At 72.3% G+C, this 42,575-nt stretch carries 25 protein-coding genes, 1 pseudogene and 1 riboswitch (1 of these 27 only partly in view); of the genes and pseudogenes, 18 read left to right on the plus strand and 8 right to left on the minus strand.

The annotated features are described in order from the left end of the window. From ACIBSV_RS03750 to ACIBSV_RS03760, 3 genes are all read left to right on the plus strand, one after another. On the plus strand, window positions 1–373 hold the 3' portion of the coding sequence (locus tag ACIBSV_RS03750; protein WP_395859275.1) for a chitosanase. Its footprint begins 545 nt before the window's first position; the window shows 373 of its 918 coding nt (coding positions 546–918); the start codon falls outside the window, past its left edge; the stop codon is at window positions 371–373. 289 nt (window positions 374–662) lie between these two features. After that, the gene (locus ACIBSV_RS03755; protein WP_395859276.1) at window positions 663–3,644 is read left to right on the plus strand and encodes an AAA family ATPase; all 2,982 of its coding nucleotides are present in this window, start codon (window positions 663–665) and stop codon (window positions 3,642–3,644) included. A gap of 183 nt (window positions 3,645–3,827) precedes the next feature. After that, entirely contained in the window at window positions 3,828–5,726 is a 1,899-nt protein-coding gene (locus ACIBSV_RS03760) for an ABC transporter ATP-binding protein (RefSeq protein ID WP_395859277.1), read from the plus strand. A gap of 72 nt (window positions 5,727–5,798) precedes the next feature. Here the strand turns inward: ACIBSV_RS03760 and ACIBSV_RS03765 are convergent, their stop codons facing one another. Both ACIBSV_RS03765 and ACIBSV_RS03770 read right to left on the minus strand, forming a co-directional pair. Then, entirely contained in the window at window positions 5,799–8,705 is a 2,907-nt protein-coding gene (locus ACIBSV_RS03765) for a type 2 lanthipeptide synthetase LanM family protein (protein ID WP_395859278.1), read from the minus strand. Window positions 8,706–8,794: 89 nt separating this feature from the next. Beyond that, window positions 8,795–8,998, minus strand: coding sequence for a DUF6229 family protein (locus ACIBSV_RS03770; protein ID WP_395859279.1), 204 nt, complete (start codon window positions 8,996–8,998; stop codon window positions 8,795–8,797). Between the two features lie 492 nt (window positions 8,999–9,490). Here ACIBSV_RS03770 and ACIBSV_RS03775 point away from each other — a divergent pair, with 492 nt between their 5' ends. The 5 genes from ACIBSV_RS03775 to ACIBSV_RS03795 are packed head-to-tail and all read left to right on the plus strand — an operon-like array spanning window position 9,491 to window position 25,113. After that, on the plus strand, window positions 9,491–12,715 hold the full coding sequence (locus ACIBSV_RS03775; RefSeq protein ID WP_395859280.1) for an AMP-binding protein: 3,225 nt from the start codon (window positions 9,491–9,493) through the stop codon (window positions 12,713–12,715). 2 nt (window positions 12,716–12,717) lie between these two features. Then, window positions 12,718–15,909, plus strand: a complete 3,192-nt coding sequence (locus ACIBSV_RS03780) for an amino acid adenylation domain-containing protein (RefSeq protein ID WP_395859281.1) — start codon at window positions 12,718–12,720, stop codon at window positions 15,907–15,909. Then, a complete protein-coding gene (locus ACIBSV_RS03785) occupies window positions 15,906–19,229 on the plus strand; it encodes an amino acid adenylation domain-containing protein (RefSeq protein WP_395859282.1) in 3,324 nt (1,107 codons plus the stop codon). The genes ACIBSV_RS03780 and ACIBSV_RS03785 overlap by 4 nt, the downstream gene beginning before the upstream one ends. After that, on the plus strand, window positions 19,226–24,910 hold the full coding sequence (locus ACIBSV_RS03790) for an amino acid adenylation domain-containing protein (protein WP_395859283.1): 5,685 nt from the start codon (window positions 19,226–19,228) through the stop codon (window positions 24,908–24,910). Before ACIBSV_RS03785 ends, ACIBSV_RS03790 begins: the two co-directional genes overlap by 4 nt. Next, a complete protein-coding gene (locus tag ACIBSV_RS03795; protein WP_395859284.1) occupies window positions 24,907–25,113 on the plus strand; it encodes an MbtH family protein in 207 nt (68 codons plus the stop codon). The genes ACIBSV_RS03790 and ACIBSV_RS03795 overlap by 4 nt, the downstream gene beginning before the upstream one ends. Window positions 25,114–25,305: 192 nt before the next feature. On the opposite strand, the gene ACIBSV_RS03800 is transcribed toward ACIBSV_RS03795, so the two are convergent. Together ACIBSV_RS03800 and ACIBSV_RS03805 are read right to left on the minus strand one after the other, a co-directional pair. Then, window positions 25,306–26,415, minus strand: coding sequence for a prenyltransferase/squalene oxidase repeat-containing protein (locus ACIBSV_RS03800; protein ID WP_395859285.1), 1,110 nt, complete (start codon window positions 26,413–26,415; stop codon window positions 25,306–25,308). 154 nt (window positions 26,416–26,569) lie between these two features. Beyond that, window positions 26,570–26,640: riboswitch (cobalamin riboswitch) on the minus strand. 299 nt (window positions 26,641–26,939) lie between these two features. Continuing rightward, window positions 26,940–28,178 (minus strand): acyl-CoA dehydrogenase family protein, encoded by a 1,239-nt coding sequence (locus ACIBSV_RS03805; protein ID WP_395859286.1) that lies wholly within the window; start codon window positions 28,176–28,178, stop codon window positions 26,940–26,942. Window positions 28,179–28,565: 387 nt separating this feature from the next. Here ACIBSV_RS03805 and ACIBSV_RS03810 point away from each other — a divergent pair, with 387 nt between their 5' ends. The 8 genes from ACIBSV_RS03810 (at window position 28,566) to ACIBSV_RS03845 (ending at window position 36,621) form a co-directional block, all read left to right on the plus strand. Continuing rightward, entirely contained in the window at window positions 28,566–29,603 is a 1,038-nt protein-coding gene (locus tag ACIBSV_RS03810; protein ID WP_395859287.1) for a dipeptidase, read from the plus strand. Beyond that, the gene (locus ACIBSV_RS03815) at window positions 29,600–30,745 is read left to right on the plus strand and encodes a M20 family metallopeptidase (RefSeq protein WP_395859288.1); all 1,146 of its coding nucleotides are present in this window, start codon (window positions 29,600–29,602) and stop codon (window positions 30,743–30,745) included. Before ACIBSV_RS03810 ends, ACIBSV_RS03815 begins: the two co-directional genes overlap by 4 nt. Next, a complete protein-coding gene (locus ACIBSV_RS03820; RefSeq protein WP_395859289.1) occupies window positions 30,742–31,527 on the plus strand; it encodes a GNAT family N-acetyltransferase in 786 nt (261 codons plus the stop codon). Before ACIBSV_RS03815 ends, ACIBSV_RS03820 begins: the two co-directional genes overlap by 4 nt. A gap of 28 nt (window positions 31,528–31,555) precedes the next feature. Next, entirely contained in the window at window positions 31,556–32,656 is a 1,101-nt protein-coding gene (gene menC, locus ACIBSV_RS03825; protein WP_395859290.1) for an o-succinylbenzoate synthase, read from the plus strand. A 358-nt stretch (window positions 32,657–33,014) separates the two neighbouring features. Beyond that, the gene (locus ACIBSV_RS03830) at window positions 33,015–33,395 is read left to right on the plus strand and encodes a hypothetical protein (protein WP_395859291.1); all 381 of its coding nucleotides are present in this window, start codon (window positions 33,015–33,017) and stop codon (window positions 33,393–33,395) included. A 228-nt stretch (window positions 33,396–33,623) separates the two neighbouring features. Beyond that, a complete protein-coding gene (locus tag ACIBSV_RS03835) occupies window positions 33,624–34,469 on the plus strand; it encodes an oxaloacetate decarboxylase (protein WP_395859292.1) in 846 nt (281 codons plus the stop codon). Between the two features lie 91 nt (window positions 34,470–34,560). Further along, window positions 34,561–35,730 carry an NAD(P)/FAD-dependent oxidoreductase gene (locus ACIBSV_RS03840; RefSeq protein WP_395859293.1) on the plus strand — a complete coding sequence of 390 codons (1,170 nt, stop codon included), beginning with the start codon at window positions 34,561–34,563 and terminating at the stop codon, window positions 35,728–35,730. 21 nt (window positions 35,731–35,751) lie between these two features. Further along, the gene (locus ACIBSV_RS03845; RefSeq protein WP_395859294.1) at window positions 35,752–36,621 is read left to right on the plus strand and encodes an RNA polymerase sigma-70 factor; all 870 of its coding nucleotides are present in this window, start codon (window positions 35,752–35,754) and stop codon (window positions 36,619–36,621) included. 81 nt (window positions 36,622–36,702) lie between these two features. Here the strand turns inward: ACIBSV_RS03845 and ACIBSV_RS03850 are convergent, their stop codons facing one another. Beyond that, window positions 36,703–37,593, minus strand: coding sequence for an NAD(P)-dependent oxidoreductase (locus tag ACIBSV_RS03850; RefSeq protein ID WP_395859295.1), 891 nt, complete (start codon window positions 37,591–37,593; stop codon window positions 36,703–36,705). A 322-nt stretch (window positions 37,594–37,915) separates the two neighbouring features. Here ACIBSV_RS03850 and ACIBSV_RS03855 point away from each other — a divergent pair, with 322 nt between their 5' ends. Both ACIBSV_RS03855 and ACIBSV_RS03860 read left to right on the plus strand, forming a co-directional pair. Continuing rightward, window positions 37,916–38,668 carry a hypothetical protein gene (locus ACIBSV_RS03855; protein ID WP_395859296.1) on the plus strand — a complete coding sequence of 251 codons (753 nt, stop codon included), beginning with the start codon at window positions 37,916–37,918 and terminating at the stop codon, window positions 38,666–38,668. A 120-nt stretch (window positions 38,669–38,788) separates the two neighbouring features. Beyond that, on the plus strand, window positions 38,789–39,205 hold the full coding sequence (locus ACIBSV_RS03860; protein WP_395859297.1) for a hypothetical protein: 417 nt from the start codon (window positions 38,789–38,791) through the stop codon (window positions 39,203–39,205). 79 nt (window positions 39,206–39,284) lie between these two features. On the opposite strand, the gene ACIBSV_RS03865 is transcribed toward ACIBSV_RS03860, so the two are convergent. From ACIBSV_RS03865 to ACIBSV_RS03875, 3 genes and pseudogenes are all read right to left on the minus strand, one after another. Then, the gene (locus tag ACIBSV_RS03865; RefSeq protein WP_395859298.1) at window positions 39,285–39,881 is read right to left on the minus strand and encodes a hypothetical protein; all 597 of its coding nucleotides are present in this window, start codon (window positions 39,879–39,881) and stop codon (window positions 39,285–39,287) included. A 199-nt stretch (window positions 39,882–40,080) separates the two neighbouring features. Further along, window positions 40,081–41,370 carry a YhgE/Pip domain-containing protein gene (locus ACIBSV_RS03870; protein WP_395859299.1) on the minus strand — a complete coding sequence of 430 codons (1,290 nt, stop codon included), beginning with the start codon at window positions 41,368–41,370 and terminating at the stop codon, window positions 40,081–40,083. A 266-nt stretch (window positions 41,371–41,636) separates the two neighbouring features. After that, a pseudogene (locus tag ACIBSV_RS03875) lies at window positions 41,637–42,575 on the minus strand (hypothetical protein); the annotation flags it as partial.

The raw sequence follows: 42,575 nt of genomic DNA on the forward strand, positions 1-42,575 counted from the left end.
CGACGAGCGGGACCGCGTGTACTTCAACCCGGCGGTCAACCGCGGCAAGTCGGACGGGCTGGGCGCACTCGGCCAGTTCATCTACTACGACGCGATCGTCATGCACGGCGACGGCGGCGACCGGGACAGCTTCAGCTCGATCCGCGCCAACGCGCTCAAGAAGGCCAAGCCGCCGGCCCAGGGCGGCAACGAGACCACCTACCTCAACGCCTTCCTCGACGCCCGCAAGGTCGCGATGAAGCACGAGGACGCGCACAGCGACACCAGCCGGGTCGACACCGCACAGCGCGTCTTCCTCAAGGCCGGCAACCTCGACCTCAACCCGCCGCTGAACTGGAAGGTCTACGGCGACAGCTACTCGATCAAGAGCTGATCGAGGCCGCACCGACCACCCGAGGACCCACCACCCCCGAGCCCGACCACCCCCGAGCGCGACCCCGGCTACACCCGGCACTCGGCGCCCCGCCCGGCCCCGGCCCGAAGCACGGCCGAGCCGACCCAGCCACCCTGCTCTTCCCGCACGACGAAAGGCCACCGCGGCCCGCGGTGGCCTTTCGCGCACGATCCGTGACATCGGCCCCACGCGGAGCGCGCGCGTTCCACCCCGGGAGAGCCTGCGGGTCGCCGCCGCGTGTCGTCGCAGGACACGGTTGTGGGGCGAGATGTCCTGTGTCGCCGGCACGTGTCAGGATTGCGCGGTGACTGACGTGGGTTGGGATGCGGCGCTGGTGGGGCGGGGCGAGGAGGTCGCCCGGCTCGACGAGGCGTTGGCGCGTGGGCGGGCGGGTGATCCCTGTGCCGTGCTGCTGGCCGGGGACGCCGGAGTGGGCAAGACCCGGCTGCTCGCGGAGGCCGCCGCACGGGCGGCCGGCGCCGGCATGACCGTGTTGACCGGCCACTGTGTGGATCTCGGTGACGTCGGTCTGCCCTACCTGCCGTTCGTCGAGGTGCTGCGCCGGCTGGACGCCGAGGAGCGGTACGCCGACCTGTTGGCCGCGCACCCGGCCGTCGATCGGCTGCTGCGCGCCGGCGGGGGCGCGGCGGAGTACGCCGGCACGATGCCGGACTCCGGGGTGCGGCTGCGGCTGTTGGAGGACGTCGCGGCGCTGCTCGGTGACCTCGCCGAGTCGGCTCCCGTCCTGCTGGTGGTCGAGGACCTGCACTGGGCCGACCAGTCCACCCGCGACCTGCTGCGCTTCCTGTTGAGCCGGTTGTTGCCGCAGCGCCCGGGCGGCGCCGCATACCAGCGGTTGACCGTGCTGGCCTCCTACCGCTCGGACGACCTGCATCGGCGGCACCCGCTGCGCCCGCTGCTGGCCGAGTTGGTCCGCCTGCCCTCGGTCGGGCGGCTGGACCTGCGCCCGATGGACGACGAGGACGTGGCCAGCCTGGTGCGCGGCCTGGACGCCCACCCGCTGCCCGAGCACACCGTACGGGCCATCGTCGAGCGGGCCGAGGGCAACGCGTTCTACGCCCAGGAACTGCGCGCCGCCACCGACACCGCGGTGGGCGGTGTGCCCAGCGGCCTGGCCGAGGTGCTGCTCACTCGGATCGAGCAGATGTCGGGCACCGCCCAGCGGGTGATCCGCACGGCCGCCGTGGCCGGTCGCCGGGTCGAGCACGGGTTGCTCCGGGACGCCGTCGAGCTGCCGGACGACGAGTTGGAGGCGGCGCTGCGCGAGGCGGTCGGACGGCACCTTCTGGTGGCCGGCGAGGGCGACACCTACGCGTTCCGCCACGCGCTGATCCGCGAGGCGGCGTACGCGGACCTGCTGCCGGGCGAACGGGTACGGATCCACGCGGTGTTCGGCCGCCTGCTCGGCGCCGCGGAGCGCCGGGTCGCCAGTCCGGCCGAGCGGGCCCACCACCACCGGGCCGCGCACGACCTGCCCGGAGCACTCACCGCGTCGATCGAGGCGGCCGACCACGCCGCGCGCATGGGTGCGCCCGCCGAGGAGATGCGCTGGGTCGAAACGGCCCTCGAGGTATGGGACGCGGTGCCGAACGCGCGGGAGTTGGTCGACAGCGACAACGTGTCGCTGATGTTGCGCGCGTCCGCGGCCGCGGTCCGAGCCGGTGAGGCGCACCGTGCCGTCGCGTTCGCGCGTACCGCACTGGATCGGCTCGGTGAGCACGCGGACGTCGACCTGGCGGTGACCGTGCGCTACACGCTCGCCTCCAGCCTGATGAGCGTGGACGACCTCCAGGCCGCGTTCGAGTACAGCAGACAGGCGCTCGAGATGATTCCGGCCGAGCCGCCGTCGCACACCTGGTTGTGGGCGGCGGCCACGTACGTGCAGGCCGCGTACTACTACAAGGACGACGAGACCGCCCGGCGCGTCGGTCGCCAGGTGCTGGCGGTCGCCGAGGAACTCGGCACGGACGACGCCCTCGCCGACGCGATCATCTCGCTGACCGGTCTGGAATCCAGTCGGCAGTCCGACGAGGGACGCCAACGGCTGGTTCAGGCACGCGAGTTGGCACGGCGATCGGGCAATCCGACGATCGAGCTGCGGGCGCTGATGAACCTGGCCATGGGCACGTTCGAGTCGGGACTGCTCCAGGAGTGCCTGCGCTGGTTGGACGAGGGCCTGGAACTGGCCCGCAGCAGCACCAGGACCACGTCACCCTATCCGCTCGAGATGCGCTACCTGCGCGCCCAGCTCCTGTACACGCTGGGACGCTGGGACGACGCCCTGGCCGAGGTGCCCTCGACGGTGCCCTCGGCGTTCGGCCACGTCGCGGCGGCGGAGCTGTACGTGCTGCTGGGTCGCGGTGGGCCCGGTGCCGCGGAGCGGGCGCGGATCCTGTTCGAGGGGCGGCCGTTCAACTGGATGGGCGTGCTCGTGGGCGGTCTGGTGCTGACCGACGAGGCGGTCTGGCGCGGTGATTCCCGCGCGGCGGCCGACTGGGCGCGACGCACGCTGTCCGAACTGTCCGAGGAGCACAATCGGTACCCGGACGTGGGGGTGCGGTTGTCCGCCCTGGTGCTGTCCGCGATCGGCGACACGGTGGCCGAGCTGCGGGCCGCGGGCGACGCCGAGGGGGTGGAGCAGGAGATGGCGACGGCACGGGAGTTCATCGAACTGGCCCGCACCACGGCGACCTGGCCCGGTCGTCGCTATCCGCGCACCGGGGCGGAGGGCACCGCCTGGCTGCTGCGTGTCGAGGCCGAGTGGTCGCGGGTGTCCGGCGTTTCGGACGTCGCGCTGTGGGAGAAGACGGTCCGGGCGTTCGACTACGGCAACGTCTTCGAGGGCGCGCGCAGCGAACTGCGGCTGGTCCAGGCGCTGGTGGCGGCCGGACGCCGGGAGGAGGCGGCCGACCTGGCGCGGCGGGCGCGGGCGACGGCGGATCGGCTGGGGTCGGTGCCGCTGGGGGACGCGGTGGACGCGGCGGTGCGGCGCGCGCGGTTGGGCGATCCGAACCGGGCGCCGGCCGGCGAGGCGATGCTGACCGCGCGCGAGCAGGAGGTGTTGGAACTGCTCGCCAAGGGCCGGACCAACCGGCAGATCGGCGAGGAACTGTTCATCAGCGCCAAGACCGCGAGTGTGCACGTCTCCAACATCATGGCCAAGGTCGGCGCGTCCCGCCGCACCGAGGCCGTGGCCCTGGCCCGGCGCAGCGGGTTGCTCCCGGACTGAGCCGGGTGGGGTCATCCCCGGCCGAGCGCATTCGGGTCGGTCCCGGACCGAGCGGCGTCGATCCCGGGCGCCGGGGCCGGACGCGGCGGCGGGAGTTGCCCCGTCGGGGTTCGGATCCCATCCGTACCCGTAGCGCACCCCCGTCCCGGGCATACCGTACCTGTCGGCCGGGAGGGGTTCGGGATGGCTGGGCAAGTGCCTTCGGGGATGGGCGAGTTCGACGAGTTGGGGGAGGGGTACGACACCCCGTTCGACGGGGACGCGGCGAACGCGGGCCTGGGTCGGATGCTCACTCGGCTGCCGGTCGCGCTGGTGCAGGTGTGGCGACTGTCCCGGGCGGCGAGTCGGCGTGCGACGTGGCTGCTCATACTGGCCCAGTCGGCCGCCGGGGTGGCCACGGCGCTGGCGTTGCTGGCCACCGCGCGGGCGTTGGGGGCGCTGTTCGCCTCGGGGCCGGCGCCGGACCGGGTCGGTGCCGCGCTGCCGGCGGTGATCGCGGTGGTGTCGGCCACGGCGGTGCGGGCGGGGTTGGAGACCGTGGTGGCGGCGACCCAGGCGCGGTTGTCCCCGGGCATTCGCCGGGTGGCCGAGAATCGGCTGCACGCCGCGGCGGTCGGCGCGGATCTGGGTGCGTTCGACGACGCGGACTGGCACGACGCGCTGGCCCGGGCCCGCGATCGCGGCATCGATCACGCGCAACTGGCCCTGGGGCACGCGGTCGAGCTGTTGGGGGCGCTGGTGGGCCTGTTGGTCGGGATCGGGGTGGTGACCGGGTTGCATCCGGTGCTGCTGCCGCTGCTGGCCCTGTCGATCGCGCCGCAGGGGTGGGCGGCGCTGCGCTCGGCCCGGATCGGCTTCGAGGGCATGGTCCGGCGCATGACGCTGTATCGGCGACTGTGGTTGTTCGCCGACCTGCTCAGCGCCCGGGAGGCGGCGGCGGAGGTTCGGGCCTGTACCGCCGAACGACCGTTGCTGGCCGAATTCCGGCGGCTGGCCGGGTCGGTGGAGCGGGCGGAGGTCGGGGTCGGCTACGCGCAGGTCCGGGTGGGGCTGATCGGACGGACGCTCTCCGGCCTGGCGCTGGGAGCCACGTACGTCGCGCTTGGCCTGCTGGTGCGTGCCGAGATCGTGCCGCTCGCGGTGGCGGGCACGGCGGTGCTGGCGGTGCGTACCGCGAGCGGTTCGCTGGCCACCTTGATGGTCGCGGTCGACCGGCTCTACGAGAAGTCCCTGTATATCGCCGACTATCACGCGTTCCTGGAGCAGGCGAGCGCGCGCGCACGGCCGGGGACGACGGCGGCGGTGCCGGTCGGGTTCGCCGAGATCCGGCTGCGGGACGTCCACTTCGGTTATCCCGGGAGTGCGCAGTCGGCGCTGCGCGGGGTGGATCTGGTGATCCGCCGGGGCGAGACGGTGGCCCTGGTCGGCGAGAACGGGTCCGGGAAGACCACGCTCGCGCTCTTGTTGGCCGCGCTGTACCACGCGGACAAGGGCACGATGCACTGGGACGACATCGACCTGGCCGAGGTGGATCCGGCCGGGATCCGCGAGCAGGTGGCGCTGGTGATGCAGCAGCCGACCCGCTGGCCGCTGACCGCGCGCGGCAATATCGTGCTGGGGCGGGCCGATCGGGTGGATCCGGAGGGTGCGGCCATGCTGCGGGCGGCGCGGGACGCGGGGGCGGACGGGTTGATCGAGCGTCTGCCGCACGGGTACGACACGTTGTTGTCGAAGAAGTTCCGGGCCGGGGTGGATCTGTCCGGCGGTCAGTGGCAGCGGATCGGCATCGCGCGCGGCTTCTACCGGGACGCGCGTCTGTTGATCGCGGACGAGCCGACGGCGGCCCTGGACGCGCGGGCGGAGCACGCGGTGTACGCGAACATCCGGCGTTTGGCGGCGGGGCGCACGGTGGTGCTGATCAGCCATCGCCTGGCCTCGGTACGCGAATGCGATCGCATCGTGGTGTTGCGGGCGGGCGAGGTGGTCCAGCAGGGCACGCACGAGCAACTGATGTGCGAGGGCGGCGAGTACGCGGAGCTGTACCGCCTCCAGGCCCAGGCGTACGCCGACCCGGCGGGGTGAGACCGGCCCGGGGCGGGTCCTCGATGCCCGCCGAGCACCACGGCGGGCATCGAGGACACGCCCCGGGCCGTCCTACAACTCGTCGAGCAGCAACAGGGACGGAGCACGTTCCGGGTCGGTGTGGTCCAGGCGCAGGAGTTGGTGCAGGGCGCCCGCGGTGCCCGGGAGCAGACCGGTGGTGGTGTCGGTGATGGACTTGGTGAGGGGGCCGTAGGTTTCCAGCGCGGTGAGCAGGAGGGCGTCCAGGTCGTCCCGGGTGGGGGTGTCCGGGAGGTGGGCACGCAGCCGGTCGGGGGCGCCGCGCAGGAGGGTGTCCAGGAGTTCCCAGGAGCCCGCGTCGCCGTGGCACAGCGTGTAGTCCCAGCCGAACCCGGTACGCCGGGTCGCCGCCGCGGCGCGCAGCGCGCGGTCCAGGTGGGCGGGGGCGCCGGTGCGCGCGTACAGGTCCCAGGAGGCCAGGCCGATGCCCGTGCTGCCGTGGCACCAGGAGTCCAGGTACAGGACCTGGTCCGCTTCCCGGCCGTCCAGCCAGGCGGCGGCCTCCGGCCGATACAGGTGCTCCTGGAACGCCCAGGCGCGGGACGCCGGTTCGAGCGGCCCGGGATCGTCCGTCGCGAGGGACAGGCGGTCCAGTGCCCAGCCGATGCCCGCCGATCCGTGCGCGAATCCGCCGATGCCGTCCGGGAAGAGCGCGGTCGGCCAGCGCGCGGTGCGGCCCCCGTCGGCCTCCTCGACGACGGCGCGTTCGACCAGCAGGGCCCCCGCGGACTCGGCGACCTCGCGCCATGTGCCGTCGCCGGTCACGCCGGCCAGGGCCAGCAGCGGCACGATCAGCCCGGCCGCGCCGCCCGCGACGTCCAGGATGGTGTCCCGGGCCAACAGGCCCGGCGCGCGTTCCGCGTGCCGGACGGCGCGCTCCAGGTCCGCCGGTCGGCCGGAGCGGGCGTACAGCGCCAGCCAGGTGCGTACGGCCGCGCCGATCCCGTCGAACGCGCCGAGCCGGCCGGTGGGAACCGCGTCCTCCATCGCCGCCAGCGCCCGGATCGCGCCGTCGGCGATCGCCCGCAGACCGGGCACCGTCGGCACCCGGCCGGCGCGGGAGCGGGCCAGGTAGGTGTCCAGTGCCAGCGCGACCCCGGCCTGCCCGCTGTAGAAGTCGGCCGCGAACGGCCGCACGCTGAACCCGCCTTCGGTGTAGACCGGCCCGATCCAGGTGGCCGTGCCGTCCGCGCCGATCACCGCTCGTGCGCACAGGTCCCGGGCGAATCGGGCGGCCAGGTCGCGGCGCCGCTCCGCGAGGTCGCCGGTGCGGAGCGGGGTGTCGTGCCGTCGCTCCGCCTCGGGGATCGCGCTGCGGTCGCGGTAGACGCCCAGCAGCGACGAGCGGATCATCACCTCCTCGAACCGCGGATCGCCCGCCCGCCAGCGCTCGACACTCGCGTCGATCAGGTGGACCGGCTCTCCCCATGTGGTGCCGCGCGGCCCGTCCATCCGGCCGTGTTCGGGCCGTACACCGAAGAACGGGATGTCGCCGTCCAGAAGGTCGGCGACCTCGGCGCCGACCACTTCCGGGGTGGAGGGCGCGCCGTGCAGTGCCTTCGCCTGCCGGGTCAGCACGTCCGTGGCGCGTTCGACGGCCGGGGGTTCGTCGTGCAGGGACGCGGGATGCCACAACATCCGGGCGATCTCCACGTAGACCTGGGTGGGCCGCAGCACCACGCGCAGGTCGCAGCCGACGAAGCCGTCCAGCATCGGGCGCAGCCGGCCGTCCCGGTCCAGCGTGTCGAGTCGGTCGCGCAGGTCGCGGTAGCCGCGCACGATGTCGTCCTGATGGGCGATCGGATCGGCGTCGGGGGCGGGCAGGTTGGCCGAACCGCCCACGTCGGCGGGCTCCATCGCCAGGTGGGCCAGGTCGGTTCCGGCTCCGGCGATCACCGGTGCCGGGATCCTGGGCTGTTGCTCGGGCAGTGCGCCCACGGCGGACATGTCCACGCCTTGGAGCACGAGTTGGGCCAGTCGCATGGGCAACAGTCCGGTGCGCAGCACGGTTCGGCGGACCGAGGCGGCGGCGGTGTCGAAGGCGTCGCCGAGTCCACTGGCGGCCATCGGGGGTTCCGGGCTGAACAGCGTCTCGCAGTCCACCACCCACGGCACCGGCCCCTGGGCGATCACGTTGTCCGAGTGCAGGTCGGTGGCGCCGAGCAGCTGCATCACGCACATCCACTCGCCCAAACCTCGGTAGAAGCGGGCGAGTTCGGCGGGGTTCGCGCAGTAGCGGTGTTCGATGTGTTCGGCCCAGCCGTAGTCGGTGCCGAGCAGCACCCGCGGCACCTTGATGCGATCCGGGCGCGGGGTGCCGGCCAGGAGTTCGTCCAGCGTCGCGGATAGCGCGGCGTCCACGTCGAGCGAGCGGGGTTTGTACACCACGCGGCCGGCCTCGAAGCGGACCACGGCGACGGTACGGCCGCCGCGGTGCGAGTCGCCGGCGTCCAGGCGGATCTGCACGAGATCGCCGGGCGGCCTGCCGAGCAGGTCGGCCAGGCGCGACCGGTCGCTCGCCAGGTGGCGGGCCAGGGTGAGCAGGGCGGCGCATCGATTGCGGATCACCCGCTCCAGCCGCGGTGCGAACGCCGGGTAGTCGAGCTCGAGTTCGCTCCAGAACTCGGCACCGGAGGCGAGTTCGAGGAACTCGTCCCAGCGTTGCGCGCTGGTGTCTCGGGTGAGGCGGCCGGACATCCGGGCGGCGTGCAGTTCGAGCAGCAGCAGCCGGTTGGCCTTGGGCCGGACCACGTCCAGCAGCGAGCGGTGGGCGGCACGCAGCAGCACCTCCCGCTCGACCGCCGACAGGGGATCGGGGATCGCCCGCAGTCGGCGTCGGAAGCGGTCCAGCGCGGGGCCGATCAACGGCTCGAACGCGGCGTCGAATTCGCCGGCGTCGTCGTAGGTCACCACGGGGCGGGGCCGGACCGGGATTGCCATGCGCGGATCGCCACCCATCGAGGACGGACCCGCCGCCCGGAACCGGTCGACAGGCGACCGTTCCGGGCGGCGGGTCGGTGCGGAACGGATCAACAACAGGGGCGAGTGCGCGACCCGGAGCACGCGGTGCCGCAGCTGATCGCGGCGACGTCGATCTCGGTGAGGCTCTGTTCGGTTGCGGATCCGCCGATGTAGAGCGAACCGGCGGGGTTCTCGACGCCGTCGGCCGATTCGGCGCCGGAGCGCCAGGCGTTGACGACGGTGTTCCGAGCGGCATTCGATGCGGTGCGCATGGCGATACCTTTCCGCCGATGCCGGACGACCCGGCCGGTACGCCGGGTGCACCGGTCATCGACCCTGGGTTAGGGAAGTGCGGCAGGCTCACGGTAGCGCCGTGGGGACGGCGGCGACAGACCCAGTTTTCGGCGGGTGAATTCGCCCTCCAGGCAAGCGAATCGGGGCGTTCGCGCGACGCCGGCCGACCAACCGGTGGTCTCGTGCGACGGGGGGCCGCGCCGCCCACCGCCCGGTTTCTGCCCCGGATCGGCAGCGGGATTCCGGCCGGCTCTTGTCATTGGTCTAGTCCATTGACAGTCTTGGAGTCGTCGCCGACGGTCATCGCTCCATGACCGGATCGGCGGTTCCCGTATGGCATTTTCCGCCGCTCAGCATGGGCCGATGTTGCCCATGGCGTTCCGCGTTTCGCTCCTACCCCGGAGATATCCCATGCGCAGAGCCAGAGCTCACCCATGTCCGGACCCGATCGCGCCGCATCGGATCGCGACATGACCGCCGCCGACACCCGCCGCGGACCCACCGACCCGGCGTGCTCCACGAGCGGCGCCACCACCACCGACCCGACCGCGTCGGGGCCGACCGTGCCGGGCCTGTTGGCAGCCCGCGCGCTCGTCGACCCCGAACGGGTCGCCATCCTGGTGCCCGGCAGGTCCGAAAGTCGCCTGACCTTCGCCGCCTGGGACCACCGATCCACGCTGCTCGCAATGGAGTTGAGAGCCCGCTCGGTACGCGCGGGGGACCGGATCGGGCTGATCTTCACCGGCTCCGAATGGGCCGACTACGCCGTCGCCTACTGCGCGGTGCAACGCGCCGGCGCGGTCGCGGTTCCGTTGCCCGAGCGCCTGCCGCCCGCCGCCCTGCGCACCATGCTCACCCACTGCGCGGCCGGCGCCGTTCTGCACGGCGCCGGAATCCGGCCACCGGCGACCGATGCGTGGACCGCCCCCGCCGCCGACCTGGAGGCCGCCGCACAACGGGCCGCGCACCGCGATTCCGTACCGCCTCGGGCCCCCGCGGAACCACCCGACCCGCCCGCGCCGGGCCCCGACGACCTGGCCCAGATCCTGTACACCTCCGGCACCACCGGCACCCCCAAGGGTGTCGCCGCCACCCACGCCAACCTCGCCTTCGGCCACGAATTGGCCCCCCGCCGACGCCAGTTGGCCCATTCGCGACACTTCCTGCACGCGTTTCCGATCGGCACCAACGCGGGCCAGACGATGCTGCTCAACGCGTTGACCGCCGCGCCGACCGCGCTGTGCGCACCGACGTTCGACGCCGAGGAGTTCTGCGCGCTGATCGCCGCCCATCGGGTCGGGACGGTGTTCACCGTCCCCGCGATGGCCGGCGAGTTGGTGAACTCCCGGGCCTGGACCCGGCACGACGTCGGCTCCGTGCAACTGTTCGGCTCGACCGCCGCCGCGCTGCCCCCGGCCACGGCGCTCGCGCTGACCGAGGCGTTCCCGGACGCCACCATCGTCAACGCGTACACCTCCACCGAGGCGGCGCCCGCGCAGACCACCATGGTCTTCGACCCCGAACGGCCCACCTCGGTGGGACGCGGCACCGGACGCGAGGACCTGCGGATCCTGGGCCCGGACGGCGAGGCCGTGCCCGTCGGCGAGACCGGCGAGATCTGGCTGCGCTCGCCCACCGCCTCGCGCAGCTACTACCGCGACCCCGGGGCCGACACGGCGGTGTTCACCGACGGCTGGGTGCGCATGGGCGACATCGGCCGGCTCGACGCGGACGGCTACCTGTACCTCGTCGACCGGGAAAGCGACCTGATCAAGTCCGGCGCGCTGCGCGTGTCCACCCTCGCGGTGGAGGCCGCGCTGTACGAACACCCCGCCGTCGCGGACGCGTCCGTGTTCGGCGTGCCGCACGCGGCGATGGGCACCATGGTCGCCGCCGCGTTGGTGCTCCGCGCCGAGGCGTCCGCCGAGGACCTGCGGGTGTTCCTGCGCGAACGGCTGGCCCGGCACGAGATCCCGACCCGGTTCCTGCGCGTGGACACCCTGCCCAGGAACCCGGCCGGCAAGGTGCGCAAAGCGCAGTTGCGGGCCCGATTGGCCGCGGCCGACACATCCCCCGGGCGAGCCCCGGCGACCGCGACCGAGGTCGCGGTCAGCGGGTTGTGGAACGAGGTGCTCGGCGCCGCCGGCGCCGGAGCCGAGGACAACTTCTTCGCACTCGGTGGGGACTCGTTCAAGGCCGGCCGACTGGCCGCCGCCGCGGAACGCCTGTTCGCCCTGGAAGTGCCCGCGTCGCTGGCCTTCGACCACCCCGAACTGGCCGCCCAGGCTGCCTGGATCGACAGCGCGCGCACCGGACCCGAAACCGGGCGCCCGAACGCGCCGGAGCCGGCGACCGCGCCCGCCCGAATGCCGCTGAGCTCGCAGCAGGAAAACTTCCTCGTCTGGATGCACGCGACCGACGAGACGCGCGACGTGGGTCCGGTGAGTGTGGGGATCCGGATCACCGACACGTTCGACCCGGACGCGCTGGAGGCGGCACTGGCCGAAATCGTGCGCCGACACGAGGCTCTGCGCACGGTGTTCCACTATCGTGACGGCGCCGCGGAGGCGCTCGTCCTGGCGGAACTGCCGCCCGAGGTACGCCGAGTGCGGGCACAGGGCGCGACGACCGCCGAGCGCGAACGGTTCGCCCGTGAGTACGCGCGCGGCGAGCGCGAGCACGACTGGGACCTGGCCGCCGGTCCGCTCGTGCGCGCCCTGGTGATCGAACTCGACACCGAGGACCACGTCCTGATCCTCGCGGTGCACCACATGGTCTTCGACGGCTGGTCCATGGGCGTGCTGCTGCGCGAACTCGCGCTCGTGTACTCCGCGACCCGCACCGGCCGGCCCGGCCCGCTGCCGCCGCCGACACCGACCTGCTCGGAGCATCTGGCCTGGGCCCGCGCGCAGTGGCCGCGCACCCGGCCGTTCTGGGAACGGTCGTTGGCGGGCGCACCCTCCGCGATCGATCCCTTCCCGGACCGGATCGTCACCGACCGGCTGCACAGCGGCTCGGTACGGTTCGCCCTGGACGCGGCCCTGGTCGCCCGGCTGCGCGCCGGCGTGCGGGAGCAGGGCGCGACCGCGTTCATGCTCGCCACCGCGTGCTGGACGAGCGTGCTGGCCAAGGCGGCCGGCACCCGCGACATCGTGGTGATGTCACCGGTCCCGGGACGTTCGCGACCGGGCAGCGAGAACCTGATCGGCTGCCTGGTGCAATCCCTGCTGATCCGGGTTGACTTGCACGGCGACCCCTCCTTCGAGGACCTGGTCGGCCGGGTCCGCGGCGCCGCGTTGGCCGCCAACGAGCATCAGTGCTATCCCTTCGCCGAGTTCTACCCGCGCTTTCCGGACGCGGCCTGGATTCGCTACGAGAGCTGGACCAACCCGGCGCACTTCCTCGGCCTGCTCTCCGAACCCTTCGAGCTGCCCCGCGAGTTGGACGCGGAATGGGGCACCCCCGGCGGCCGACCGGACCTGGGTGTGCCGGAACTGGCGCTCGCCGAACAACCGGACGGCACCATCGCCGGCTGGCTGCTGTACAACGACCGGGCGTTCGAGCGCGGTGTCGTCGAGGGCCTCGCCCGGGCCTTCGTCGACGCCTGCGGGCACGCGCTCGACCACCCCCACGCGCCGGTGTTCGGGGACACCGACGCGTTGGCGCACTCACCGACCGCCATCGAGAAGGGCTGACGATGCGCAAGTCCCAGCCGGCATCCCTGCCGCCGGAACCCGTCCACCGCGCCCCGGTCTCCCCGGCGCAACACGGCATCCGGTTCACCGAACTCGCCGGTCGCACCGGCACCGCACACCACATGCCGCTCACCATCCGCTTCACCGGCGACCTCGACCCGGTCGCCCTGGCCGACGCGTGCGACGCGCTCGTGGCCCGCCACCCGGTCCTGGGCAGCGCGCTGCGCGAAGCCGACGGCGACCTGTGGCTGGTCCCCGCCGACAACCCGCCCCGCCTGGTCACCGAGCGGCTCGCCGACACACCGGCGAAATCGCGCGAGGCCGCGACGGCGGAGCTGATCCGACGCGAGACGGTGCGCCCGTTCGACCCCGCCGCCGGCCCGCTGGTGCGCTTCACCCTGATCGACGCGGGCACCGGGCCCAAGGTGTTGCTGATCGTCGCGCACCATCTCGCCTTCGATGGCGGCTCCAAGGACATCCTCGTCCGCGAATTGGCCGCGCACTACACCGCGTTCGGCACCGGAACCAAGCCCGACCTGCCCGCTCTCCCGGACCCGGCGGATCCCGCGGACGCCGAGCGCGCCGCCCGCGAGACGGTGGAGTTCGCCCGCCGCGTCACACTCGCCAGGTCCCGATTCGCCACCGAGCCACAGGAGCCACCCGGCGTGGTGCTGCCCGGGTCCGGACGCACCGGCACCGACGGCGGCCCCGGCGCGGCCGTGCCGATCCCGGTGGACGACGAGCTGCGCCACGGCATCGCCGACACCGCCGAATCGCTGGGCGTCAGCTCGTTCGCACTGCTGCTGGGCGCCCTGCACGTACTGCTGTGGCGCTACGGCAACGAACACCCCACGGTCGCCATCGACCTGGGCACCCGCACCCCGCACACCCGCGACCGGATCGGTCCCTACGTCAACGAACTCCCGGTACACACAAGACCGTTGCCGGACACGCCGTTCGGCGCCTTCGCCCGGGCGCTGCGCGCGGACCTGCGCGGGCTGTACACGGTGCGCGACGTGCCGCTCGGCCGCGCGGTGCCCGGCCTCACCCCGCGCCTGGCCCTGGCCCCGGTGTCGATGAGCTATCGCCGCCGCACCGAGGTGCCCGGCTTCGCCGAGTTGCCGACCTCGATCGACTGGACCATGTTCAACCGGTCCGCGCGCGGCGACCTCCACCTGCAATGCCTGGACGACCCCGACCGACTCACGCTGACCCTGCACCACGCCGCCCGGGCCATCGATCCGGGCACGGCGCTGGACATCGCGGACCACCTCACCACCCTGCTGCGCGCGATCGTCGCCGACCCGGACACCGCGCTGTCCCGGCTCACGCTGCTGTCCGACCGGGAGCGGACCGCGATTCTGGGCGACTGGAACGACACCGCCCGGGAACACGATCCCGCGACGCTGCCGGAACTGTTCGCCGCGCAGGTCGCCCGCACCCCGGACGCGCCGGCGGTGCACTGCGGCGCCGAGCGGCTGACCTACGCCGACCTGGGCGCGGCGGTGGACGCGGTCGCCGGGCGCCTGCGTGCCGCCGGGGTCGGACCCGGCGACCTGGTGGCGGTCTGCGTGCGGCGTACCGCCGCACTGCCGACGGCCCTGCTCGGCGTCCTGCGGACCGGCGCCGCCTACCTGCCGCTGGATCCCGAGTACCCCTCGGCGCGGCTGGCCTCGGTGCTCGGCGACTGCGCGGCGACGATGGTGCTGACCGAGCACGACCTGCTCACCCGATTCCCCGAACACGCCGCCGGAGCCTTGTTGATCGAGGAGATCGGGACGCCGGCGGCGGACGCCGAGGGGCCGTGCGCGCCGCCGCGCTCGGGCGACCTGGCCTACGTGCTGGCCACCTCCGGATCCACCGGCCGGCCCAAGGGTGTGGAGATCGAGCACGGCGCGCTGGGCAACCTGCTCGCATCGATGCGCGACATCCTGGGCAGCGATCGCGACGCGGTGTGGCTCGGACTGACCTCGGCGTCCTTCGACATCTCCGCCCTGGAACTGTTCGTGCCGCTGATCACCGGCGGGCGACTGGTCCTCGCGCAGGACGGCGAGGTGCGCGACGGCGGCGCGCTGCTGCGACTGATCCGCGCCGAACGCGTCACGCACGTGCAGGCCACCCCGTCCGGCTGGCGGATGTTGCTCGACGCCGGCTTCCGCGAGTCCGCCGTGCTCGCGGTCGCCGGGGGCGAGGCGCTCCCGCTACCGCTGGCCCGGGAACTGCGCCGCCGGGTGCGGCGGTTGGTCAACGCGTACGGCCCGACCGAGACCACGGTGTGGTCCAGCGTCGCGGAGATCGGGGTGGACGAGGACCGGGTGAGCATCGGTCGCCCGATCGCCAACACCCGGATGTACATCCTGGACGACGAGTCGCAGCCCGTCCCGGTCGGCGTCGCGGGTGATCTGTACATCGGCGGCAGTGGAGTGGCCCGCGGCTACCGACACCTGCCCGGCGTCACCGCCGATCGGTTCGGGCCCGACCCGTTCGGACCACCCGGCGCCCGGCTGTACCGCACCGGCGACCGGGCCCGCTACCGCGCGGACGGCCGGATCGAGTTCCTCGGCCGGGTCGACCATCAGGTCAAGATCCTCGGTCACCGGATCGAGCTCGGCGAGATCGAGGCCGCGTTGCTGGGGCATCCGCAGATCGCGGCGGCCGCCGTGCTGGCCCGGCAGGACGCCGCCGAAGGCCCGCGCCTGGTTGCTTATCTGGTACCGCGCGGCGGCCCCGCTCCGAGCCCGGCCGAACTGCGCGTGCACTTGGCCGCGACCCTGCCGCGCGCACTGGTGCCCGGCGCCTATGTCGTGCTGGAGTGCCTGCCGCTGACGCCCAACGGCAAGTTGGACCGGGCCGCGCTGCCCGCTCCGCCGCGCCTGCGCACCGCGCGGTCGCATCCGGGCCCGGCGCCCGCAGGGCAAGAGCGCGGCGAATCCGACCCCGAACGCGAGCCCGTCGACCCGGGCCCGACCGCCGAGATCACCGCGATCTGGCGCGAAGTGCTCGGTCTGGACGACATCCGCCCCGACGAGGATCTGTTCGACCTGGGCGGGCACTCGCTCACCGTCACCCGCATCGGCGCCCGGATCCGCAAACGCCTGGGCGTGGACGTACCGCTGCACGTGTTCTTCGAATCCCCGACCATCACCGGACTCACCAGCGCGGTCTCCGCGATGCGAAGCGAACGGCGGCCATGAACAACCCCTCTCCGACCCACGATCCGCACACCTACCGGCAAGCGCCGGCCGTGCGGCCCGCGCACCGTCCCGAACCGGGGCGGACCGAACACCTACCGCTGTCCGCGGGCCAGGAACGGCTCTGGCTACTGGACCGGCTCAACCCCGGCGACGCCGCGTTCAACATGTTCCAGGTGCACCGCCTGCGCGGCCCGCTGGACGCCGACGCGCTCGAACGCGCACTGGCCGAACTGGTCGCCCGGCACGGCAGCCTGCGCGCCGCCTTCCCGGACCGCGACGGCGTGCCCACCCAGGTGATCGGCCCGCCCGGCGGCTTCGTGCTCGAACGCGTCGGCGTCGACGGCGTCCCGGGCGAACGCGAGCGCCACGCCCGCGAACTGGTCGCCGAGCGCACCAACCGCCCGTTCGACCTGGCCCGGGGCCCGCTGCTGCGGGCGAGCCTGCTGCGCCTGGACGACGCCGCACACGACCACGTGTTGTGCCTGATCCTGCATCACATCGTGGCCGACGGCTGGTCGATGAATGTCCTGGACACCGAGTTGGCGGCGTTGTACCAGGCGTTCGCGTCCGGGCAGCCGTCGCCGCTGACCGAGCCGGCGCTGAGTTACGGAGACTACGTACGACGGCAGCGCGAACTCGTCGACTCGCCCGGATTCGAAGCGCGACTGGCGTACTGGACCGGGCAACTCGCCGGCGCGCCGACCCTGGACCTGCCCGCCGACCGCCCGCGCACCCCCGGCACCCACACCGCACGAGGCGGCACCGTCACCCACCACCTGCCGGCAAGGCTGCGCACCGGCCTCGAGCAACTCGCCCGCCGCGAGAAGGTCACGCTGTACATGACCCTGCTCGCCGCGTACCAGACCCTGCTCTCGCGGTATTGCGACCAGGAGGACGTGTGCGTGGGCTCGCCGCTGGCGGGCCGGGACGAGGAGGAGTACGAGCCGCTGGTCGGCTACTTCCTCAACACGCTGGTCCTGCGCGGGAGCACCGCCGAGGACCCCACCTTCCGGGCCTTCCTGGCCCGCACCCGTACGGTGGCGCTCCAGGCCTACGAACACCAGGACGTACCCTTCGAGCGGCTGTTGGGCGCCCTGGACGTGGAGCGTGATCCGGACAGCCCGCCGGTGTTCCAGACCATGCTGACCCTGCGACCACCCGCCGGACCCGGGCTGCGGCTCGGCGAGGTGCGCGCCGAGGTCTTCGAATCCGGCTTTCGCCAGGCGAAGTTCGATCTGGCGCTGGAGGTGTGGCCGGAAGGGGACGAACTCGTGGTCGAGTTCGTCTACGACACCGAACGCTTCGTCCCCGAGACCGTCACCCGCTTCGCCCGCTGCCTCGAGACACTGCTCGAAGGGGCCGTGGCCGACCCGGACACGCCGCTGTCCCGGCTGCCGCTGCTGCCGGCGACCGACCGCGCGCGGGTGCTGGCCGCAGCGGCCGGTCCGCCGCTCGGCGAATGCCCGGACCCGGTGCTGGCCTTCGAGGTGCAGGCGCTGCGCACCCCGCATGCCGACGCGGTCGAGTCCGGCCGCGCTCGCATCGACTACGCGGAGCTGGACGCCCGGGCGAACCGGCTGGCCCGGGTGTTGCGGCGCGGTGGCACGGGGCCGGACTCGGTGATTGCGGTGTGCGCCGAGCGCTCGATCGAGACGATCGTCGCGCTGTTGGCCGTACTCAAGGCGGGCGGCGCATACCTTCCGGTGGATCCCACGCTGCCGGCCGAGCGGATCGCCTACATGCTCGCCGACAGCGGCGCCGAACAACTCTTGTGCCGGGCCGAGTTCGCGGACCGTTTCGCCGACTTCGGGCGGCCGATACTGGCGTTGGAGGGTGCCGGAGCCGACGACGGTCGGGGAGACGGGGCACAGACGCAGCCGCTCGCGCCTGTCGCCGGCCCCGAGGACCTGGCCTATCTCGTCTACACCTCCGGGTCCACCGGCCGACCCAAGGGCACCCTGATCAGCCGTGCGGCGTTGGGCGCCCGGCTCGCCTGGATGCGCGAGCGCTACCGGACCGGCCCGGGCGACCGGGTCCTGCAATTCGCCTCGTTCGGCTTCGACACGCATGTCGAGGAGGTCTATCCGACCCTGCTCGGCGGCGCGACACTGGTACTGGCCCCCGCCGACGCGCTGTTGCCCGACTTCTTCGCCACGGACGCGGGCCGCACGCTGACCGTGCTCGACCTGCCCACGCCGTACTGGCACGAGTTGGTCGCGCAAACGCCGGGCCTGCCGTGGCCGCCGGCGCTGCGGCTGCTGATCATCGGCGGCGACCAGGCCGATGTGGCCTCGATGCGGCGCTGGCGCGAGGTGTTCGGCGATCGGGTCGACCTGGTCAACACGTACGGCCCCACCGAGACCGCGGTCATCGCCACCTCGGCGACCCTGGCCGGCCCCCTGGCCGAGCCGTGGGACGGCACCCGCCCGCCGATCGGACGGCCCCTGGCGAATACGCGCGTGCACGTGCTGGACCGGCATCTGGAACCGGTGCCGCCCGGGGTGCCCGGCGAACTGTGCGTCGGCGGCATCGGGCCGGCCCGGGGCTACCTCGGCCGCCCCGGCCTGACTGCGTGTCACTTCGTGCCCGATCCGTACGGTCCACCCGGCGCCCGGCTCTACCGCACCGGCGACCGGGCCCGGCAACGCCCGGACGGACAACTCGAGTTTCTCGGCCGCACCGACCACCAGGTCAAACTGCGCGGCTACCGGATCGAACTCGGCGAGATCGAGGCGGCCCTGGTCGCCCGGCCCGACATCGGCCAGGCGGCCGTGCTGCTGCGCGAGGAACGCGGCGATCGGCGGCTGGTCGCCTACCTGGTGCCCCGTACCGACGCGGCGGCCCCGGACCCGGACGCGGTGCGTGCCGCGCTCGCCCGGACGCTGCCCGCCTACCTGCTGCCCGCCGCCTTCGTGGTGCTGCCCCGTCTGCCGCTGACCGCCAACGGCAAGCTGGACCGGGCCGCGCTGCCCGCACCCGAGCAACGCGCCGCGCCGGAGGCGTCCTTCGTGGCTCCACGCGGCAGCGCCGAGGAACTGGTCGCGCAGACCTTCGCGGATGTGCTCGGCCTGGAACGGGTCGGCGCGCTCGACGACTTCTTCGCGCTCGGCGGGCACTCGCTGCTGGCCACCCGGGCGGTGGCCCGGCTCGGCGTGGCGATCGAACTCACCGTGCCGATCCGGGCCCTGTTCGCCGACCCCACGGTCGCCGGACTGGCCGCCTCGGTCGAGGAACTCCTGGTGGCCGAACTGGACACGCTCTCCGAGGCGGACGCCGAACGACTGGTGCTGGACCAAGCCGAGACAGGAGACCCGCGATGACGCTCACCCCGGCGCCGCCGACCCGGCCGGGCGAACTGTCGGCCGCCAAGCGCACCCTGCTCGAACAGCGGCTGCGCAGATCCGCGACGACCGCCCCGGCGTCGATACCACGACTGCCGGAGGGCGCGGAAGTACCGCTGTCGTCCGCGCAGATCCCGCTGTGGTTCATGGAGAACCTCACCCCCGGGACCGCCGCGTACACCATTCCGTTCGCGCTGCGCCTGCGCGGACGGCTGGACGAAGAGGCGCTGGAACGCGCGTTGAACGCGCTGCCGGCCCGGCACGACAGCCTGCGTACCACGTTCGCCACCAGCGCGGACGGTCGACCGATCGCCACCGTGCACCCGCCGATGCCGATCACCGTCGCCCGGCACTCGCCCGAGCGCGACCTCGATGCCCGGGCGCGGGAGCAATGGGCGGCGGCGCTGGTGGGCACGGAGTTCGCCCGGCCGTTCCACCTGGAGGTGCCGCCGCTGATGCGGGCCGCGCTGGTGCGGTTGGACCGGGAGGACACCGTAGTGGTGGTGGTCCTGCACCACCTGGTCGGCGACGGCTGGTCGGTCCACCTCCTGGTGAACGAACTGATGTCCGACTACAACGCGTTCACGGCGGGTCGGGAGTCCGAGGTGCCCGCGCCGGCGGTGCGCTACGGCGACTTCGCCGCCTGGCAGCGCGAGCGGTTGGCCGGCCCCGAAGGCGAACGCGCAGGCGCGTACTGGCGGGAGCGGCTCGCCGGGGTCGGCACGCTCGCACTGCCCACCGACCGACCCCGCCCGGCCCGGCAGACCTTCGCCGGTGACGCGCACACCTTCACCCTCGACCCCGAACTCTGCGCCGCGATTGCCGAGTCGGGGCGCACGCACGGCGCCACCTCCTATATGACACTGCTCGCCGCGTGGCAGGCGGTGTTGTCCCGGCACGGCGGACAACGCGACTTCGCGGTCGGATCCCCGATCGCCGGACGCCCCCACCCGGACCTGGAACCGATGGTCGGCATGTTCGTGAACATGCTGGCCATGCGGGCACCGCTGGACGGAGACCCCACCTTCACCGAACTGCTTCGCCGGGTCCGGGAGAGCTGCCTGGACGCGTACGCCCACCAGGACCTCCCGTTCGACCAGGTGGTCCGCGACCAGAACGTCACCCGCGACGTCAGCCGCACGCCGCTGTTCCAGGTGACCTTCGCGCTGCAGAACTACGGGCGCGGCGAGCGCGGCTTCGCCGGGCTCACCCACGACTGGTTCACCGGCGACTCCCGGGTCACCCGCTTCGACCTGAGCCTGTTCGTGTTCGAGACCGCGACCGGCATGCACGGCCTGCTCACCTACAACACCGACCTGTTCGACGCGAGCACCGTGGCCCGGCTGGCCGCACACCTGGAGACCCTGCTGCGCGCGGTGGTCGCCGATCCGCATACGCCGCTGTCCCGGATCGACCTGCTCGGGCCGACGGAGCGGGCCCAGGTCACCACCGGCTGGAACGACACCGCCGCGCCACCGCCCGAACACCCGACGCTGACGGCGGCGATCGAGGCCCAGGTGGCCCGCGATCCGCGTGCGCCGGCGGTGACCTACCGGGGGAAGAGCCTCACCTACGGTGAACTCGACGCGCGCGCCGCCCGGCTCGCCCGTCGGCTGCGCGGGCACGGGGTCGGCCCGGAGACGCCGGTCGCGCTGTGCCTGGAACAGTCGCTCGACCTCGCGGTGGCCGTCCTGGCCGTGCTCAAGGCGGGCGGGGCCTACCTGCCGCTGGATCCCGAACAGCCGGTCGAGCGACTGGCGTTCATGCTGTCGGACGCCGAGGTGCGGGTCCTGGTGACGGACACGACGCTGCGCGAGCGCACGGCGGGTCACCCCGGCACGGTGATCCTGCTCGATCGGGAACCGGACGCGACCGTCGCCGAGGAGTGCGGCCCGCCACCCGTGCCGGCCGGGCCGGGGAACCTGGCCTACGTCATCTACACGTCCGGATCCACCGGCCGACCCAAGGGCGTCGCGGTGCAGCACCGCGAGGCGCTGACCTATCTGGACGGCGTGCGCGAACGATTCGAGGTGGTGCCCGGATCGGTGCACGGCCTGGCCCAGTCGTTGTCCTTCGACTTCGCCATCACCGCGCTGTACCTCGCCTGGACCACCGGCGGCGAACTGCACCTGATCCCCAAGCGGTTGTCCGGCGCCGAGTTCGCCGACCACCTGGCCCGGCATCCGGTCGACTACCTCAAGATGACGCCGTCCCATCTGGCCGGGCTGGCCGCCGAGGTCGACCCGGAACGCCTTTTGCCCCGACGGTTGTTGATCTTCGGTGGCGAGGGCTCGTCCTGGGAGTGGACGCGGGACCTGGCCCGGCTCGGGACGTGCGCGGTGGTCAACCACTACGGGCCGACCGAGACCACGGTGGGCGTGACCACCTACCGGGTCGGCCCGCGGGACGAGCCCACCTCCACCGTGACGCCGATCGGGCGACCATTGGCGAACACCCGGGTGTACCTGCTCGACGAGCACCTGGAACCGGTGCCGATCGGGGTCACCGGCGAGATCCACATCGGCGGCGACCGGTTGGCGCGCGGCTATCTGGGGCAACCCGGCGCGACCGCCGACCGGTTCGTGCCCGACCCGTTCGGACCGCCGGGCGCCCGGTTGTACCGCACCGGCGACCTGGGCCGGTATCTGCCCGGCGGCGACGTGGAGTTCCTGGGTCGCAGCGATCAGCAGATCAAGATTCGCGGCTATCGGGTCGAACCAGCCGAGATCGAAGAGGCGTTGCGGAGCCTGCCCTCCGTCGGGCAGGCCGTGGTGGACGCGCGTGGCCCGGCCGGCGCTCAGCGGTTGATCGCCTACCTGGTGGCGGCCGACGAGCATCCGGGCGAGCCGCCGGCCGCCGCCGAGCTGCGCCGCGACCTGCTGCTTCGGCTGCCGGAGTACATGGTGCCGTCCCGGTTCGTGTGGCTGGACCGGATGCCGCTGAAGGCGCACGGCAAGGTGGATCGGGCCCTGTTGCCCGAACCGGACGCGGGCGCGGGCGTGGGGGACACGGATCGGGTGGCCCCGACGGGCGCGACCGAGGAAGCCCTGGTCGGGATCTGGACGGCGGTGCTCGACCTCGCCGCGGTCGGCGTCACGGACGACTTCTTCGAACTGGGCGGGCACTCGCTGCTGGCGATGCAGGTGTTGGCCCGGCTGCGCAAGGCACTGCCGCCGGGCAGTCGGCAGGTGAGCCTGCTGGAGTTGTTCAAGCACCGCACCATCCGGGAACTGGCCGCGCTGATCGACCGCCCACGCGGTGCCGACGAACCACGTTCGCTGCTGCACGAGTTGACCCGTCCCGTACCGCTCGCGCAGCGTGTGCTCTCGCTGGTGTGCGTGCCCTACGGCGGCGGCAGCGCGGTGGTGTACCAGCCACTGGCCGACGCGCTGCCGGCCGGCCACTCGTTGTACTCGGTGGCGATCCCCGGCCACGACCTGTCCATGCCCGAGGCGCCCCGGCCGATCGAGGAGGTCGCGCAGGAGTGCGTGGACGAGATCCTGGCCCGGGTCGAGGGGCCGTTGGCGCTGTACGGCCACTGCGGGGTGGGCAGCGCGCTGACCGCGCAGATCGCCCACCTCCTGGAGGAGTCGGGGCGCACGTTGGAGGCGGTCTACCTCGGCGCGATCTTCCCGTTCGCCCGACCCGAGGGCGGCGTGCTCGGTGCGCTGTCCCGGTTCGCCGGACTGGAGCGTCTGCGCGGTGACCGGGTGCACCTGAACTGGCTCACCTCGATGGGCGCGGACCTGGGCGACCTGGACGAGGAACAGGTCACCTTCATCGTCCGCAACATGCGCAAGGACGGCCGGACCTCGGAGGAGTACTTCACCAGGCGGATGGCCGAGGGCATGCGGCCGTTGGCCGCGCCGGTGATCTCGGTGATCGGCGAGCGCGACCCCAGCACCGAGTTTTACCAGGAGCGCTACCGGGAGTGGCACTTCATGGCCGACTCCACCGCGCTGGTGGTGATCGACGAGGCCGGCCACTACTTCCTGCGCTACCGCGCGGACGAACTCGCCGAGATCATCACCGCCACCCACGAGGCGGTGGCCCGGGACCGCACCGAACCGCTGACCCGGGCGGCGCGCGGGGAGGACGCGGGTTGGTGGCTGGACGGGGTGTCCGGCCCGGACGTCGAGGCGCGAGCCGCGGACGGGCCGGGGTTCGCGGACAAGCCGGGAGCCGCGGACAAGCCGGGATTCGCAGTCGGGGCCACACCGTCGCGCACACCGGCGGTACGGCCGAGCATGGGCCGGTTCATGGCGGTGGCGCTCGGGCAGCTCGCCTCGATCACCGGGTCGGCGCTGACCGAGTTCGCCATCCCGATCTGGATCTACCTGCGCACCGATTCGCTCACCCAGTTCGCACTGTTCTCGGTGCTGGCGCTGGTCCCCGGGATCGTGGTCGCGCCGCTGGCGGGCGCGGTGGTGGACCGCAACAGTCGGCGCTCGGTGATGCTGGCCGCGGACTGCGCCGCCGGCGCGGTGCAGGTGGTGATGGCGCTGCTGTTGTGGGGCGGTCACCTGGGCGTGGGAGCGGTGTACGGGCTCCTGGTGGTGTTGTCGGTGACGGCGACCTTCCAACGATTGGCCTACAACTCGGCGGTTCCGCAACTGGTGCCCAAGCGCTACCTCGGGCACGCCAACGGCATCGTGCAAATGAGCACCGGGATGGCGCAGTTGGTGGTGCCGCTGATCGCGGTCGCGCTGTTGGCGAGCATCGGACTCGGCGGGATCCTGGTGATCGACATCACCACGTTCGTGATCGCGGTGACGGTGGTCGCGTTCGTGCCCTTCCCCGACACGATGGCGCAGACCCGGCGCGAGAGCATGGCGAAGGAGATCGCCAACGGGGTGCGCTACTCGATGGGGCACGCCGGATTCCGCACGATGCTGCTGTACTTCGCGCTGCTGAACGTCTTCCTCGCGCCGATGCTGGTGCTGATGACGCCGCTGGTGCTCTCGTTCGGGTCGGTACACACGGCGGGCGCGGTCGGCGTCGCGGCGGGCGCGGGCGCGCTGCTCGGTGGCCTGGCGATGGGGGTGTGGGGAGGTCCCCGACACCGCCGGATGCACGGCATCCTGCTGGCCACCGTGCTGATCGCGGTGTTCGCCTTCGTGGCCGGGCTGCGGCCCTCGCCGGTGCTGGTCGGCGTCGGCTTCTTCGGGGTGTTCTTCGGCCTGTCGCTGCTCAACGGCATCTACGCGACGATCATCCAGGTCAAGGTGCCGCAGCGGTTCCACGGCCGGGTGATCGCGCTGAACACGATGGTGGCCTGGTCCACCCTCCCGCTGGGCTTCGGCGTGATCGCGCCGCTGGCGGTGCACCTGCTCGAACCACTGTTCACCGCGGACGGCGCGTTGGCCTCCAGCGTCGGCCGGGTGATCGGGGTCGGCGAGGGCCGCGGCACGGGTTTCCTGTACCTGCTGTGTGCGTCCGCGATGATCCTGCTCGCGCTCGCCTCCTTCCGCCACCGGGTGATCGCGCGCTTCGACGACGACGTCCCCGACGCGATGCCGGACGACCTGATCGGCATCGAGGAACGCCGCAAAAAGCGCACCAACGCCGCGCCCCCATCGCCGCCCACCGGGAAGTCCCCCGCATCCGAACCCGAAAGCGAACCCGAAAGCGAACCCACCTCCGAACTGGAGAAGGTATGACCACCGACGAACTCCCCGAGCGCCACTGCCGAGTCGTGATCAACGACGAGGAGCAATACTCGGTCTGGGCCACCGACCGCGACATCCCACCCGGGTGGCGCGCGGAAGGCTTCACCGGCACCCGCCCGGCCTGCCTGGCCCACATCGACAAGGTCTGGACCGACCTGCGACCCCGCAGCACCCGCGAAGCCATGAACCCATGACCAACCGTCGCCGGCGAGCCCGCCCGGGCCTCGCCGGCGACGTCACCGCACCCACCCCGACAAAGCCTCGGTTTCGAGCTCCGGATCGACCGGAGCCGGCAGATGAACCGGCTCGGCACCCGGTTCCGGGGCGCGCCGCGCCGGCGGCCGCCGTGATCGGCGGTCGACGGCGCGGGCGAACCGGATCGCGGGTCAGGACGTGGGCGAGGGGCAGTGCAGGTTCGGCGCGTCGGGTCGGGCGCCCGCGGCGCTCAGCCCGGCGAAGCCGGTGCCGGCCAGACCCAGTACCGCCTGGGCGGTGGCCCGGGTGGCGGTGGACGGGTCGAATCCGGTGGCGTCGTACGCGATCGCGCCACGCGTGGCGGGCGTGCCGGAGCAGGGGACCTGGCGCTGGGTGATGAAGTGTCGCGCGGTCAGTCCGGGCAGCACCCGCCACGAGGACAGCAGCGCCTGCGCGGCCAGGCCGGTGCTGTTGGCGTTGGACGTGCCGGCTCCGGGGGTGCCGAAGCCGCCGTCGGCGAGTTGGTGGCCCACCAGCCAGTTCAGGCCGGCCGCCGCCTCCTGCGGGCGGCCGGTGGCGGCGAGCGCCTGCACGCTTATCGCGGTCGAATCCGCGTCGCTGGTGCAGGTGGGCTTGCCGAAGTCGAGCGGGAACCCGCCGTCCGCGCAACGCGCGCCGGCCAGGAAGTCGACCGCGCCGGCGGGTGCGCCCGCCGGCGTGCGGTCCAGGGCCAGCAGCGCGAGGGACTGGCTGAACGCGTTGCTGTAGTCACCCCACGGTGAGAGGTCGGTGAACCGGCCCGAGGGCTGTTGCAGCGAGCGCAGCCGAGTCGGCAGGTCGACGCCGCCGAAGCTGCTCGGGTTCACCCCGCGCACCTCGGTCGCGAGCAGCAGCTTGGCGGTGGCGCCGGCGTACGCGTTGGTGGTGCCGTCGCCGATGTAGCCGGAGAGTATCTCCGGGCGGGCCAGCCATGTGGTGGCCTTGGCCGCGTTCTGCTCGGCCACCCCGGCGGCGGCGAACGCGAGGATCGCGTCGATGGTCAGACCCTGGTCGGGGTAGGTCACCCCGTCGAAGGTCGCCTCGAAGCGTTCTCCGTCGACGAGTTGCCGGGCCAGCCAACCGGCGGCGGCCTGGGTGCGATTGCCGGAAAGGATGGAACCGGCTTCCGACGGCGTGGAGTTCGTCGGCGCGGAGTCCGCCGGGGCAGCGGAGGCGGTTGCCGGGACGATGGCGGTCGCCGCGGCGAGGAGCAGACCGCCGAGCAGGGCGGAGATCCTCCGGCCGGGTCGGGTGAGCGTCATGGTGGAGCCTTTCCGGGCCTGCGACGCGGCATGCCCGGCGGACACGCAGCGCGTTCGACCGCGACCCGGAGGGCGACACGGCCTCGGCACGGCGGCGCGAGGGCTCCGCCCCGTAGGCCACGACGGGGAATGGAGAGGGAACGCTCCGGCCCCAGGCATTCGGGCTCGCCGTCACGCGGACGGACCACCGCTGCGGGTCAGCGCCGGATTCGCACCGGACTTCCCCTGCGGCCGAAGATGACGCGGGTCGCCACACCCCGGATCGAACGGGCACGGCGGGCCCGAAAGCGGACGTCGCCGTCGCGCCGAAGATCCTCGGGCGAGACGCTGCGCACTCTACGGACAGTTCGCGGCCGAGGGTAACTCGCTTTCCGGCCAAGGCTTCACGGGCCGCGACCCCGGAAACCCGGCCTCGCCGAGCCCCCGGGACGGACCCGGCGCCGAAACCCCGGTCGGGTCGGTTCGGCCGCCCCCCGGACGGGCCCGCGCCCGCCGAGATCCCCCCGGAAGTGACCGGAAGCCGCTCAAGGACCCACGGTGGCCAAGGTCGAAGGACCACACGAACCCACGGGCGCCGCACCCGAGTCCGCACCCGCACCCGTACCCGAGGCCGTGCCCACAGCCCCGCGCGTGCCCACGGCAGCGCCCGTGCCCACGGCCGTACTCGTACCCTCACCCACGCCGGCGCCCGCACCCGTCCCCACCGGCGCGATCCGCCCCCGCAGCGCCGCCGCCTCGCGCGCATAGCGCCGCACCGGGAATTCGTCGGTGTCCGCCTCCGCCCCCAGGATTCGCACCGCGGCCGCGGTCGCCCTGACCGCCGCCTCGACCGCCGCCGACTCGGCCACCGACGCCTGGCGCGTGTACGAGATGCCCGCGTCGCGCCGGCGGGCCGCGTCGAGGTAGATCGCCCGGGCGGAGTCGACCGCGCCCGCGGGCTCGGCCAACGCGTGCCGATCGCCCCTGCCGGCGAAGTCGCCGACCACGTCCAGCGCGGCCTGGGCCAGTCCGGTCGCGCACGCCGCAGTGCCCAGGCGGCCCGCGTCCAACAGGTCGAACGCGATCCGCAGGCCCCGGCCCGGTGCGCCGATCAACCGCTCGGGCTCCAGGTACACCCCGTCCCAGTAGGCGGTCGTGGTCGGGATGGCGCGCAGCGCGGTCGTCGGTTCCGGCGCGCTGAAGTAGAGGTACTCGTCGGCACCGGGAGCCAGGAAACAGGAGATGTCCGGTCGGGCCGAACCCGTGCGGGCGAACACGGTGTGAAAGTGCGCGCGGCCCCCGTGCACGAGGGCGAGCTGGGTGCCCTGGAGCAGGTGTCCGCCGCGAGTGCGTTCGGCTCGGCAGGTGACCGCCGAGGGGTCGGCGCCCACGTGCGGTTCGGACCGGCTGCCGCCGCCGGTCAGCGCGCCGTCCAGCATCCCGGGCAACCACTGCTCGCGCTGCGTCGCGCTGCCGTGCGCCGCCGTCGGCAGGCACGCCAGCGTGTGTACGTCGAGGGCGCCGGCCACCGCCGGCCAGCGGGCCGCGAGTTCCTCCAGTACCTGGAGGTAGACCTCGTACGGTTGACCGCCGCCGCCGTAGTGCACCGGGTAGGGCAGGCCGGACAGGCCCGCCCTGCCCAGGGCGGAGAACAGGCCGGTGGGATAGCTCGCGTCGGCCTCGCACCCGGTTACCCGGGGCGCGAGTTCCCGGTCCGCGAACGCCCGGGTCCGGGCGATCAGGTCGTGGGCTTCGTCGGTGGGGAGCAGACGATCGACGGGCACGGGCGCATCCCTGGGGTGGACGGTCGGGCCGGGTGGGGAATCCGGGTCATCGGGGCGAGGACCCGAGCCGGGCCGGCGGTGTGGACGGGCCGGCCCGGGCCGGGGGATGCCAGGACACCTGCGCACGGTAGGTGCCCGGCCGCCGGCCCGGGATCGTCCGGCGCGACAAAGCCGAGCCGGGTTCTTCGTCGAGGCCCACCTATGGGTCCGAATCCCTCTCTCGCGGGGGGCGGATCCGGTGGTGAACCGTCGATATCGAAGCGAGGCGATCACACTGTGGCTTGGTGCCCGGTGACGGAAAGTGTCGCCGGCATTGGCCATTCGAACGAAGCACCCGGTGCGCGGCGCGGCCTAGCGTCGATCACACATCGACCGGAAGGACGCGATATGAGCGCCGAGCTGCACACCCGTGCCGTCGTGGCGGACACGCACAACGACCTCCTGATGGCCGTGGTCGAACGACCACCAAGCCGGTGGGCGAGTTTCTTCCGGGAACAATGGCTGCCCCAGCTTCGCGAGGGCGGGGTGGACATCCAGGTCCTGCCGGTGTTCGTGGACGACCAGTTCCGTCCGGAGGGCGCGCTGCGGCGGACGCTGCGGATGGTCGAGTGCGCGCACGCGATCGCCGAGGGCAACCCGGACGAGGTGCGGCTGTGCCTGGACGGCGACGACATCGACGCGGCGCTGGCCGCCGGCAGGATCGCGCTCGTGCTCGCGTTGGAGAGCGCGCCCGGCGTGGACGCCGACCTGGAACTGTTCCGCACGCTGTACCGCCTCGGCGTCCGGGTCGCCTCGATCGCGCACTGGGGTCGCTCCGCGCTGGGCGACGGCAGCGGTGAGGACGCCACCGGCAGCCGGCTGACCCACGCCGGTGTCGAGGCGCTGCGCGAGATGGAACGGCTCGGCATCGTGTTCGACATCTCCCACCTGGGGGCGGTCGGTGTCGCACACGTGTTGGAAGAGGCGACTCGTCCGCTGATCGCCACCCACTCGGGTGCCCGGGCGTTGTGCGACCACCACCGGAACCTGACCGACGAGCAGATCCGGGGCGTGGCCGCCACGGGCGGCGTCGTGTGCGTCAACTTCGTGCCCGACTTCCTGTCCAGGGACCGGGACCGGCAGAACATCGACGGGCTCGTCGACCACATCGAGCACATCATCGACCTGGTGGGTGTCGACCACGTCGGGATCGGCCCCGACTTCCTGCGCGAGGTGCTCGCCGACATCACCCCGCCGTGCTGCGAGGGCGTCGACTACACCGGCGTGGACGCCACCACCGAACTGCCCGGGCTGAACGGCCCGGCCGAACTTCCCGCGCTCACCGAGGCGTTGGTGCGGCGCGGACTGGGTGAGAAGGAGATCATGGCGATCCTCGGCGGCAATGTGCACAGGTTGTTCCGTGCCGAGCTGGGCCTGGCCCGATGAGCGGCGCGACGGCCGGTTCGACGGCCGGTGCACCCGTGTTCGACACCGACGCGATGCTGGCCGACCTGGCCGAGTTGGTGCGCTGCGAGTCCTTCTCCGCCGACTTGGCGGCGGTGGCGCGCAGCGCGGACGTGGTCGCCGCCCAGGGTGCGCGTCACCTCGGCGTGCAGCCGCGCCGGATCGTGCTGGACGGGGTGACCCACCTGCAGTGGACGTTCGGCACCCCGCGCGTCCTGCTGGTCGGGCACCACGACACGGTGTGGCCGATGGGCTCGTTGGCCACCCACCCGTGGTCGGTCGTGGACGGGATCGCCCGGGGGCCGGGTGTCTTCGACATGAAGGCCGGTCTGGTCCAGATGTTCCACGCGCTCGCCTCGTTGCCCTCGCTGGACGGCATCGGGGTGCTGATCACCGGCGACGAGGAGGTCGGCTCGACCACCTCGCGCGCCCTGATCGAGGACTCGGCCCGCGGCTGCGCGGCGACCTTCGTTCTGGAGGCGTCCGCCGACGGTGGGGCGCTGAAGACCGGGCGCAAGGGCGGCTCCCAGTACGAGTTGGTCGTGCACGGCAAGGCCGCGCACGCGGGCCTGGAGCCGGAGAAGGGCATCAACGCGGCGATCGAGGCCGCGCACCTGGTGCTCGCGCTCGGCGGCCTGGCCGATCTGGCGGACGAGGGCGCCTTGGACGGATGGCGCACCACGGTGACCCCCACGGTGGTCGAGGCGGGCGCGGTGTCCAACACCGTCCCGGATCGGGCCCGGGTGACCGTGGACGTCCGGGTGCCCACGATCAAGGCCCAGGAGCGGGTGGACGAGTTGATCCGGGCGCTGCCCACGACCGTGCCGGGTGCTCGGCTCGAGGTGCTCGGCGGTCCCAACCGACCCCCGCTGGAGGAGAGTTCCTCCAGCGCGCTGTTCGACCTCGCGGACCGGGTGGCGAGCGGCAGCGGTCTGCCGCCGCTGCGTGCCGCGGCCGTCGGGGGTGCCTCCGACGGCAACTTCACCGCCGGCGTCGGCTGCCCGACCCTGGACGGCCTGGGCGCGGTCGGCGGCGGTGCGCACGCCGACCACGAGCACGTGATCGTGTCCGAGTTGGCGCCGCGCGCGCTGCTGCTCGCCGGTCTGATCGAGGCGGTCCGATGAGCGCCGTGGTCATTCGGGAGCTGCACGAACTCCACGAGCTCGAAGACGCGTTCACCCTGTTCTGCGAGATCTGGGGGACCGGACCGGGTAACGCGCCGATGTCCGTCGAACAGATGCGCGCACTCTCGCACGCCGGGAACTACGTCGCCGGGGCCTACGCGGAAGGGCGTATCGTCGGCGCCACCGTCGGGTTCTTCGGCGCTCCCATCGCCCGCACGATGCACTCACACGTCACCGGCGCCCGCCCCGGCCACGCGGCCGGGTTCGCGCTCAAGCTGCACCAGCGCAACTGGGCCCTGGCCCGCGGCGTGACCCGGATCACCTGGACCTACGATCCGCTGATCCGGCGCAACGCCCACTTCAACGTGACCAAGCTGGCCGGTCGCCCGGACGGCTACCTGCCCAACTTCTACGGCTCGGTCGACGACGCGATCAACGGCGGTACCGACACCGACCGCGCGCTGGTGATCTGGGACCTGTCCGACCCCAGGGTGGTCGCGGCCGCGAACCTTACGCCGATCCCGGTCGCGGTGCCGGCGGGTGCGGTGGCCGCGCTGTCCGTCGAGGGCGACCTGCCGGTCCTGGGCCGGACGGACGCCGACCACCTGCTCGTCGAGGTCCCCGCGGACATCGAGAAGTTGCGGCGCACCGACCCCGGCGCCGCCAAGGACTGGCGGATCGCCCTGCGCGAGGTGCTGGGCGGCCTGCTGGCCGACGGCGCGCGGGTGATCGGCTTCCAGGACAAGTCCCGCTACGTCCTCACGCGCGACACCGCCGCGTGACCCCCCAACGATCAGGAGTCCAGGCACCATGAAGATCACCGGAATCGAACTGCGCCGGATCGCGATGCCGTTGCGCGCGCCGTTCCGCACCTCCTTCGGCGTCGAGACCGCACGCGACATCCTGCTGCTCCGCGTGGTCACGCCGGAGGCGGAGGGGTGGGGCGAGTGCGTCGCGATGTCCGATCCGCTGTACAACTCGGAGTACGTGGACGGCGCGGTCGACGTGCTCAAGCGCTTCTTCATCCCCGCGCTGCCGGAGCGGGTGGACGCCCTGTCGGTCAAGCGGGCGCTGAAGCCGTTCAAGGGCCACAAGATGGCCAAGGCGGCGCTGGAGACCGGCGTACTGGATGCCCAACTGCGGACCGCAGGACAGTCGTTCGGATCGTTCCTGGGTGCCTCCCGGGACCGGGTGCCGTGCGGGGTGTCCGTGGGGATCATGGACTCGATCCCGCAACTGCTCGAATCCGTCGGTGAGTTCGTCGACGAGGGCTATGTGCGGATCAAGCTGAAGATCGAGCCGGGCTGGGACCTGGCGCCGGTGCGCGCGGTGCGCGAGCGGTTCGGCGACGATCTGCTGCTGCAGGTGGACGCGAACGCCGCGTACACGCTGGCCGACGCGCGTCAACTGGCCAAGCTGGACGCGTTCGACCTGCTGCTGATCGAACAGCCGCTGGCCGACGACGACCTGGTCCAGCACGCCCAATTGGCCAAGCAGATGCGCACGCCGATCTGCCTGGACGAGTCGATCGAGTCGGTCGAGGACGCCGCGGCGGCGATCACCCTGGGCTCCGCGTCGATCATCAACATCAAGCCCGGTCGGGTCGGCGGCTACCTGGAGGCCAAGGCGATCCACGACCTGTGCGTGGCGCACGGCGTACCGGTGTGGTGCGGCGGCATGTTGGAGACCGGGTTGGGTCGGGCCGCCAACGTGGCGCTCGCCGCGCTGCCCGGCTTCATCCTCCCCGGCGACACCTCGGCCTCGCGTCGCTACTACGCCACCGACATCACCACGCCGTTCGAACTCGCCGACGGCCACCTCGATGTGCCCACCGGCCCCGGCCTGGGCATCGACCCGATCGTCGACATCCTGGACTCGGTGACCACGTCCAGCGAGTGGATCAAGTTCTGAGACACCCCGACGGCGCCCGGTCGTTCGACCGGGCGCCGTCGGCACCCGAATCGGTACGAAGGCATCCGCCGGCCGGGCGTCGCCGTCCGGGGATCGGTCCTCGGCATCCGCATCATGAGACGCGTTGGACGGCGCGGGGCGGGTGTGCCAGGTTCGACGTCATGCGACGTCGGATGATTATTACCGGCAGCGTGCCGACACCGGGCTGACCAGGACGACCACTTCCCTGCGGCCCACCGTCCGCACGCAGACCTCTCGCGCTTCGCGAGGGGTCTTTCTGTTTTCCCGGCCCGGCCCCGCCTCCGACGCTCGTCGACGCCACCCGATCCCCCGCACAGCGACAGGAGAACAGCGACTCATGGTTGACGACGGCACCCAGGTCCTCGAAGCCCCCCGGTTCGTGGGGCCCGCCCCGAGCCTCGCCGATCCCGCTCCGAGCCTCGCCGATCCGGCCCCGGCCGCAGCGCCCGCACCGCTCGCCGCGCCCGAGGGCGACGCGGTCGATCCCGTCGGCGAGACCGCCCGGTTGGTGGCCCGGATGCGCCACGGCCACGGCGTGCTCGCCCGGGTCGCCACCACGCTGAACAACCACGGCGTACGCCGACTCACGTACGTGTCCACCGAGTTCGGGGCCGCCACCGTGGAGGTCACCGTGCTCGCCCGGGACGCGGCCCGGGTCGAGGCGAGACTGCGCCGGATGGTCGAGGTGGTCGAGGTCGACCGGGTAGCCGCGACCTGACCGGCGCGCGTGCGTAGGTTCACCCGCTCCCGCCGACCACCTCGCGATACGTCCCCCAGGGCGGGCGGTTGGTATGGATTGACATGAATCGACCAAGATCTCCATACTGCCTGTGTAGTCACATGGCTACACATGGAGACCGGGTCTTCGGGCGACCGCAGGTGCTCCGCCCGCTTCGGAGACGTGTCGGGTTCGACCTCGGCTCCGCGCCCGACCCTCGGAGAACTCGTGCTCTACGGCAGCGCATTGCGAGACGACCTGGCCGGCACGCGGACCACGCCGCTGGTCGGCATCCATGACATGTACTCCGCGTCCTTGGCGGCGAGCCACTTCGACGGCTTCTTCGTCTCCGGCTTCGGCTTCGCCGCTTCGTACTACGGGCTGCCCGACATCGGCTTCATCGCCTGGCCCGACATGGTGGCGTTCGTCGAACGCCTGCGCCTCGCCTTTCCCCGGCAGCACCTCCTGGTCGACATCGACGACGGGTACGGCGATCCGGAGGTGGCCTGCCATGTGGTGCGGCGGCTGGACCGGGCCGGGGCGTCCGGGGTGATCCTGGAGGATCAGGCGCGGCCCCGGCGCTGCGGTCACGCCGACGGCAAACTGCTGCTGCCGCTGGACGACTACCTGGACAAGCTGACCCGGGTCCTGGACTGCCGCGGCGACCTGGTCGTGGTCGCGCGCACCGACGCCACCGAGCCGGACGACATCCTGCGCCGCGCGAAGGCGCTGGCCAAGACCGACGCCGACGTGGTCCTGGTGGACGGCGTGCGCAGCGTCGAGTGGATCCGCCGGATCCGCGCGGCGGTCGCGGACAAGCCGCTCCTGTTCAACCAGATCGCGGGTGGCAAGTCGCCGCGCCTGTCCCTGACCGAACTGGCCGACCTGGGCGTGGACGCAGCGATCTACAGCACGCCGTGCCTGTTCGCCGCGCACACCGCGATCGACACCGCGCTGGCCGAACTGATCCGGTCCGACGGCCGGTTGCCCGCGCCCGACGGCCCGGCCGCGGTCGGCGTCCGAACCGCCACCGAGCTCCTGGAACGAAACCTCGGCACCCGATACCCGGAGTGACCGAACTTATGTGACCTGGATCACGCACCAGGTCATGTCACGTTCTGCCGACCCTTCCCGTCCACGGGGGCAAACAAGGAAGGGAAGGACCATGACACAGCGCATCCTGGTGATCGGGGCCGGTTACGCGGGCATGACCGCGGTGCTCGGTGTGGCCCGGCGCACCCGCAAACACGACGTCCGGATCACCCTGGTCAACCCGATCGGCCGGTTCACCGAGCGGCTGCGGCTGCACCAGCGGGCCGCCGGCGAAGAGCTCGCCGATCTTCGGATTCCCGACATGCTCCGCGGCACCGGAATCGACTTCGTGCAGGCGCGGGTGACGCACGTCGACGCGGCCGGCCGTACCGTCCGGCTGCACGACGACCGGTCGATCGGCTACGACACCCTCGTGTACGCGCTCGGCAGTGTCGCCGACACCGTGACGGTGCCGGGTGTGCGCGAACACGCCTTCACGCTCGACAGCGCCGCCGCGGCCGGCCGGCTGGCCGAACGTCTCACCGAGCTCGACGCGACCGGCGGCACCGTGGTCATCGGCGGCGCCGGCCTGACCGGGATCGAGGCCGCGGCGGAGATCGCCGAGAACCACCCGGCCCTGCGGGTCGTCCTGCTCAGCCGGCACGAGCCCGGCGCGATGATGGGCGCCAAGGCGCGCGCCCACCTGCACGCGGCCCTCGACCGCCTCGGCGTCCGGGTCCGCACCGCCACCACGATCGTCAAGGTGCTCCCGGACGCGGCCGAACTGGAGGACGGCGAGCTCGTGCACGCCGACGCGCTGCTGTGGACGACCGGGGTACGGGTGTCGCCACTGGCCGCCGAAGCGGGTCTCACCGTCGACGAGCGCGGCCGGATCGTGGTCGATCCGACGCTGCGCTCGGTCTCCCACCCGCAGGTGTACGCGATCGGCGACGCGGCGGCGGTCCGCCAGACGTACGGCGTCATCCACGGCACCTGTCAGAGCGGCATCCCGACGGGGGCACACGCCGCGGCGTCGATCGCCCGGCAGGTGGAGGGCAGGGAGCCCGAGGCGTTCCGGTTCGGGTACATCCATCAGCCGGTGAGTCTGGGACGCCACGACGGCGTCATCCAGTTCACCCACCCCGACGACACGCCGCGCCGGTTCGTCCTGACCGGCAGGTGGGCGGTGATGTACAAGGAGTTCGTCAGCAGCTCGCCGTGGAAGTCGTTCCGCCTGCTGAAGAGGATCGGCGGAGCCGTAAAGTGGCCGACCGGAGGCCGGGCCACTCGTCGGGCACGATGACCGAGGGGACGAGGGAGACACGTGGTCGACGCGGACGTGTTCGAGGACCACCGCAACCTGCTGTTCTCGGTGGCCTACCGCATGCTGGGCAGCGCGGCCGACGCGGAGGACGTCGTCCAGGAGGCGTGGCTGCGCTGGTCGTCCGCGGACCGTTCCGATGTGCACGACCCCAAGCCGTACCTGGTGCGGATCGCCACGAACCTCGCGGTGGACGCGCTGCGTTCGGCCCGGGTGCGCCGGGAGACCTACGTCGGCCCCTGGCTTCCCGAGCCGATTTCGACCGGTCCGGACGTGGCCGAGAACGCGGCGCTGGCCGACTCGGTGTCCCTGGCGATGCTCGTCGTGCTGGAGTCGCTCTCCGAATTGGAGCGGGCGGTCTTCGTGCTCCACGAGGTGTTCGGCTTCCCCTACGCCGAGGTCGGTACGGCGATCGACCGGCCCGAGGCGACCGTCCGGCAACTGGGCCACCGCGCCCGCGAGCACGTGCGGGCGCGCCGACCCCGGTACGCGGCCGACCGGGGCGCCCGCAAGGCCGTCACCGAGAAGTTCTTCGCCGCGACCACGGGCGGCGACATCAACGAACTCATGCAACTGCTCGCCCCGGACGTCACGATCTGGACCGACGGCGGCGGCAAGGTCCGCGCCGCGCTGCGCCCGATCGTCGGCGCGGACAAGGTCGCGGCCTGGCTCGCCGGCGTCACCAAACGCCCGTACGAGGGCGTCGACCTCGCCGACATGGTGCCCGACCTGGCCGAGATCAACGGCGAGCCCGCGCTGCGGATCAGCGCATACGGTCGGGTGGTCACGGTGATCGCCCTGGAGACCGGCACGGACGGCCTCATCCACGGCATCCGCATGGTGGCCAACCCGGACAAACTGAGCCGCGTCTGACCCTCGCGGACGCGGCGCTCCGCGCCCTTTCGGTGCCGGTGCCGGGGCCGGGTGCCGAGCACCGGTTGCCGGGTGTCGCGTCTACGGCTGTGTCGGCGGCAGGCGCAGGAGTTCGGTCACGGCCGAGATGCTGTGTTCACCGTGGCCCGCCTCGGCCGTGCGCCGCACCAGGTCGTGCAGTGGCGCGAGCCAGGACGTGTCGACGTTCGTCTCCTTGGTCAAATCCTCGTCGTGGGCCGCTCCGGCGATGAAGAGGTTCACGGTGGCGGCGGCGTCGGTGTAGTCGCCGCTGTCGATCTCCTGGGCGAAGGTCGGCAGCAGCGACTTGATCATGTCCAGCCACTTGCCGGCGAACCGCACCGTGGTGTCGGCCCGAAGCCCGCGGGCCTGGACGGCGGCCGCGCCCTGGAAGAAGCCGACGAGCGCGGGGAGCAGGATCGCACCGACCGCCATCTCGTACAGCGCGGCCAGGTCGGTTTCGTCGCCGAGGTGGACGGTGTCGCCACCCAGCACCTTCAGGGTCGCCTCGTGCTCCTCGAAGACGGATCTGTCGCCGCTGTAGTACAGCAGCGTGTCCGGCGCCCCCACGGCCGCCGGTACATTCTTGACCGCCCCGGCCAGAAAGCGGGCGCCGTGCGCATCGGCCCAGGCCGCTGTTTCGCGGGCACCGATCGGGGAGCCGCTGTTCAAGGTGACCAGGGCCCGCCCGCGCAATGCCCGCGCAGCGGGTGCCAGTGCGCCGAGCGTGTCGTCGAAGGTGGTCAGGCAGGTGATCACGAGCGGACTCGCCGCGACCGCGTCCGCCACGGCCTCGGCGTGGACCGCGCCCGCGGCCACGAGGGCGGCGGCCTTGCCCGGCGTACGATTCCACACCGTCGTCGGATGGCCGGCGGCGATGAAGGCCGCGGCCAACGCGCGGCCCATCGAACCGAGCCCGATCACGGTCACGGGCGTGCGATTCTCGTCGGCCATGTGCGCTCCACTCCACGTCGGTGTCGCCGGTAAATACGAACGAGCCTGTGCGCGCCGCCGGTCCGGGTGAACTCGGCGCGCCGCTCGCTTCCATGCTGGAGGAGCACATGCGGTCCCTCAAGTACCTACATTCTTGTCGGGTACTTACATTTTGGTAAGGATGGAGGATGAAGCCGAGCCGGGCCGTACAGGTCGCGGCCAACAGGCCGAACGTCCAGGGAAGTCCCTCGTCCGGACCGGCAATGTGCCGCAATCGCACGTGGCACGAGGTCCTCCTCGATAGGTTTTCCTCGTTTCCCCATGGGAGGAGTTCGGTCGGTATATGTCTCAGCCACAGGGCCCGCCGACCGGATCGCCGAGAAGTCAACTGGCCAAGGCGACGCCTCCGGAAGTGGACAGCGACAAGCTGCGTCATGTCGTCGCCGACACCTATGCGAAGCCGGGCGACACCGGGACCTGGGTCGGCAATGGCAAGTCCGCCGCGGCCCTGCGTGCCGAACTGCACGACGGGCGACCCACGGGCCCTCCGGGTCGAGAGCTCTTCCACGCCGTCGATGCCGTCGACCTGCTCGGTCGATATCGCAAGGCGCTCCGGGAGCCCGGACTCTCGGCCCGGGACAAGTCGGTCATCCTGGCCGAGTCCGGCGAGCTGTACCGGACACTTCAGATGCGCGACGTGGCGGGTGGCATCACCGCGTGGCTGCACGCCAATCCGGAGCGCGCGAACACCATGCTGAACGCGGTCGAGTCGGTGAAGGCCGAACCCGAGCTGGCGTCGGTGACGGGGTCGCGTTTTCTCACGTCCACTTTCAAGCGCCCCGCCCTCGAGGCGGTGGTTCCCGACATGGGTCTGATCGCGGATCTGCGGCGCCACTTGGCCAGACCCGAACCGCAGAACCTCGCGTCCGAGGCCGCGCGCGTCGCGGCCCGGGGCATGGGCCGGGCCGCGGCACTGATCGAAACCGCGCGGGGATCCGAGGCCCTGCGCCCACAACCGGGACGCAGTGGCGGGCTCGCGGCTTCGAACGATTCGACCAGGAAACGCGGACGCAACGGCCCGGAGGCCGACCCCTGACGGTGCCCCCGCACCGCGCCGTGCGAGGCCGCGCGGGATCCGCGGCCGGTCGAACGATACGATCTCACCGCAAATGCCGCTTCGGGCACCGTGGTTCACGTGATGGGAAGAGGGCAGGACGTGCCGGAGTCTCGCGAGCCCGCGTTGACGTTTCGAGGACTGTTCGACTGGTTGTGGGAACGGCTCCCGGAGGCGCGCCCCCACCTTGCCGAGCTGAAGGCGGACGCCGAACTCGACGCCGTGCAGGAAGGCCGCGTGATCCCCGACGCCTCCGTCGGTTACCTGCTCAATCCGTACGGCATCCTCTCCGACGCGCTCTTCTGGCCCGTGATCGTCCCGGCCGTCGAGACCCGGAACGGCGACCTGCTGGCGCGGACCGCAGCGATCGTGGAGGCCCTTCTGGCCGCCGCCGACGAGGACATCCGCGACGCCGCCGACCTGCGGGTGGTCTCCCCGCTGCTCGGCCACGCCGAGTACTGGTCGATCTTCCGCCACGTCGCGGGCCCGCGCCTCCTGGCCATGACCACCCGAAGCTAGGACCGGCCCAAGCCGGGACCTGCCGAGACAGACCACCGACCCACTCACGCCCGTCGGCCCGGCCCGGCCCGGGGACGGGTCAGTAGCCGCGTTGTGGGGTGCGATGCGGTGAGTTCTTCAGGTCGCTGCCCGCGCCCAGAGTCGTGGCGCGTGGGTGGGCGACCTGGGTGGTTCGGTTCACGGAGGGGTTCGATCCGCGGGCCGGTGTCATGCCGGTGGCAGCGATCCCCGCAGAGCCGGAGCCGAGAGCGGGAGCGGGGGCGGAGAGAAACGGGGAGGGGATCTTGTCCGCCGGGACGCGCCCCCGCGTTGCGGCGGTCGAATCGGTTCCGAAGACGTCCGGGCCCTGCTCCAGCATGCGTCGACTCGAGGTGTGTTCGCGCGGCGCGTGGTGTTCCACCTCGTCGTCCAGGGCGTCGCCTTCCAAGACCTCGGTGCCCTTGTACTCCGGCTCGGTGACGCGGTCGATGTCCGGGACATCGCCGTCCCGATATACGTCCGGCCCGACATTTGCCTCGGTAGCCGTTCCCCGACGATTGTCCGTGTACTTCGGCTCCATGTCGTAGTCGATGTCCGGAACATCGCCGTCCAGATATTCGCCACGCCGGGGACGCGCCTCGGCGGCGGCCCCCCGACGGCGACGGCGATCCGACGACGAATCACGAATCTCGGGCACTGGAGGGGTCCTTTGGTCTCACGGATCCGGGATCTTCGCCACCGGTACGGGTTCGACCACGATATCCCGCGGTGCTCGCGGGCCGGCCGAATCAGCGGGATCGGCACCGGGTTCGGCGGATATCGGACGAGACGAAGCATCGATCCCGACGCCTGCCGAATCGGCCCGGGTCGCCCGTTCGCGGCCGGGTTCGGTGGGGCTACTCGGGTGTCGGGGCGACGCGGTGCAGTTGTTTGCGGTCGTAATAGGTGGTCATCGCGAAGCCGAAAGCGAGGCCCGCCAGTGCGCCGAAGGCGATGCCCGCCCAGGCCCGGGTCAGGCCCGCGTCGGCGCGGGCGTCGAAGTACAGGATGGCGCGTACGCCGTCGCTGAGTTGGCGCATCGGCTCGAACGCGGACAGCACCCGGTAGAAGCGCGGCAGCGCCTGGAGCGGGATGGTCGCGCCGGAGGACGGCAGCGCCAGCACGATGAACACGAACATGCTCACCAACTGGCCGATCCCGCCGAAGGCCGCGTTGATCGCCTGGACGCCCAGCCCCACCGCGGTGCTCGCGCAGATCGAGAAGACCCACAGCAGGGGCAGGTGGGACGCGTCCATGTCCAGGATGCCGATCGTGGCGAACATGATCAGGGTCGCGGTCAGCACCGACAACACGGCCGATATCACGCACTTGACCGCGAGTTGATGGGTGCGGGTGATGTGTACCAGTGGGCGTTCGGTACGCCACGGGCCGATCTCACTGGCCACGTAGCCGAGCCCGACGTCGACCCCGTTGCTGATGATGTTGCCGCCGAGGAAGCCGGCCAGTACCAGCAGGAGCGTGTAGTAGAACGCGGTCAGCCCCAGTCCGCTGCGGGGGGCGATCGGGTGGCCCACCGCGACGGCGACCGCGATCGGGTCCGCGAGCAGCAGGCGACCGGCCGTGGTGGTCTGCCCCGGAGCCGCCTGCGGCGCGCCGGTCAGCGTCGCGCCGAGCTGCAACGAGGCGGCGTGCAAGGCCTGTTGGGCGATCGCGGTGGACAACGAGGAGGCCAGGCTGCCCGCTCCGGGGTTGGTCAGTAGGTTGACCGTCGGGCGGGTCGGCGCGGCCGGCGCGGGCGTGTTCAGGGCGGCCACCGACGCGGTGAAGTCGGCCGGCACCACGATCGCGCCGTACAGCTTGCCCGAGGCCATCCGTCGGCGTGCCGACGCCTCGTCGAGAACGCGCCAGGACACCGTGTCCCCGGGGTCGGGCGCGGCGGCGATGCCGGCGATGATGCGCGCGCCCAGGTTCTCCGTCCCGCCCGCCGACGGCACGCCCTGGTCCGCGTTGACCAGGCCGATCGGCAGGCGGTGCAGGTCCCTGCGCGGATCGAGGATGCCGCCCATGTACAGGATGGAGAGCAGGAAGGCCAGCAGCCCCACGATGACCGAGGGCATCACCCAGATCCGCGGGTTGCGCAACACCCGCGACGCACCCACCCAGGGGGTGGACTGGTTCGATGCCATCACTCTCCAGAGAAGCCGAGGGGCGGGCCGACCACCCGCGCCGGGTGCGGGCGGACACGGTCACCGTGCGCGAGATGGTCACCCCTTCACCGCCCCCCGAAACCCCACCTGCGCGAGACGAGCGAACCCCCTTGCGCCCGACACCCACCCCACCCCCAACGACTCCGGCGACACCAGGGCCCCGCCCCGCCGCCGGCGGCGGGCACGCGAAAGCCTCGCTCCCGGCGTGGGGCGCCGGGAGCGAGGCCGTTGTCGGTCGCGTGCGATCAGGAGATGGTCACGTCGTCCACGAGGAACGTGGTGACGAGTGACGAGTCCTCGGAGCCCGCGAAGGTGATGGTGACCGTCTGCCCCGCATAGGCGCTCAGGTTCACCGTGCGTTGCACGTAGGCACCGGTGGCGCCGACGTTGGAATAGGTGGCCAGGGTGGTCGAACCGATCTTGATCTTGAGCGTGTCGTAGACCGTGTTGCCGGTTTCCCGGGTGGTGGTCTTGATCCACGCGCGCAGGTTCGGCGAACCGGCCGGGATCGTGACGTTGGCCTGGCTCAGGTTCTCCGTGGCCGTGGAGCCGTAGCCCATCATCCACGCGTACCAGGAGCCGCCGTGCGCGGAACCCGGGTTGCTGTTGGTGATGATGTTGGCGTTCTGCGTCCAGTTGGCGGTGCCCGCTTCGAAGTCACCGTTGCGCAGCGCGTTGCCGGGCGGGCCGCTGCCCACGGTCAGGGTGTACTGGGCCGTGTGCGTGGCCGTTGCGCCGGTACCGGTGACCGTGATCACGTAGGTGCCGTTCGCCGCGTTCGCCGCCGCGGTCGCGGTCAGCGTCGAGGACGCGCCGGACTGGATGGAGTTCGGGGTCAGGGTCACGGAGACGTCGGTGGGCTGACCCGACGCGGTCAGCGCGACGGTTTGCGCCACACCGGAGGTGACGGTCGTACTCAGCGTCGACGAGACCGAGTTGCCGGCCTGTACGGTGCCCGAGTTCGGGCTGAGGGTCATCGAGAAGTCGTTCTGGCCCGGGCCGCCGGTGCAGGTGGGGTCGTTGGGTTGGGCGGGGACGCTGACGGCGTCCCAGGCGGCCTTGGTCTTGTTGAACAGGGCGCAGGTGGGGTCGAGGGTCTTGGCCGAGTTGAGGGTGGCGGTGCGGTACTTCTTGTAGGTCATGCCGCTGGTCTTGAGCAGCATGCCGCCGTAGAAGATCTTGCC

This window comes from Embleya sp. NPDC050154, from assembly GCF_044460165.1.
Classification (GTDB): Bacteria; Actinomycetota; Actinomycetes; order Streptomycetales; family Streptomycetaceae; genus Embleya.

Coding starts and splice junctions, on each gene's coding strand:
- ACIBSV_RS03870 (WP_395859299.1), bottom strand. CDS start 41,370: ATGGCATCGAACCAGTCCACCCCCTGGGTGGGTGCGTCGCGGGTGTTG.
- ACIBSV_RS03800 (WP_395859285.1), bottom strand. CDS start 26,415: ATGACGCTCACCCGACCCGGCCGGAGGATCTCCGCCCTGCTCGGCGGT.
- ACIBSV_RS03760 (WP_395859277.1), top strand. CDS start 3,828: ATGGCTGGGCAAGTGCCTTCGGGGATGGGCGAGTTCGACGAGTTGGGG.
- ACIBSV_RS03820 (WP_395859289.1), top strand. CDS start 30,742: ATGAGCGCCGTGGTCATTCGGGAGCTGCACGAACTCCACGAGCTCGAA.
- ACIBSV_RS03840 (WP_395859293.1), top strand. CDS start 34,561: ATGACACAGCGCATCCTGGTGATCGGGGCCGGTTACGCGGGCATGACC.
- ACIBSV_RS03775 (WP_395859280.1), top strand. CDS start 9,491: ATGACCGCCGCCGACACCCGCCGCGGACCCACCGACCCGGCGTGCTCC.
- menC (WP_395859290.1), top strand. CDS start 31,556: ATGAAGATCACCGGAATCGAACTGCGCCGGATCGCGATGCCGTTGCGC.
- ACIBSV_RS03815 (WP_395859288.1), top strand. CDS start 29,600: ATGAGCGGCGCGACGGCCGGTTCGACGGCCGGTGCACCCGTGTTCGAC.
- ACIBSV_RS03795 (WP_395859284.1), top strand. CDS start 24,907: ATGACCACCGACGAACTCCCCGAGCGCCACTGCCGAGTCGTGATCAAC.
- ACIBSV_RS03780 (WP_395859281.1), top strand. CDS start 12,718: ATGCGCAAGTCCCAGCCGGCATCCCTGCCGCCGGAACCCGTCCACCGC.
- ACIBSV_RS03770 (WP_395859279.1), bottom strand. CDS start 8,998: ATGCGCACCGCATCGAATGCCGCTCGGAACACCGTCGTCAACGCCTGG.
- ACIBSV_RS03850 (WP_395859295.1), bottom strand. CDS start 37,593: ATGGCCGACGAGAATCGCACGCCCGTGACCGTGATCGGGCTCGGTTCG.
- ACIBSV_RS03830 (WP_395859291.1), top strand. CDS start 33,015: ATGGTTGACGACGGCACCCAGGTCCTCGAAGCCCCCCGGTTCGTGGGG.
- ACIBSV_RS03755 (WP_395859276.1), top strand. CDS start 663: ATGTCCTGTGTCGCCGGCACGTGTCAGGATTGCGCGGTGACTGACGTG.
- ACIBSV_RS03765 (WP_395859278.1), bottom strand. CDS start 8,705: ATGGCAATCCCGGTCCGGCCCCGCCCCGTGGTGACCTACGACGACGCC.
- ACIBSV_RS03785 (WP_395859282.1), top strand. CDS start 15,906: ATGAACAACCCCTCTCCGACCCACGATCCGCACACCTACCGGCAAGCG.
- ACIBSV_RS03855 (WP_395859296.1), top strand. CDS start 37,916: ATGTCTCAGCCACAGGGCCCGCCGACCGGATCGCCGAGAAGTCAACTG.
- ACIBSV_RS03790 (WP_395859283.1), top strand. CDS start 19,226: ATGACGCTCACCCCGGCGCCGCCGACCCGGCCGGGCGAACTGTCGGCC.
- ACIBSV_RS03810 (WP_395859287.1), top strand. CDS start 28,566: ATGAGCGCCGAGCTGCACACCCGTGCCGTCGTGGCGGACACGCACAAC.